This is a genomic window from Hippea jasoniae, from assembly GCF_000744435.1.
GTDB classification, from domain to species: Bacteria; Campylobacterota_A; Desulfurellia; order Desulfurellales; family Hippeaceae; genus Hippea; species Hippea jasoniae.
Genome location: NZ_JQLX01000014.1, coordinates 115,344 through 172,165, shown reverse-complemented (window position 1 = coordinate 172,165; position 56,822 = coordinate 115,344). Strand labels below are relative to the sequence as shown.

Below are 56,822 nucleotides of genomic sequence, written 5' to 3'. Positions count from 1 at the left end.
AAATTCAACACAGCTGACATGAACCTTCCTGCCCTCTTTTGTTAATACAACCTTTACCTTCTTCTCCATAACCACCTCCAGAATATAGATTTACTACACTTTAAAACTTAATCCTTCTGTTTAATATTTCAATTAATCTTGCAAAATCATTGTTTGGGGGATATTATTGGTAGTGTGAGGAAAGCACGATTTTTTATAGACACAATACTTATTGGCATAATAGGGGCTATTGCAGCACAGGTATTCATATTTCTTATTAAATTAACGGAAAAATTTACACTGGAAAAAATAGCCCATTTTACCCCACTGGATGTTATACACATAATATCACACCAGCCGCATTCTCCTATTAATCATATCTTGCTTATTGCCGTAATAACAGCAGGTGGACTTATTTCGGGTTTTTTGGTTTATACATTTGCACCAGAATCAGAAGGTCATGGAACAGATACAGCTGTCAGGGCTTTTCACAGGACAGGTGGCTATATAAGACCTATTGTCACACCTATAAAAATCATAGCAAGCGCTATTACGATAGGAACGGGAGGCTCAGCAGGAAGAGAAGGCCCAACAGCTCTATTCAGCAGCGGCGTTGGCTCAATATATGCTCATTTAAGGAATGCAACACTGGAGGAAAGACGCTTGTTTGTTTTGATAGGTATGGCAAGTGGACTGTCAGCGGTTTTCAGGGCTCCAATAGGTACAGCTATCTTTGCAATTGAAGTGCTTTATTCAGATATGGACTTTGAATCATCCGCTTTAGTCTATACAATGCTTGGATCCTTAATTGCCTATATTCTATCGGGCTTTTTGTGGGGATTTACACCAATCTTCTACATACAACACAACATAAGTATAACAAGTATAGACAGTTACATTTATCTTACTCTTTTAGGTATAGCAAGTGGATTTATTGCAATTATCCTGCCTGTGGTATTTTACTCAACAAGAGATTTTTTCCACATGATAAAGATACCACCCCATTTTAAACCAGCTATCGGTGCATTTGGTGTTGGATTAATTGCTCTTGTCTTTCCTGAAGTTTTGGGTGGAGGATATGGATGGATTCAAAGCGCTATAAATGGCCAGATAGCTACAAATATTTTATTCTATCTTGTTTTTGCAAAGATAGCAGCTTTTAGCCTGACTGTATCCTCAGGCGGCTCAGGGGGCGTTTTTGCACCAACGCTATTTGTCGGAGCTATGCTTGGAAGCCTGTTTGCTGCTTTATTCCATCAACCGTTTGCTGCATTTTCCATTATAGCAATGGCAGCTGTTTTTGGTGCTGCAGCAAGGGCACCGCTTGCAACCGTTATAATGGTTTCTGAGATGACAGGCGGATATAGTCTGCTTGCACCAGCAACGCTTGCCGTAATGATAGCCTATTTTTTGCAGTCTGAATTGACAAAAAAACTCAATATAAAATATTCAAGCTTATACGAGGCTCAGGTGCCTGATAAAGGTTTTTCACCTGTCCATCAAATCAACACCCTGCGCAATATCCTTTTATGTCATACACCTATTCTTTCAATGAAACCTGAAATAGCAGATGATAAAAAGATTTTAAATCTGCTTGAAAGCGGCATTCCTATAGAAATTGAGGATAATAAGGCTCTATTTTTTGGCACAGTAAAGAATACGCTAAAGCTTGAAAAGATAAACACAAGAAGTTTTTATAAAACAGCAGAAATCCTATACATCTTTAGAAACGGTAAATGGCTACATCCAACCCAGATTGTAAAATTGAAGAAAGGTGATGAGGCATTAATTTACGGTGATACAAAAACGATAAACGAGATAAAGGATAACTTTGAAAGCATATCCCAAACATTCTCAAAACTCAAATTGCAAACACTTAAACTAAAAAAACACGCACAGAGCGGTTCTATAAAAAAATAGAAAAGCAGAGGCTTGCTGCCCCTGCGCATGGGAGGTGGCAGACTACCTACCTAAAGGCCGTATACCCTTTTGGGAGTAAAAGTAGCACATTTGAAGCTAAAGCGTCAAGTTATTTGTCAAGTGCCTTTAAAAACTCTTCAGCCTCTTTTGCCCAGATAAAATTCTCTACCTTTACATTGGCTTTTTTTACACCCTCAACAGATAAAATGGCTTTTTTAATCGTTATGGCAAGCTGTAAACCAACGGGGCAGTTTTCGACGGTGGGTTTAAATTTTATATTAACAACACCGTTTTCCTCATCAACCTCAAGGTCGTAAACAAGCTTAAGCTTAACAACATCTTCCCTTAGCTCTGGATCATAAACTCCTTTTAGTTTCTCAATTACCTGTTCTTTTATACTCATAACAACTCCATAGCCTTTGAGAGGATTTCATCTACTGCATGTTTAACAGAATCACACGCCTCATAAGGTATCTGCAGATTAACAATTGCATCAACAACACATTTATCAAAGGGAATCCTGCCCAGAAAAGGCATACCCTCTCTTTTTGCAAACTCTTCAATCTCTTCAGTCTTTTGACTATTCAAATCGTATTTATTCACAACCACGCCACTTTTAATCTTAAATGAGTCGCACAGCTTTTTAACCCTCTTTAGGTCGTGCAATCCAGAAACGGTTGGCTCTGTGACTATTATTACAAAATTAGCCCCTGATATTGTTGATATAACAGGGCATCCTATGCCGGGTGAACCATCAACAAGTATGTATTCAATATTCTTCTCATCGGCAATCAGATGCGCCCTATGTTTCACCATCGTAACGAGATTGCCTGAGTTTTCTGCACCGGGATAGAGTTTTGCATGAACCATAATTCCATAAGCTGTTTCAGACTCATACCACTGGCCACTATAGACATCCTTCATATCAACAGCCTCAACAGGGCATGCAATCTGGCATAGCTTGCATGAATCGCACTTCAGTTCATCAACAACATATTCACCGTCGCTGTTTACATAAATTGCATCAAATCTACAAAGCTGTCTGCATTGATCACATTTTATACACCGATCTGTATTGATAACTGCTTTGGGATTACCTTTAAAAAGTTCCTTATGTTTCACTTCAGGTTTCATCAAAATATACATATTTGCTGCATCGGCATCTGCATCAACAATTACTTTATTTTTAATAACAGAAGCCAACGATGCTGTAAGCGTCGTTTTGCCTGTCCCACCTTTACCGCTTATAACAACCAATTCCTTACTCATATCAGTTCCTCTATCCTTTTGAGAACTTTTTTAAAATCACCTGCGTATTTATCAAAAGGCAGTATTCCTTTGGAATAGCCCTCTGCGATCTGCCTTGAAAATTCAAGTCTGTAGAGTATCTCTATATTTTCCTTCTTGGCATAATCATCAATAAGACTATTCTCCTTTTCGGCTTTATTGATAACTATTCCAAAAGGCAAACCCATATCCCTCACAAGTTCCACAGTCAACCTCAAATCACTCAATCCAAACGGCGTGGGTTCACTGACCAATACAACAAAATCCACACCATCTATTGTTTCAACTACGCTGCAGCTTGTGCCGGGTGGTGAGTCAAGAATAACCGTTTTCTTATCATTCATAAATCTTTTCTTCATCGTGGCTATAAGCCTTGTTGCACTTGCCTCACCGATATTTAAAACACCTTCAACAAAATCTATATTGCCTGCTTTTCCAACATTAAACAGGCCAACCTCTTGCTCAATCTCAACAAGCGCACCCTCAACAGGACAAACATACGCACACGCCCCGCATGAATGGCACAGCTCATCAAAGAACATCACCTTATTAAGCGGCTTGCCCATCACAACCAATGCTTTATAGGCACAGGCATCGGCACACTTTTCACAAAATGTACATCTATCCTCATTGATCTTTGGAACAAGTTCGGTATAGGGAATTGTTTTTTCTATCTCTGGTTTTAAAAAAAATTTTCCATTTGGTTCTTCAGCATCACAATCCAGATACTGGGCATTTTCTGCTGCTTTTGCAAGCATAGTGGCTATTGTAGTTTTTCCTGTTCCACCTTTACCGCTTGTGACAGCTATTTTCATTTTGACTCCTCATGTATTAAAAATTTCAAGCTTTCCCTCTTCCAATAGTTCTATATTCTCTTTCACACTACCACCCTTTGTACTGTAAAGTTTCAAATCTCCTGTTCTTAAAACATCCAGAGCATTTGGACCGTAACTACCACTGACAACGGCATCAACACCCTTTTGCAAAACAAACTTGGCCACAGAGATGCCCACACCTCCCTGATCGTTTATATGGGGGTTTTTTATAGCTTCAAATTCTTTAGAATCTGTATCATACACAATAAAATAATCAGCCCTTCCAAATCTTTCATCCATCTTGGCATCTAAATTATCACCTCTGGCTGTCAAAAGCACTTTCATTTAACCACCCTCCAGTTAAAAAAATTACCCGGGTCAATAAAACCCGGGCTTTAAAGTTTATTCCTCATTTAGCTCTGCCAATCGTTTCTTTAATGCCTCAATCGATTTTGTTAATGTCTCAATCTCATTTTCAATAACTCTTTTTTCATCCTCTTTTGAAACGCCTCCATAAGGATAGTAATTTGGCCAAAATGCTGCTCTTCCAAAGCCAAACCCCCTGCCAAAACCTCTACCCCAGCCTCTTCCAAATCCGCCTCTAAATCCACCTCTAAAGCCAAATCCACCTACCATATAACCAGGAACATTATTACCAGCACAGTATCCCAGACCTCTTCCTGTTCTTGGACCATATCCAAACGGACCTGTTCTGTCACCCCAGGGCATTTTTGCACCTCCTGTTTTGTTTTTTTCTGATTCTATTAATATACCTTTTTTTAACCAAATCAAGATATTATTTAATCACTTATTGAACTTATGTTCAAAAAAAATTGATAGACTTGGCGTCATTTTTTTTGTATTTTTGTTGTATGGAAACAGTTTATCTTGTCGATGGTAGCTCCTTTCTATATAGATTCTACTTTGCCATGAAGGGATTAAGCTATAATGGTTTTCCAACAAGCTCGATATTTGGTTTTGCAAAGCTACTTTTAGATATAGAAAACCTGCATCCATCGTATATCGGTTTTTTCTTTGACACAAAGGCAAAGACATTCAGAGAGGATATGCTTGAAAGCTACAAAAAAAACAGACCAAAAACGCCCGATGATCTGCTTGTGCAAATCGAGCCATCAAAAAAACTCATAGAAGCCTTTGGCATAACAATTATAGAGCTTGACGGCTTTGAGGCAGATGACCTTATTGCAACATATGCAGAAAAGCTCAAAGAAAACCACAAAATTACAATAATAGCTTCTGATAAAGACCTGTTTCAGCTTGTTGATAAAAATATTTTGTTATACGACCCCGTTAAAAAAATCACCTACGACAGAGAAGGCGTTTTTAAAAAGTTGGGCTGTTATCCTGAGCAGGTTGCTGATTACTTAGCCCTTGTGGGCGATTCTATCGATAACATTCCAGGCGTAAAATCGATTGGACCAAAAACCGCAGCCTCACTTTTGCTTAAATTTGGCTCGATTGAGGGAATTTTAAAGCATATAGACAAGCTTCCGCCCAAAACAAAAAAAGCCCTTGAAAACGAGCCAAATATTGAACTCTACAGAAAACTCACAACTGTAGATAGAAACGCACCCATTGAGGTTGATTTAAATCTTCTTAAGAAAAAAGAGCCTGACTACAACAAAATTAGAGAAATCTTTATGGAATTTGGTTTCAAATCGCTTCTAAAAGCACTGCCCAACAACCCAAAAACAGCTCCAATACCTATCGACCAATCAATAATATTTCCCAAAGACAACACAGCCTACATCTACAAAAACTCCAAAACCTCACCAATAATACTTGGCGATATAAACGAGGAAATAAATTGCGTTTATGATTTTAAGAAACTGGATAGATTAGGCATAACATTTAAACACTATCCGTTTGATATAAAACTCGCCTGTTATTTAATTAATGCTGATTCCAAAGGCAACCCGTTTGACTGCTTTGATCTTATAGACACAAATCTTTCAAAAACCATAGCATCGCTGAATAAACCTGAAGAGATTTATGCAGTTAGCTGCAAGCCTCTAAAGGAAATCATAGAAAAACGCAACCTGACATATCTATTAAGTGATGTCGAAACCCCTCTGTCTGTTATTTTAAATGAAATGGAAAAACGCGGTATTCTCATCGACAGCGATCACTTAATAAAGCTTAAAAACGAATTTGAAAATACACTTGCTCAAATAGAAGAGAAAATATACGCAATAGCCCAGGAAAAATTTAACATCAATTCTACCAAGGAGCTTCAGCGAATTCTCTTTGAAAAGCTAAAAATCAAACCAATTAAAAAAACAAAAACCGGCTATTCCACAGACTCAGAAAGTTTAAGTATCTTATCAGAAAAATACGAAATAGCAGCACTTCTTATAAACTACAGAACCATCACGAAGGTCATCACTACATACATAGTGCCGTTTTTAGAAAAGATAGACAACAGTGGTAGAATTCATACAACATTCAACCAGACTTTAACAGCCACAGGCAGACTATCATCATCAAACCCCAACCTTCAAAACCTGCCTGCAGGCGATGATGAAATCCATGCAGGTATAAGAAAAGCCGTTATAGCACCCGATGGCTACAAACTGATCTGCTCAGATTACTCACAAATAGAGTTAAGGGTTCTGGCCCACATGTCAAAAGACCCTGCTTTGATCGAGATTTTTAACAACAATCAGGATATTCACACCCAGACTGCAGTAAAACTCTTTGGTGTCCATCCGGGTATGGTTGACCACAACCTAAGAAGAATGGCAAAAACGATAAACTTCGGCATACTTTATGGAATGGGTTATGTATCACTTGCAAAAACCCTCTCTATAAGTAAGGATAAGGCAAAAGCGATCATAGAAACATACTTTAACCGCTTCAGCAAGGTCAAAGAATACATAGAAAACACCATATCGTTTGCAACAAAAAAAGGTTATGTGGAAACACTTTTTGGCAGAAGACGCTACCTTTTAAACATAAACAGCAAAAATAAAAGAATGGCAGAGTTTGAAAAAAGGGCAGCGGTGAATACAACAATTCAGGGAACAGCTGCAGATATAATAAAAATCGCAATGGTTAAACTACACAAGAAGCTCAAAGATTTTGACGCATACATGGTTTTGCAGGTACATGATGAACTGTTAATTGAAGCTAAAGATAGCATCGCAGAAGAAATTGCATCAGTTGTAAAAGAAACAATGGAAAGTGTCGTGGATTTTGATGTGCCGTTAAAGACAAACACAAAAATTGCCTCAAACTGGTATGATGCAAAGTAAAAAAAAGCTGTTTCTTGAAACGATATCAGGCAAAGCCTCTATAAAAAAACCCATCTGGTTTATGAGGCAGGCTGGCAGGTTTTTAAAAAGCTATCAGAGCATAAAGGAGAAATACACATTTCTACAGATGTGCACAAACCCAGAGATTGCAGCTGAAATAACACTGCTTCCCCTTAAAGAGCTTGATGTGGATGTTTTGATACTCTTTAGCGATATACTTATTCCCCTTCTTGCAAAAAACGGCAGTCTACATTATGCAGAAGGCAAAAGCCCTATAGCCTCAGTGAATTTAGAGGAAAAAACAGACCTTTCTAAATTAGAGTTCGTGAACAAGGCTATAAAGTTAATCAAATCTGAAGCAAAAGATGTTGCGCTTCTTGGTTTTGCTGCTGCACCTTTTACGCTTATGTGCTATACCCACACCAGTGGTGATTTTACAAAACTCAAAACCATGGCGTTTTGCGAAACTCAAAGGTTTAAAAGCATCATTGAACAGATAACAAGCTTAACAATCGAATATTTAAAACTTCAGCTGAAGGCAGGTTGTGATGCCGTTCAGCTTTTCGACAGCTGGGTTGGCATTATGCCCCAAAAAACATTTAAAGATATAATAGCACCACAGCTAAAAAAAATAAGAGATAATGTAGCTGCACCTGTTATCTACTTTTCAAAGGATTCAAATCATCTATTGGATGACATTGCAAAAATTGGTTTTGACTGCATCAGTGTTGATCAAAAAGTAAATATAAAAGACACTTATGAAAAATACTCCTGTTGCATGCAGGGCAATTTGGACAACACGCTGCTTTTGTGCTCCAGAGAAATTATAAAACAGGAAGCTGAGAATCTATTAAAAGAAACAAAAGGCATTCCACACATATTTAACCTCTCCCACGGTGTATTGCCTCAAACACCGCAGGAAAATGTAAAGTTTTTGGTCGATGTCGTACACAACTTTAGTTAATCTTGGCGGTATAAAAAAACCAACTGACATACCCATTTTTCTCTTTAACATGTTTAACGACAGGTTTATATTAAACATACCACAGCCGTTGAGGTTTTTTTTAGCTTTTGCAATAACAACTTTAAGAGCAAAAGAAACCTACAAAATACTCAAACAAACCCCCTCTACCCTTGAGGAGACAACAAAAAAACAAACAGAAAAACTAAAAAATATCTATAAAAAAAATGTAAACTATGTGTTTTCCTACACAAAACCAAAACTCAAGAAAGCAGAAATCTCTTTGCCTATGTTTTGTTTTTTCAGCAAAACCACTCACGGCAAAATTCTTAGCCTTTCAAAAAAAACCCTGCCTCCGTTTTTTATTTATTTAGAATTTGTAGATATGCTACTTATTAGACTCAAACGATTTGAAAAGCTCAAAAACTGCGCTGTGCTATTTTCAGCCCACTCAATACCCTTAAAATACTCAAAAACAGATAGCTACGATAAAGATTTAGATAGATTTAGGCTTCTGCTTAACAATCTTCTAAAACTCCCCGTTTTTTTATCGTTTCAATCAAAATTAGGTCCAGTGAAATGGCTTGAGCCTTCAACATCCTCTGCAATAAAACAGCTATCAAAATTCTACAGCTGCCTAATTATTGTTCCCATTAGTTTTTGTTCAGACAATACAGAAACAATAAACGAAATAGATATAATTTACAAAAAAGAGGCTTTTGAAAGTGGTTTTAAAATATTTCACAGAATACCATGTTTTAACGACGATGCAGATTTTATCAAACTTATGAGTAAAATTATTCCCTGAGTTTTTCGCAATCCTTTTTTCCGGTTTTTAAGTAAAGCTTAAACTTCTTAAGCCAATTAGGCTCACCATCTGGTGAAAGCTTCAAAAAACTCAAGAATTTAACCACCTTCTCCACAGTCTCTGGATGCAGGTAATGCTCTATAGCGCAGGCATCTTCAAATGCAATCGCTTCATCAACCTGCAAAACATCAATAAGAAATTCACTTAAAACCTTATGCCTATTGTAAAGTTTTTCACCTACTTCTCTGCCTGCTTTTGTAAGTTCAATATAACCATAACTTTCATGATTTATTAACCCTTTACTTTCAAGTTGCTTTACTGCATTGACAACCGAAGGCATTTTGACATTAAGTCTATTTGCTATCTGCTTGATTCTTACAACCTTTGATTCTTGAGAAATCTCATAAATTGTCTTCATATAATCTTCAGTAGATGGTGTAAGCTTCAAATCACTCATTTTTATCCTCTAAAGACTCCTTTTGTGAAAAATCCACCTTTTCTATTTTTTCAAATGCTGCCGTGATCTTTTGAGTCGATATTGAAAACTCTGTTGCATCCTTATGCAGCTTTTCAACATCCTTAAATAGCTTCTCCCACCTTGTTTTAAATCGGTTAAAGTTATCTGCAAGTTTTCTAAGCTCAATCTGAATCTGCTCTGCCTGCTTTAGCGTTTTTATATCCCTTGAAACAGCCTGAATGGTTGTAAGAAGCGCAAGCAGAGTTGTAGGAGATGCTATCCAGACTTTATTTCTTCGTGCAAACTCAACAATATCTGCATGATAGGCATTTATATGGGCAAAGATAGCCTCAGCAGGCAAAAACATAACGGCCATATCGGCTGTTACACCGCCAATAATATATTTACCAGCAATATCGGAAATATGTTTTTTTACATCCCTTTTGAATTGTTCCTCAAACTGTTTTTTCTCTACCCCCTCAGCCTCTATCATTTTTACATAATTCTCAAGAGGAAACTTTGAATCGATCGCAACAATGCCTACATTTGGTATTTTCAAAACAGCATCGGCTATAACCTTTTTTGAATCGTTTGTAAGACTGTATTGAATGTCGTAAAGCTCCCGTGATTCCCCAAACACACTGGCAAGTATATTTTCCAGTCTAACCTCGCCAAAAACACCCCTCTTCTTTTTATCATCAAGGATTTTTTGAAGTGAAACGACCTCGCCTGAAAGCTCCTCTATCTTCTTTTGGGCCTCAGAAATTTTTACTATACCCTCAACAATATCTTTAAATGTTTTGTCTATATTTTCAAAACTAACACGCAGCCTTTCATCCACCCTATCACTTATCTGAAGCAATTTGTTATTTACAAGCTCCATAAAATCCTTAGCCTCTTTCTGAGATTGCATAAGCTGCTTTTCTATTGCTGTTGACAGTTCAGTGGACACCTTATCCAGCATCTCGTTTAAATCTTTAAATTTCGTATAAAACTCATCTTTAAGTGTTGAAGATAGAGTGGATACTCTATCTGAAAAGTTAATCAGGGCTTCGGTGTTTTTTTCAAAAGCCTCTTGATTGGAATTTTTTAGATCGCTAACAAGCGTTTCTAACTTTTCCTCCAAAGCCCTGTTTTCCCTCTTTTGACTGAATAGTACAGCCAGCACAACTATATTTACAACTATCAAAGCAACAACAAGATATTCAACCACTACTTTTTAACCTCTTTTTTGAGCTTACTCTCAATCGATTCAATCTTTTGCTTCATTCTGTTTGATCTGTTTTTTCTTATATCAAACTTTACGGTTGCATAGACTCTATTACAATCCTTATCAAGCGTTTTATAACATTCATTGAGAAGATTCAAGGCATCCTCCATAGATTCGGTCTCAAAAACACTACCCATAGGCGTCAGCTTATACTCAAAACCGCTTCTGTCAATAACATCAATAACACGTGATACATAACTGCTAACACTTTCACCTTTATCTGTGGGAAACATTGCAAACTCAACCAATACAGACATAACTACCCTCCAACAATATCTGATGTTCTATCCTCAACAGCTTTTTTAACCTTTTCTATAACCAATGTATCTTCAAGTGTTGAGATATCTTGCTCTATACTTTTGCCCGATGCTATAGCCTTTAATATCCTGCGAACAACCTTGCCCGAGCGTGTTTTGGGAAGCGCATCTACAAAAACGATCTCTGAAGGTTTGGCAATAGGAGAAACCTTATCCCTGACAAGTTCTCTGAGTTTCCTGACTATTTCATCATGATGTGTCTTATCAACACCATCCTTTAGAACAACGAATGCAAACACTTCCTCACCGGTTATGTCATTTGGTCTGCCAACAACAGCAGCTTCTGCTACAAACTGACAGCTTGTTAGTGCGCTTTCAATTTCAGCACAACCAATCCTGTGGGCAGAAACATTTACTACATCGTCTGCTCTTCCTTCCATCCAGAAATAACCATCTTTGTCTTTATAGGCTAAATCGCCTGTATAGTAATACTTTCCGTTAAATTTATCCCAGTAGTAATGTTTGTAGCCTTCGTCATCCTGCCAGAGTGTCCTGACCATTGAAGGCCACGGTTTTTTCAATACTAAATAACCCGTTTTATTAGGCTCCTTTATAATATTACCGTTTTCATCAACGATGTCAGGGAATATTCCAGGCACAGCTATTCCTACGCTACCGGGTTTTTGAGGAACTATTGGTAGTGATGAAATCATGTGCCCCGCGGTCTCTGTCTGACCGTATGCATCGATAACAGGGCATCTTTTTCCGCCCACATGCTCCCAGTACCACAACCATGCCGCTTCATTGAGCCTTTCACCTCCGGTTGTAAGCAGTCTTAACGAAGAAAGATCGTATTTTTTTAGCCACTCCTCACCCCTCCTCATCAATGCTCTGATAGCCGTTGGTGCAGTGTACATAACATTTATTTTATATTTATCAACAAGATACCACCACTGCGCTGGTGTGGGATAAAGTGGTGTTCCCTCATAAATGAAAGTCGTGGATCCTATCGATAACGGTCCATAAAGCGTATAGGAATGACCCGAGATCCACCCTATATTTGCAGTTGACCAGAATGTATCTTCCTCTTTTAAGTCAAAAACCCATCTGGCAGTAAGGATTCTCCACAGTAGGTAGCCTGCAGTTGTATGAACAACACCTTTTGGTTTTGCTGTTGAACCTGAAGTGTATATAATAAACAGTGGATCTTCAGAATCCATTGGCTCAGGCTCGCAATAAGGTTTGGCATAATCAGGATCACTCATTAAATCCTGCCACCAGAAATCCCTTAAGGTCTTCATGGGGACATCTCTATCAGCATGCCTTACAACAACAACATACTTAACAAACTTTAATTTTTCTATTGCTTTATCAACATTTTCCTTTAATGGAATCGTTTTTCCTCCTCTAAAGCCACCATCAGCCGTTAAAACAATGGAACTTTTTGAATCCATAATCCTTTCTTTTAATGCCACAGAGCTCATACCTGCAAATACAACGGAATGAATCGCACCTATCTTGGTGCAGGCAAGCATCGCGATGGGGAGTTCTGGAATCATGGGCATGTATATTATAACCACATCGCCCTTTTTAACCCCAAGCGTCTTTAAAACATTGGCAAATTTGTTTATCTGATACTGAAGCTCTCTATATGTAAGGATCCTTGTCTCACCCTGCTCAGACTCCCAAATGATAGCAGCTCTATTTTTTTTACGGGTAGTAACATGCCTATCAACGCAGTTGTAACACATATTGAGTTTGCCGCCCTCAAAAAATTTAAAAAACGGTGCATTTGAGTCATCCAAAACCTTTTTATATGGCTCAAACCAGCTAATCTCTTTTTTTGCAAAATAATCCCAGAATCCCTCAAAATCTTCTTCAGCCCATTTTGTTAACCTTTCATATTCCTCTTTTGTTAAATTCGCTTTCTTAAGAAACTCCTCCCTTATCTGTACAACCGTACCGTTCATAGCTCCCCCCTATTTATCTTATGATTTACATAATTATAAGAAAGCTTCCAAAAATAGTCAAGAATTTGACAAACCAGATAAAAAATTTAATAAAATAAGCCCATGAATATTACGCTGATCGGATTGCCTTCATCTGGCAAAAGCTCTGTTGGAGTTATACTGGCAAAACTACTTGTAATGGAATTTATCGATACCGATATTATTATCCAAAACAGACACAATCAGTCGCTTCAACAGCTCGTCGATAAACTGGGATATGATGATTTCATCAAAATTGAAGAGAAAGCCATTCTTGATTTAAATCCATCAAACAGCGTCATAGCACCTGGCGGTAGTTTCATCTACTCCCAAAAAGCTATTGAGCACTTAAAAAATATCTCTACACTTATATATCTAAAAATTAGCTACAAAGAGATGCTTACAAGGCTTGGAGACTACTCCCAAAGAGGACTTATTTTGCCTTTTAATCAGACGCTCAAAGATATGTATGAATTTAGAACAAAAAAGTATTCAGAAATATGCGATTTGGAGATAGAAAACGAACACATCACACCATACGATGCAGCTGTAAAAATAAAAGAGGCTTTAGATGGAGTTAAATAAAAAGATCGTTGCAATTATAATAATACTCTATGCGGCTACTGCCTTTTTGAATTTAGGGAAAATGTATTTGCGACACGAAGAGCCGCGCAGGGCAATTATTGCCCTTGAGATGAACTACACGCACAACTACATAGCTCCCACGGTGCTTGGCAGAAACTATTACAAAAAGCCCCCGCTTCACAACATTATAATAGCAATATTCTTTAAAATCTTTGGCGTCAATGAATCCTCAGCCAGATTGATCTCTGTGTTATCGATGTTTGGCATAGCCCTATTAATATTTTTAGCCATCAAAGAAATAGTTGGGTTTGAGGCGGCTGTTTTTGCTGCTTTGGGTTTTGCCACAAGCTATATTGCCTTAATTCAATACGGAATGCTTGCAGAAACCGATATGTTTTTTTCCTTACTTGTTTTTGCAAGCATGCTGTGTATTTTTTACGACAGGATCCTTCTTGGTAGCTTTTTAACTGCTTTAGCGCTGCTAACTAAGGGGTTTCCTGCCCTTCACTACTTCTATTTAACGCTTTTTGGCTGGTATATCTACAAAAAACAGCCAAAAAAGATCTTTAGCAAAAGGGTTATAGGCGGTGGCATTATTATTTTATCGATCTTTTTTGGATGGCTATTGTTATTATCAAAAGGCGACATACACAGATTTAATCTTGCATTGGGGTTTCTTCTTCAGGCCTCTGGAAGCAGGGTTGAAAGCATTCAGCACATATTTGAATCACTAAAGCATTTGATTATCTTTCCTATTTCTTTCTTTATACATGGATTGCCCGCATCAATTGTTTTTTTATTCTTCCTAAACAGTGATTTTAGAGCTAATTTTAAAGAATCCATCACAAGCAATAGCAAAATATCCAGCCTGTTTTATTTTTCTGTCATATCTTTTGTTGTTAACTTTTTGATTTATGCCATAATACCCGATGGGAGAGTAAGGTATACACTGCCACTTTTTGGAATAACAGCCCTCATCTACGGCATTATTTTTTATGTCTATGAGTTCAATGAAGCAGTAAATGCAAAAAAATATTCATTATATGTTTTGTATTTCTTTATAGCCGTATTCGCTGTTGCACTGCTATTTGACTTAGAGTTTCTAAAAACACCATCCATAATGGAAATTTCTCTTGCACTTGTAATATCCTTCCTTTTTATTGTCTTAATAAAAAAAACCCAATCAAACAGTCTGAATCTATTATACTGTGTTGTAGCATCAGGGTTATTGCTTAAACTTGCCTATGCGGCAACATATGAATCCTATCTGTATACCTACTACACAAACTACCGCGGTATAGCCTCAAAGATGGCAAAAATTATTTTGCATAATAATCCACGATATGTTATGACTGATGGCGGAAATTTAAGACTATTTTTTTACCTTGAGAGGGATTTAAAGATGCAACTACACCCTATCAAAAATGGCAAAAATGGCATTATTATCACAAGGAATCCAAAAAGAGTAAAAACGGTTATAAACTCTTTTTCTTTACCTGACCACATATACTATATTGGAAAAAATTAGGAGGTGTTTTTATGTTGGATGAAAGGATAATCTCTCGAGCAATCCTTGAGCGATATTCAAAAAAACTCTTAGATTACCTTGAGTGCGATGTAGCAATCGTTGGTGGTGGCCCTGCAGGAATAGTCTGCGCATACTACTTGGCCAAGGCCGATGTAAAGGTGGCATTGTTTGATAAGCGTTTAACAATCGGTGGCGGCATGTGGGGCGGCGCAATGCTTTTTAATGAGATTGTTGTTCAGGAGATAGGAAAATCTATCCTTGATGAATTCGAAATAAACTACGAAAAATACACAGATGGATACTATACAGCAGACTCCATAGAAGCTGTTACAACCCTTATTTCTAAGGCTACAAAAGCAGGTGCTAAAATATTCAACGCCATAGAGGTTGAGGATGTTGTGTTCAAAAAAATCGACGGACAATACAGGGTAAACGGCCTTGTTATTGGCTGGACAACAGTAAATATGGCTCATTTACCGGTTGACCCACTTGTTGTAACATCCAAATTTGTAGTGGATGCAACAGGTCATGATGCAGAGGTGGCAAGTGTGCTTACAAGGAAAGGCAAAATAAAGCTCAACACAGATTCAGGTGAAGTGGTCGGAGAAAAACCGATGTGGGCAGAAGTAGGCGAACAGTCAACCATTGACCATACAAAAGAGGTCTATCCAGGGCTTATTGTGGCTGGTATGGCAGCTGTTGCAGTAAGTGGCTCCCACAGAATGGGGCCTGTTTTTGGTGGTATGTTAAATTCAGGTAAAAAAGCTGCTCAGATTATAATCGATCAGTTAAAATAACTTGATTTTTTCAAAAAAGCGCCTAAGCTTATAAAAAAGGCGCGGAGGTGAAATATGAATATAAATACATCGCTAAGCGGAATCAGAAACGCTTTTGTAAGGCAGGATGTAGTTGCAAACAACATCGCCAACATAAACACAAAAAACTATAAACAGATCAATGTCGTAAACGAAGAACAGAAAAACGGGGGAGTGAAAGCTACATTCAACAAATCAAAAGCTACTCCAACACACAACAAAAACAATGTCAACCTTGCCCAGCAGATGGTTAACCAGATGAATAATGTCAATCAAGAAAAAGCAAATGTGAAGGTTGTAAGAGCTCAAAACGAAATGATTGGTAGCCTGATTGATCTAAAAGCTTAGCTGTTAATCATTTAAAAATTTAAGGGGGCATCAAGCCCCCTTTTTTTATTACCTTTTTGCCCACAAACCGTGGATATTACAATACTCTCGTGCCCATACCTCTTTGCCCTCGGGCACTTCAAAAACAGCCTCAGGTGCATCTCCAGGATTTAAGAATTTCTTATACACAACACCGTCTACTACAAGTTCAATCCATTCAATGTAGTGTTTCTCCTCCATTGGATGGGCTGTGTTTTCGCCAACCTTTACAATATACTTATCACCTTCCCTCTTTATGAAAGGCACATGCTTCTCTGTAGATGTGTCTGCTGTTTGCTCATCAAGCTTCTTCATAGGCTGTCCGCAGCAAACAAGCGCATCTGCACCCTCATGCAGCACCTCAATAATGTTTCCACAGATATCACATTTGTAAACCTCAAACCTCTTTGTCATAATCCACCTCCTCTTTTTTATATTTCAGGCGTATATTGCCTTTGAGCTAATTCCCTATCAAGCATAAACAGTCCGTTTTTGCTCCCATCAATAAGCTTTAATATATCTATAATCTCTCTATCGTTTGCCTCTTCTTCTACCTGCTCATCTATAAACCACTGCAACATGTTGTAGGTTGCCCTATCTTTGAGTTTTTCGGCAAGGTCAACAAGCTCATTGATGCAGGCTGTAATATGCTGCTCATGTTTCAATGTTTCTTCAAATGCATGCAGTGGCGACTCCCAGCTATTCGGCGGCTCTTTAATTGCCATAAGTTTTACAGGCTCACCCTGCTGTGATAGGTAGTTAAAAAACTTCATCGCATGGTCTGTCTCCTCTTTATACTGAACCATCATCCAGTTTGAAAAACCGTTTAAACCTATGGAATCAAACCATGCAGCCATAGACAGATAAAGATAAGCAGAATAAAGCTCCTCGTTGATCTGCTTGTTCAATGCATCAACCATCTCTTTCTTTAACATTTTTAATCCTCCTTCAATTGATAGTAGCATCTTTTTGGGCTTTCTATTATACCCTCTTTTTTTAGCTGTTTTATGATTTTCTCAACCTGTTTTTTATCTGCATTCAAGGCTTTTACAACATCCCCGCTTCTTAGGGGCTTTTGTGTCTCTTTGAATACTTTAATCACATCTTCACTTTTAACTTCTTTGGCTTCTTCAGGCTCGCCGTTTATTAAAGCTTTAAGTGTCTCTAAAACATCATCAACATGGCCTTTAACCTTTACATTTTTGTAGCTTTTAACAATGTTGAGCTGTGGATCGATAATAAAGGTGCTCCTTATTGTGCCAAAATACTCTTTTCCATAGTTTTTCTTTTTACCCCAGGCACCGTATGCTTCATGCACTTTATGATCTTCATCACTCAAAAGCAGAATATTCAAATTATGTTTTTCTATAAATTTCCTATGCGAAGAAGGTGAATCTTTGCTAATTCCTATGATTACCGCTCCTAATTTTTCAAACTCATCTTTCTTTTCAGAAAACTCTTTAGCCTCTCTTGTACAACCCGATGTGTTGTCTTTGGGGTAGAAGTAAAGCACAATCCATTTGCCCTCAAAATCCTTCAGGCAATGCTCTTTTTCCTGGCTATCAGGCAGACAAAACTCTATAGCCTTTTTCAACTCTGCCATCACAAAACTCCGATTTCTTTATGTTTTGTTTCTATCCATTCTGCAAGCTCATCAAGCTTACTATAATCATCAGCTTTAGGCAGACCCTTGATATAAACAGGTTCATACAATTCAAGCTTTAAGTTTGAAAGATTTGCCTTTAAAACATCGGCGGCTTTGCCACCCCATCCGTATGAGCCGATAATTGCGCCAAATCGTGCTTTAGGTCTTAAAGCATTGGCAAGGTATGCGCCATAAACGGCGTTTGGATGAGCACCAGCAAGCACAATAGGTGATGCAAGCACTATTGTTGCAACATCAACAAGGTCCATCGCAACCTCACCAATATCAGCTGTGGTAAGGTTTCTCATCTTAACATCAACACCTTTGCTCTCAAGGGCATCTGCCAAGTATTCAACCATTTTACGCGTGCTTTCATGCATAGAGACAAAAAGAATCAACGCCATATTAGCAGGTGTTGGATCTATCCACTCTTTGTAAGCATTAATGATATATTCAGGATTGTCAAAAGCAGGTCCATGACTTGGAGCAATGATCTTTATATCTTTCTGCTCTACCTTTTTAATATTCTTTTCAATAAAGTTTCTAAATGGCATCATAATCTCGGCATAGTATCGTTTGGCTTCGTGGTAAACCTTATCGTAATATTTTGCAAATGTGTAGGATGTGGCAACATGAGAGCCAAAGAAATCGCAGCTAAAAAGAATCTTATCTTCAATTAGATAACTGCTCATTGTCTCTGGCCAGTGAACCCACGGTGTCATAATAAACTCAATCGTTTTATCACCCAGAGAAATCGTATCCCCTTCGTCTATAATCGTGAACCTATCCTCAGGTATATGAAGTAGATCCATCTCAAACTGCATGCATTTCTTGTTTGTTATAAGCTTTACCTCAGGAAACATCTCAAGTATCTTTGGTATACAACCTGAATGATCCTGCTCTGCATGATTGGATATAAGATAATCGATCTTTTTAACATTGAGTTGTTTTAAGTTGCTTTCAAGCTCTTCCCATTTAAACGGTTCAACCGTATCAATCAACGCTGTTTTTTCACTGCCAACTACAAGATAGGCGTTATAGCTTGTGCCCTGCGGTGTTTGAACAATTTCATCAAACAATGCCCTATCCCAATCTATGGCACCCACATTGTAAACGCCCTCAGTTAATTTTTTAATCATCTACTACCTCCTCAAACTGGTCTTTTTCAACACCACAAATCGGGCATGTCCAGTCATCGGGCAGATCCTCAAAGGCTGTGCCTGGCTCTATGTCGTTTTCTGAGTCGCCTTTTTCTGGGTCGTAGATATAACCGCAAACCGTGCATCTGTACTTCTTCATCTTTACCTCTCCTTTTTTTAAATTATTTTTATTTTCTTTTTCTTCAATATAAGTAGGAGCTGTTTTGGGTGATTTTCCACCCTTTATTTCGTGATAATAAGCATATGTCATAACCTCTGCATCACTTAATATTTCTGCATCTATAACATCGGCTATAAACAATGTGTGACTGCCCACATCCACACTATCTTTTACTTTTCCTATTAGATAACCAGCGATAGATTGTTTGACAACAGGCACACCACCTTTAATCTCATAATCGATATCCTCAAACTTATCAATCTCTCTACCAGACTTAAAACCAAATCTACCTATAAGACTCAGATCAGCATTTTTTGCAAGAATAGAGACACTAAAAACTCCACTCTCCTTGATAAATTCATGTGTAAGGTTACTTTTGTTAATGCTAATAGCAATCGTGGCAGGATTTGATGTTATCTGAAAAACCGTATTGGCTATCTGACCATTTGGTTTTCTCTCTTTATTTACACTGCTTACAATATACACTCCATATGACAGCTTATGCAATACTTTTGAGTCCATCTTTACTCCTCTTTTTTAAAATTTTTCAATTAATTTTATACTTCTTTAATTCCAAACTGTCAACTTCACCAGCAACCTCCCCTAAAGAAAATTTTTCTCATTTGCAAAATATTATAATCAGTATTTCAAATTTGTCAAGAGATAAATTTTTGATGTCAGAATTTTACTTTATTCCTTTTATAAATTATTCTTTGTTTTTTATTTATTGAAAGAGAATTTAAAAGAGTTTTACAGGCAATAACATTCTAATTCTAAATTTACAAGTGGGAGGTGGAATACTTTCCTTACACATCTTTCACTCTTCAAGATAATCAAAGAGTGTGGGTGTTTTGAGTTTGTGTAGAAAATTTTTGATTTGTTTTTCAGATAATTTTACATATTCCTCGTTTATTTCGTAGCCAACATAATATCTTTCTGTTTTTATAGCAGCTATTGCAGTTTGTCCACTTCCCATAAATGGATCTAAAACAACCTCTCCTTTAAAGGTATATAATTGAATGCATCTGTATGGTAATTCTTCGGGGAATGGTGCAGGATGCCCTATTTTTCTGGCTGAAGCAGCCCGAAAGGTCCATACACTTTTTGTAAACCCTAAAAATTCTTCCTTTGATATTGTACTTTCTCTTTTTTGGGGATTCTCTCTTTTAAAGGTGTCTTTTGAAAAAACAAGGATGTATTCATGAATGTCTCTCAAAGTAGGGTTTTTAGCAGATAACCAGCTACCCCATGCAGTAGATGGACTAGCGCTTGACCCTTTATCCCAGATAATTTCCCCCCTCATAAGAAACCCAATATCTAACATATCTTTAATTATAAAAGCGTGAAGCGGTATATATGGTTTCCTTCCCAGATTAGCAACATTTATACAAACCCTACCGCCAGGGACCAAGACCCTATAAACTTCTTCCCAGACTCTTTTTAAAAACTCTCTATATTCCCTAAAAGAGAGATTTTGGTCGTATTCTTTTCCTACGTTATATGGGGGCGAAGTAACCATCAGATGGACGCTATTATCGGGTAGCTCCTCCATATTTTCGCTACTTTTGCAGAAAATTTTGTTTAGACAATCATTTGGAATAGAGTTCTCTACATACTTGACATTTCTCTCAGTAGGAAAATCATCGTATAACCTACTTGCATAAAATTCACTGGAATCATGATTTATCCTGCCAGGCACTCCGAACTTACTTGTTTTTGTACTTTTTCTTTTTTTATTCATTTTCAATCCCCCGAAGCAGTCTTAAAAATTTCTCTGCTTTTTTCTCGTATGTTGGTTCTTTGTTTGCTATTTCTATAATTCTACCAAGCTCTTTCTTTGGAAGCATGGAAGAAAAGAATTCTTTATCCTCCTTGATTATGCGGCGAAGGTCATCATATAATTCACTAATTTTGTCTATTCTTAAAAATCCTTTTTCGGGAGTGCTTTTAATGTCATTTAGGTTTGGTTTATCCAGAGGATTTGGATTTACTGAATAAAACCTCTGAATAATTCCCGCTTTTTTTAGAAAATCTACCTTGTTGTAATATGTCTTAGTGATTGGTGTGTTCCCTATAATCACAATAGGAATTTTAGAAGACTCATACCCAGAAACCCTTATATTTATGCTTTTTCCAATAGCTTTTAACATTGTATCAGAACGCAATAATCCTGGATTTCCCTGATGCGTTGTATAATCACCTATACATTTTATCTCTCCATTAGTTGGGATATATTCCCAATTCCACACAATGGACATTTTCACTTCTACTAAGAGAAGAATATTTTCGGGTTTCTGTATGCGTTGAGGAGTCTTTACTATTGCCACATCTGCTGCAGAACGCTCACCAATCCCTATTTTCTCACAAACAACATTATGGATAGCATGGGCATCCAATTCTTTTGCAAGTGGAGTTAATAAATCTTTAACCCATTTTTCGGTATAACTTCCAATAAAGGCATTTCTACTTTGTAAAGTAGTTTTCTTTCCTTTGTATTTTTTAGGCCAATATGCTAAATATCGCCCATCCTCTGTCAAATATAACAACTGTTCAGGAGTGGCAATTTCAAGTATTTTTTTAAAGAACTTATATTCTTCACCTTTACTCCATAACATTTTACTCATCACCTATATACGAAAACCTCTTCTTTAGAGCGTAACATTTTTTCTGTTTATAAATTCCATACGTGGTGTCAAGTTGTATTTTGGACCTATTGCGCATTCTAAAGTAAAGTTTAGGTAATGTCAATAAAGCATACCTTGTGTGTCATTGTCCCCATCATTATTTCTTTTGCTCTATCTATCTTTTTATATCGTTTAAAAAGTTGCTCACAATTTTTGCTAATGTATTGACAGAAAAACCTTTTTAAATATCCTTCTAAAAAAAGGAGGTGGTTTATGGATATTTTGATGATTGTTGAAAAGACTGCAAGAGAGCTTGATGAGCGTGGTAGAATACCATTCAGTGCGGTAGACATTCAGGAGCATATTCAAAAAAATTTTAACCGCAATCTGGATTTAAACAGCATAAACCAAGCCATAGAAACCCTGCTTGTTTCAAACCCGAAGCAGGCACCCATTAGAAAATGCCTATATAAAGAGAAAAACGGCGGATATTCATACCTGCATGCCTGCTCATTTGGCGCAGGTTAATTACTTTACATACAACTCAAAGATGTTTATATTGGTATAAAAGCGAGGTTGTAGAATGGAAAATTTTTTGAATATGTTAAAGTTTGACAATCGCGGCTTGATACCGGTCATTGTAGTGGATTTTTACAACAATGAGGTTTTGATGCTTGCTTGGGCAAATAAAGAAGCGGTAAAAAAAACGATAGAAACCGGTTTTGCGCATTATTTTTCCAGATCCCGCCAAAAACTCTGGAAAAAGGGCGAAACAAGCGGTCATACGCAGAAGATAAAGCGAATTCTGTTTGATTGCGATGAGGATACCCTGATGTATGTTGTTGAACAAAAAGGCGCTGCATGCCACACAAACCACAGAAGCTGCTTTTTCAGGGAATATTACCGCGGCTCAATCAGAGAAATAGCCCCTGTGATCGAGGGTGATGATATAATTTACGATCTTGAAGAAAAGCATGATATTTTAAGAAAAATCTACAATCTTTTACTTGAAAGAAAACAAACACTACCGCAAAACTCATACACAGCAACCCTATTTAAGACAGGCGATGATAAAATCTTAAAAAAGGTGGCAGAGGAGACTGCTGAGGTTATAATAGCTGCAAAAAACAACGAAAAAAGCGAGATAGTATATGAAGCTGCTGATTTAATATTTCACCTGCTTGTTTTATTTGCACAAAAAGAGCTACCACCTGAGGCAGTATTGGAGGAACTCTCACGAAGATTTGGCATATCAGGGAAGTTTGAGAAAGAAACAAGACAATGAAAATAGCCTTTGTGCTTGATGAAATCTGGGATAGCGCTCTTACAAGCTATTCTCTTAGAATTGCACAGAATCTAAAAAAACACACAGCCGTTTTAGTTGGTGTTGAAAACAGTTATGTCGCAAAAAAATTCAAACACATCCACACCATCAAAGCACTGAGAAACAAAAATCCATTTAAAACATTTTCTGGTTTTAACTCACTAAAAGAAACACTCAAAAACATAAATCCTGAAGTAGTTGTTACAATAAGAGGGGATGCAACCCTGCTTGCCTGCCTGTTAAAAAAGACACTGAATTTTCAAGTGTATCGCATCTTTGGTGAGCAAAAAACACTCAAAACGCCAGCAGGCTGTATCGATAAATTAATTCTTCCATGTAACTACCTAAAAAGCTTTATTCTCAGAGCAATTGCAGAAAAAACCGTTGTTTTTCAACACTTCTATAACCCTGTATTTTTTTACTCCCAGGAGGGTGGTAAAAAAGCAAAAGAGCGACTTGGGCTTGATGGCTATTTTGTATTTGGTGCTGTGGGAAGATTCGATAGGGTCAAAGGTTTTGATATGCTTATAAGAGCCTTTGCAAAGGCTGATATACACAATGCGTTTCTTGTAATAATAGGCAGAGAGGAGGGAATAAAAACCACTCAACTTAAAGCTATTGCAAAGCAAAATAATATTGAAGATAGAATTATAATAATTGACACAAAAAGAACCGATATAAACGAAATAGTAAACGGATTTGATGTGGGAGTTATAAGCAGCATAGATAGTGAGGTGATTCCACGCGTGTTTTTTGAATTCTTACAAACAGCCAAACCCATAATAACCACGGATGTTGGATGCTTAAAAGAGGTGGCAAAGCCATCCTTTAGCATCGTGGTCCCACCTGATGAGAATAGCCTTGCAGATGCCATAAAAAGGATGGCTTTAAAAGCTAATGAACTAAAAGAAATGTCAACTGCTGCAATAAATGAATCTAATCAATATCGGCTCGATGTAGACTCACTGTTTAATTGAGATCAAAAACTTTTCAAACTGACCCTTTTGAGCCATCTCCACAGCCCTGCTGCCTATCACAACACCATCTGCATAACTGCAGGCTTTCTTTATATGCTCCTTTGTCTTGATGCCAAAACCCACAACAACACCGTGCCTTGCACCCTTTAAAAATTTTAACCTCTCTATGCTATCTTCATCTAAGCCAAACTCACCGCCTGTTGTGCCCCTTATTGAAACAAAATAGATAAAATCATTTGTTTTTTGTTTAATCTTTTTTAATGTCTCAAAGCTGCTCTCTGGTGTTGTAAAATACACAAAGCCTGTATCGAACTTATCAAAAACAGCTTTAAATCTTTCTGATTCTACAAACGGCACATCTGCAATAATCACACCATCGATAAACCTGTAGCGTTGCGCAAAAGTTTCTATACCGCAGCCAAAAACAAGATTTGCATAGGTCATGATATAAAGCCTGCCATCAAAAATCTCTCTTGATTTTTTTATCGATTCAAAAAAATCATTAGCTGAATATCTCTTTAATGCCTCATTTGATGCCTTCTCTATTATAGCTCCATCTGCCACAGGATCTGAAAACGGCAAACCTATCTCTAAAAAATCTATCCCATAGCGCTCGCACATCTTTACATTTTCTATAAAACTATCCTTATCTGGATAGTTGCAAACAAGATATATGCCAATTTTACACATCTATCTCCTCCAGATCTTCAATAATACCCAGATCCTTATCGCCCCTGCCTGAAAGATTTATAATCACCGTTTGATTCTTAAATCTATCAGCATTTTTAACAAGCCAACCTAAAGCATGAGAGCTCTCAAGTGCAGGTATGATTCCCTCAAGCCTGCTTAAAAGTCTAAAGGCTTCCAAAGCCTCATTATCAAAACAAACGCCGTATTCCACTCTGTCTGTATCCTTAAAAAAACTATGCATCGGCCCCACACCGGGATAGTCAAGACCTGCTGCAATTGAGTGAACATCTGCCACCTGACAATCGCTATTCTGCAAAAGATAACTTAGACAGCCATGCAGAATTCCTGCCCTGCCTTTGGTTAATGTAGCTGAGTGCAATCCTTCTTTTAAGCCTTTTCCACCTGCCTCAACACCCACGAGTTTGACTTCTCTATGTTTTACAAAATTATTAAAGATCCCCATTGCGTTGCTTCCACCACCCACGCAGGCAATAACAGCATCAGGCAACCTGCCAATAAAATTCTTAATCTGCCTTTTTGCCTCCTTTGATATAACCGATTGAAAGTATGTCACAATTTCGGGAAATGGATAAGGCCCGACAACAGAACCAATCAAATAATGGGTGGTTTTGACATTTTTGACCCAATCCCTTAAAGCCTCGTTAATGGCGCTCTTCAGTGTTTTTGAGCCTTTTTTAACCACTTCAACCTCAGCGCCCAAAAGCTTCATTCTCAAAAGGTTATGCTTCTGTCTTTTCGCATCAATCTCACCCATATAGATTTTGCAGTTCATTCCAAACAAAGCAGCTGCCGTTGCTGTTGCCACACCGTGCTGACCTGCACCTGTTTCTGCTATTATGCGATTTTTGCCCATAAAACGGGCAAGCACAATCTGACCCAGTGTGTTGTTTATCTTATGAGCCCCGCTGTGGAGCAGATCCTCCCTTTTTAAAAAAACTGTTACACCCAAATGCCTGCTTAAATGACTGGCAAAATATAACGGTGTTGGCCTGCCAGCATAGTTTTTAAGGTAGTAATTGAGATCTTTTATAGCCTCTTTGTTTTTTTTAAATGCTTTGAACGCATCTTCAAGCTCATCAAGCGCTCTTATTAATGTCTCAGAAACAAATCGACCACCGTATTGACCATAGTAACCCTTCATTGTTCACCTCTAACAGCCTTCATAAATTCTTCCATTTTTTTAAAACTCTTTTTAGATGGATACTCTTCAATTGAGCTTACAAGATCAACACCAAAAACACCCATTTCTTTGAGCTTTAAAACATTTTGAGCGTTTATGCCTCCTGCAACAAAAAGCCTGTCTTTAAAATCAACATCATCAAGCAAATCCCAGTTAAAACTTTTCCCTGCCCCGCCAAAAGAGTCCACATAACAATCAAACAGAATAAATCCATCCTTTTTAACATCAGGCAGTTTATCTTTAATGCGATAAACCCTGATAGCATTAGGCAAATCAAAATCCTCATAAACCTGTGCAAAATCAAGCATGCAATAATTCATAATATCAACAATCTCATCTTTTGACTGCCCAACAAAAACACCAACCGTCTTTACTTTTGTATGAAGCCTTGACAGGATCTGTTTTACCTTTTCTGGCTCAACAAAACGCTTGCTTTTCTTAAAAAAAACAAAACCCACAAAATCCACACCCAGTTTGGCAGCAAAACCAACATCCTCAAGGTTAGTCATTCCGCAAAATTTAACCCTCATCCTAAAAACTCCCTGAATTTCTCTTCAACATCGCCTTCAAGCAAAGCCTCACCTATTAAAAATCCATCTGCAGAAGTTCCAAAAAATTCTATATCCTTTTTTGTTTTAATGCCGCTTTCTGCAACCTTAATGCATTCAAAATCTACATTCTTAAGAATGGTTTTTGCCCTTTTTAGGCTTATCGAAAGACTATCCAAGTCTCTACTGTTTATGCCAACAACAGCAGGCTTTAGCGGCTTTATCCTTTTAAGTTCATCAAGAGAATGCACCTCAACAAGCACCTCAAGACCCAATTGTATTGCATAATCGTAAAGCTCAAGCAGTTTTTCATTATCGAGAATCCTCACAATGAGCAAAATAATATCTGCACCGCAGCTATAGGCTTTATCGATCTGCTTTTTATCGATAAAAAAATCCTTGGCAAGTATGGGCAGGTTAACGCCAGAAAGCTTTTCTAAAAGCTCAAAACCACCGCCAAAAAATCTATCATCTGTTAAAACACTGATGCCTTTTGCATATTTCTGATATATATTTGCAACATAAAAAGGGTCGATTTTAAACGCTCCAAAAGAAGGCGATGACTGTTTAATTTCTGCAATGATATTAACCTGACCCGCTTTAAAGAAATCCTTTAGCCTAAAAATGGGCCTATTGCGTTTTTTATCGATAGTTAAGTGATTTATTTGCTCTCTCTTGTATTGTAATATCTGCTCAAGCAGCCTCATCTTTCATCCTCAGACTCAAAAGTTTTTCAAGGGCTTTACCTTTTGTAATCGCCTCTTTTGCAACTCTAAAGCCTTCCTCAACAGACTCGGCCACACCTGCAACAAACAGGGCAAAAGCAGCATTGAGGGCTATTGCGTCTGCTAATTTTTCATGTTTCCCTTCAAATGTTTCAATAAGCAGCTTTGCGTTTGTTTTTGCATCAAAACCCTTTATATCTTCAAGGCTTCCCGATATATTTAACTCCTCTGGGTCAAATACAAGCATTTCTTCAACATCGTTTTTCCTTATCAAGCACTTTGTCTTTGAGGCTATGCTTATCTCATCAAGTCCGTCAAAGGAGCTTACCATGCATACATTTTTCATACCTATTATCCTTGTTGCATCAAACATCCTTGCCAGAAATTCCCTGCTAAAAACGCCTATAAGCTGTGATGTTGCTTCAAACGGATTTAGAAGTGGTCCAATGAGATTGAATATCGTTCTTCTCTTTAATTGTTTTCTAACCTCTGCCACAGCTCCAACGGCAGGATGATAAACAGGGGCAAACAGAAAAACAAAATCGTTGCGCTTTAAAAACTCTAAAGCTTCATCGGGTTTCAATTGAGTAGGAATGCCAAGCTCATTAAGCAGGTCTGCTGAGCCGCTTTTTGATGTAATAGCCCTGTTGCCGTGCTTTGCAACCTTTACAAACAGACTGCAAACAATAGCAGAAGCCGTAGATATATTGAAAGTTGATTTGCCATCGCCACCTGTGCCACATGTATCAAGCAAATTAAACCCCGTATTGACCAGTAAAGCATGGGATTTTAAGCAACTTACAGCCGCTGCAATCTCCTCTGCTGTTTCACCTTTATCGGCAAGTAAACTCAAAAATTCTGCAACATCCTCAGACTTTGCTTTTTGAGAAACAATCTCCTCAAATGCGGTTTTAGCCTCATCAAAATCAAGATTCTCATTAAGTTTTAGTTTTCCAATAGCCTCAGTCAACATGACAAACCCCCTTTATAAAATTTTTTACTATTTGCAGCCCGAACTGTGTTGTATAGGATTCCGGATGAAACTGGACGCCGTAGATTTTTAGATTACTATTTTCTATGGCCATAGTTTCATTATCACTCAAAGAGATTGCTGTTTTGCTAAACCCATCCCCAGAACCATCAACAACAAACGAATGGTAGCGTGTAGCATCAAATGTTTCATTTATGCCCTCAAAAATCACGCTATTTTCAATAATCTGTATTTTATCAACCCTGCCGTGCATAACTGTTTTTGCCCTTCTTATTGAAAATCCATAAACAAAACCTATAACCTGCATACCCAGACAGACGCCAAAGATCGGCAACCTGCCACCAAAAAATTCAACAGCATCCACACTAAGCATTGCATTTTTTGGATGAGAAGGGCCGGGTGAGATAACTATAGCCTTCAAATCGCTGATGTTTTTTAATAGGCTTAAGCTTTCAGTATTCTTTAAAACCCGTATTTGCTCAAAAAAGCCTAAATATGAATAGAGGTTAAAGGTAAAAGAATCATAATTGTCTATCAAAACTATCATCAACACCTCCTGCTCTTAAAAGAGCCTTTAGCTTATTTATAGTTTCTAAATATTCACTCTCTGGATTACTGTAAGCCACAATGCCTGCACCAGCCTGAAGCCTTGCTATGCCACCCTCAAAAATGGCCGTTCTGATTGTAATGGCTAAATCGGCATTTCCATCAAAACCCACATAACCGATGCAACCGCCATATGCCTGGCGGGGTTTTGTTTCAATCTCATCGATAAATTCAATCGCTCTAACCTTTGGAGCACCGCTTAATGTACCTGCAGGAAAGCTACTTGCAATTACATCGTTAAGCGATAAATCATCCCTGATATCTGCTTCAACATTCGAGACAATGTGGATAACATGAGAATAAACCTCAGGTTTCATAAATGATGTAACAGATACACTGCCAATTGGTGCAATCCTTGCAAGGTCGTTTCGTGCAAGGTCAACAAGCATGATATGCTCTGCCCTTTCTTTGGCATCCTCAAGCAGTTGTTGTTTGATTTTTTGAATGTCGTCTGTTTTTGGTTTTGTGCCTGCTATGGGTCTGATTGTTGCAACATTGTTTCTTATGCGCAGGTGTATCTCAGGTGATGAGCCCACAAGTTTTAAATCCCTGTTTTTAAAATAAAACATATATGGCGATGGATTAATGCGGCGCAATTTCCTGTAAAAATCAAACGGATCTATACCGCTAAAGCTTAAAAAATTACTCAAAACAACCTGCAGAGCCTCACCGTTGTTTAGCTGATCAACAATGTATGCAACATGCTTGACAAACTCATCTTTTGAAAACATAAAATCCTCTAAGGTTGCTTTCTGTTGTTTTGCTGTATAGCCGTTTTTTAATGTCTTTATCTTTTGCAGAAATTTAAAGAAGGTGTTTTTGAATTCGATAAAATTCTCATTAATCGGCTTATTTTTATCAAAAAAATAGCAAACAGCTGCATAGAGCCTGTTTGTATAGTTATCATACACCAAAAACCTATCAACCTTAAAAAACACGCCATACGACGATGGCTTTTTAGTAAGAGGTTTCCTCAACAGACCAAAAAGCTCCACTGCCTCAAAGCCATACCAGCCAACCCATCCCCCAGAAAAATCACCCAAATTGGCAGTTTTAAAGAGTCTGTAGCTGTTAAACGACATCTGAGAACCTGAAACAGGCAGAATATCTTCGGGATCAAATCCAAGAAACGAAAACCTGCTGTAGGTTTTATCCTCTTTGGCTGACTCAAGCAGAAACAGATTGTCATGGTCAAGCAGCCTGGCAAGTATGGAGACAGGAGTATCAAGATCACCCTCAATCTCCTCATAATCCACAATGCCATCAAAACCTTCATCAAATGCCAAAGAAAAACGATCAAAATCAACCATAAACACCTCCCAAAACAAAAAAGCCGCCTTCAGGCAGCCAGCAGGTCCACCCGAAGACGGCTTAGCCAAATAAAAAAGCCGCCTGCCTGAAGGATCTGCTGGCCACCCCGCCAACCGACCTTCAAACAGACGGCCAAAAATACAAAGGCAGGGTAGCTACCTCATGCTACCCCACCACCAGCTATTGCGTTCTATAACAACATTCAAACCAGCTCTTTGACTCATCGTGTCTTTATTATCAAATAATTTTGCAGAAGTCAAGAATACCAACCTTTTTTCTGTTTAAGTCTATAGCTTTTTCCTGATTGAGTATATGGCTGCGGCAGATCTCAAATCAGAAACTACTGAATTAGATGGTTAACTATCTATTATATTTGAAGAGAGGCTTGCATGATAGAATTTACACAGTTTAGGGGACAGTCCCACTAAATTTGCTAAACTTTCTCTGATAAATTCAGATTATCTAAAAAACTAACATATATATCTTTAATCCTTTGAAAAATTTCTTCACTCAGCCTCTGATCATATAAATGAGAGCTAAGGTTTCTATCTTCTAATATATCAAGGATTATTTCATCATCGTCTATTATGTTTGCTTTGAAAGCTTCCTTTATGCAATTTCTTGGTGAATAACAATCGATGCCCTGAAATTGCAACATAGTTTTTAATGTTTTCCATAGCAGCTCTGTGGTAAACTCAAATCTCTGGATAACGCCATCTTTATCAAGATCATCTTTTGCATGGTTCACAGCCTCTTTTAGTCTATTTAAGGCTTTTTCAAATGTATTTATTTTTAGCAAAACCTCACTTTTTTTCATATAACACCCTGCCCTCCTTTAGAATAATGTTTTTAAAATCCTCATTAATATCTGTTAGAAAAACTAAATCAATATCGTATAACCCACTTGCCTTATCAATCTGTTCTTTTAACTTCCTTTTTTCTCTAAAATTTAGCTTTAAATCAACAGCAATATCTATGTCTGAGTTTTTTCTATTGTATCCCTTTGCCCTTGATCCAAAAAGTATAATTTTGTCGGGATTATAACTCTTTATAATCTCCGCAATTCTTTTAATATATTTTTGAGCTTTGTCTTCTTTTGTCCGCATTTTTTCCATTGTAGTTTAAACGGGTAGAAAACGCAATAGTTTTGCCATGTTAAGCAGGATGGTGTTGGGTGTTTCTCTGCTTTGTTCTTGGTAAAAAAGAATAAAAAAATAAGCTAAAAACGATAAGCTCGTTTAACTCAAACATATCATTTTCTTAACGCCTATCTGCTTGAATTTTTAGGAGCAGTTGAGTGAGACTTGGAAATATTAAAATTATAGGTATGTTAAAATAAAATGCAGAATTTAATCATCTATTTTTAAGAACAACCCCCGTTTATAACGCCGTGAATATTTGTATCTTCCTTTATAACTTCAGGGTTATCGCAGGTATTTGTACAAATAGTTGCTCCGTTGCTGTTGTTGTGATTCATTAAACCAGAACATCTGTTTTTTGGACAAAACACAATAATTTTTCCACAGGTTCCATTATCTCTCTCAAATGTAATTTTCAGCGGAATATCAACCTTCAAATCGCCGTTTGCATCAATTGAAATTGTATCGTTATCTGGTGAATATGAGCATTTTATAGAACCAGTGCCAGAGTAACCTGTTGCATCACATACACCATTTGGAAACTTTTCCTCATCTGCCACTATGTTTTCAGCCCATGTTTTAGCTGTATTAAGATTTGTTTGAATTTTTGTATATGCTGCGTTTGCTCTATATTTGTTGTATTGGGGAATAGCGATAATGGCCAGAATGGCCATTATCGCTATAACAACAAGAAGCTCTATAAGTGTTATACCGTTACTACATGCAATTTTCATTTAATGTGGCATAAATAAGTGGAATTATCAAAATCTTCTATGTTACCAACTGTTCCTGATATTTTGCATCCAAACTTATATCCTCCCATATCGTAATTAGATTTTACACCCACGTAATCCTCTATATTCACTGTTGTTCCATTGTCAATTTTCAAGATGACTCGACCATCACTACTGCCGTCATTTAATACTATTTCATCTGCCCAACCTGGTTTTTTAATATTAACTTTATCACAGACAGTAGAACCTTCATTTGTGCCATCATATGTATAGGCCTCTAGATAATTGTTACTGTATTTTACTACAAACATAGTTGCACTTGAACAACTTGGATTTTGACCTGCTGTAGTAGCCAATGAAACTGCTTGAGTTGCTATAGATTTAGTAAACTCTTGCACATTACTCAACATTGCATTTGCCCTGTATTTGTTGTACTGCGGAATTGCTATGGCTGCTAAAATTGCAATAATTGCAATTACCACAAGCAGCTCAATGAGTGTAAAACCCTTTTGCTCCTTCACCTTTTCTCTCATCTGACTAACCATTTAAACCTCCTTTTTTCTTTTTTTGTTAAACTCAAACACTACAAAACCCTCCACAAATGCCAACCTTTTGACTTAAAATTGTATTTATTCTTTTCTCACCTCCCCTTTTTTTAAATTACATCTAATTTAATTTATACCACAAAACAGCAAAATGTCAAGTTGATTATATAATTGTGTTATATTTTTCAGGCATCACTCAATTTGCGTATAGAAATTCAAACAGATAGGCGTTAAGAAAATGATATGTTTGAGTGAAACGAGTTTATCATTTTTAGCCTATCTGTGCAGAATTTTAGCAAATTTAGTTTTAGCCTATTTTTTGGTTCTTTTTTATCAAGAAAAAAGAACAAAGATAAACAGAGTATTGAGATAAAAAAACCTACTGGTTTTGGTAGCTAACTAAAATCGATGCTTTAAAATCAACTTCTTTCTTAATTTTTGACTGACCAAAAGCCAGGCAAGTAACAGCTGTTTAAAAATCAACATTGAAATATACAGGTCGATTTAATGAGATATACCTTATCAGTATGGAGTTTAGTAAGAAAAAGAGAAATATTGTGGGTTTTGAGGTAGAAAAGGTAAAAAATAGTTCTTTTTTCTAAGTATTGCTATTCTTCAAATTTCTTTTGTCTTTAAGCAATCAAAAACGCAAGTCAATTTTCCTTATCGGTTCGTGGTTTTGTGTTTATTTTTTGTCCAGCTTGACTTTAAATTCAACAAGTATATAATTAGGCAGATTGAAAAAGAAGAAAAGTTAATAGGATTTGGTTATTTACTTTAATTTATTAGGCTTTAGCGGAGGTTAGCTATGATCTCGTTGAATAGAAGGAACTTTCTAAAACTCTCTTCGCTGGTTGGTGGTGGGCTGCTCTTTTTTAGACCGTCTGCAAAAGCCGGCCTCTACACCCCTCACTACAAAAAACCCAAAGGCACGATCAAGTATTACCCAAACATCTGTAGCTTCTGCTCAACAGCATGCGACATCAAGGTAAGAACAAGGGTTGATGGTGACTTTAAAAAACCTCAGAAAATCGACGGAAATAATCTATCAACACTAAACAGGGGTAGAATATGTGCAAGGGGTCAGGCTGGTATCAGAACGGTTTATAACCCTGACAGAATTAAATATCCTTTGATTAGGGTTGAAGGCTCAAAAAGAGGCGAGTGGAAATTTAGAAAAGCCACATGGAAAGAGGTTGAAGAATACATAAAGAAAAAAATCCAGGAAAACAATGTTCAACCTCATGAGTTTGCTATTTTGGCAGGTCAGAGAGCATGTGCCTATGAAAAACTTGGCGTTTTTGCATTCATGGCATCAATCGGGAGTCCCAATGTTATAGGTTCCCCAATGCAACAGTGCGTCATGTCAGAGCATGCAGGTGCTGATGTAACAGTTGGTACAATGATAACCCATGACGAGCTATTAGTAGACATGGATAATACAAAGGTTATGCTCATCGTGGGCAGCAATGCAGCTATTGCAGGTATTTCAACATCAAGAGCTGTTAGATTTGCAAAGGGTAGAAAAAACGGTATGAAGGTAATAGCCCTTGACCCGAGACTCAGCGAAACAGCAGCAAAAGCAGACAAATGGATCCCCATCAAACCCGGATCAAACCTGCCATTTTTGATGGCAGTTATCAGACTAATCATTAAAAATGAATGGTATGAAGATGAATTCTTGCGCAGACATACAAACGCTCCTTTCCTAATCTTTGAAGAAAACGGCACAGTTGAGGCATTTGGTCAAAATACAGATCCACATCAACTTCCATTTGCTCAAAAATACTATGTTTATGATGAAATCTCAAAACAGGTTGTTGAGGTTGATGGCTTCACAAACGATAACATAGGAAACAGACCTATAAAACCAGCTCTATTTGCTCCCAAAGGACTAACATTCCAGGGTAAACCGGCAAAAACAGCTTTTGATTATCTCTGGGAAACAGTTAGACATGCAACACCCCAGTGGGCTGCAAAATACTGTGGTATTGATCCTAAAGATATAGAAGAAACAGCATACATGCTGGGCACCATTAGACCAGCAACAGTACATCCCGGATGGATGGATGGAAGATACGAAGATGTTGTCCAGCAAAGAAAAGCTGCTGCAATTATCAATGTGCTTGTTGGTGGCATCGATAAAGACGGTGGTTGGCTATATTCTGCAGAAGATAGAGAAGGCATTGAGAAATTTTACGAAGCATACAAGTCTGGCAAACTCAACAATCCAATGTCTTTAATGATGGCAACGGCAATGGCTCCAGGTTTATTGGGCGTTATTGGTAAACTTGAGGGTATGATGTATTCCGGCCAATTTCCTCTATTTAGAAATTATCCTCATTTCACTCGCGCATACTTCGATTATCTTAAAAAACAGGGTAAAAAAGGCATACCTTTCTCATTGTTTACAAACGCGGGATTTCAAGAAGCTGTTGAAGGAAAACTTTCCTGGAACGGCAAACCATATCAAATCAAGTTTGCCTATGTTTATTCAACCAATCCTCTAAAAGATTATTATGGATATCAAACATGGGTAAAAACATTCACCAATCCAAATCTCAAACTACTTGTTGTAAATGAGATCCTGCCATCCGATATGGCGAAATTTGCCGATGTTATTTTACCTGATAAAACATATCTTGAGAAATACAGCGGTATCTGGGCTGATGGTCCAAATACGGATCTTGCATTGAGAACGAGATTTCCAAGTGTCAGCCAGATCGGTGATACAAAGGGTGGTGATGAAGTATTCTGCATGATCTCAAATGCAATGGCTGGCAAACGCGGTGGAGACTATGGTTCTGCTGCAATGATTGTAAGCCAGTTTACTGGCTGGGATATGGGAAAAACAATGCAGGAACTCGCACTTGCATGGAAAGGCAAAAAACCGATGTACAAAGCATTTAGAGATGCAGGCCTGCATTCTGTAAGTAAAAAACTTCACATGACACCCGAACAACTTGAAAAAACGTTGGAAGAAAAAGGCGTTTTAATACTAAAGAGAAAAGAAGAACTGCTTGAAGAAGCTGGCATGCCCTATAAACTGCCCGTTCCAACTTTCTCAGGAAGGGTAGAGATTTACTCAACGCTACTTGCACACTTCAACCATGAATATGGAGTAGATCCGCACTGGCATCCAATACTGACATTTATTCCATTTGAATATAGAAAAGGTGCTCCAAGAGACTTCAAGCCAACCGGAAACGAATTCTTCTTCACATTTGGAAAAGTACCTGAGATGACATACCTTACAACAGCAGACAATCCTCTGCTACATTCACTTGTTACAAGGCATGCTGCAGAAAATTATGGTTTCTGGATGCATCCTAAAGCCGCTGTAAGATTAGGCTTAAAAGAGGGAGACAAAATCGAGGTAGAAAACACTGTTTCAGGTCAAAAAATAACATCGTTTGTTCATATAACTGAACAGGTTAGAGAAGATACAATCTACACAATGAGCGACTTTGGTCTTGACAACCCAAGACTCACATACGCATCAGGCAAAGGTGTAGATTTAGGTAAAATAATTCCATATAGATTGGGGCCTGTTACTGCTGCAGCGTTGAGCTGTCAGTTTACAGTAAAGGTCAGAAAAATATAAGATCGGAGGATAGAAAATGGCCAGATATGGAATGGTGATGGATGTAACAGCCTGCCTGGGGTGCAGAGCCTGTATGGCAGCTTGCTCCCAGTGGAATCAAACCCCGTTCTGGGCTGAGGATTTTAAAGGGAAATGGAGAACGCGAGTCACAGAATTAGAAGATGGAAAATTCCCTGAAGTAAAGAAAACATTTTTCCCTACAATATGTATGCATTGTGTAAACCCACCCTGTCATTCGGTTTGTCCAACAGGAGCAACCTATATAAACAAGGACGGCATCGTATTGATAGATTATGATCTATGTCTGGGTTGTGGCTACTGCATTGAGGCATGCCCATACGATGCACGATACGAATACGAAAAAGAAGACCTGGAAAAGGATGAATACTACTTTGGTGAGGATGCACGACATCATCAGGTTCATGTTGATAAATGCACCTTCTGCGTTGATAGATTAGAAGAAGGTATTGAGCCTTCATGTTCTGCAACATGTGTGGGACATGCAAGAATTTTTGGCGATTTAGATGATCCAAATAGTGAAGCAGCCCAGCTTGTAAACAGCGGTAAAGCCAAACCTCTTGGTGAATATATGGGTTGCAAACCAAAGGTTTATTACATTAAGTAAGGAGGTAAAAAATGGATTTAGTACAACAGCATACATGGGGATGGTTTATCGCCACCTACCTGTTTTTTGGTGGATTGGGTGGTGCAACAGTAGCTTTGGGTATACTGGGTGATTTAAGATTCAAGATGGGCAAATGGTTTGGTATAGGAACCACAGCCTTAGGCCTTGCTATATTGAGCTTTGGATTAATCTGGTTAGTTTTAGATCTCATCAACCCTCTAAGATTTTTGCTTGCCTTCTGGGTAAAAGGTATAGCCCATTCATGGATAGCCCGCGGTATGGTAATTATAAATGGAGCATATATTTTTGGCGTACTTTACATGATTGCAGCATTTCTTGAAAAAGACAAATTAAAAAAATGGATGGGTTATCCAGCAATGTTTTTTAATTTCGGAGTAACAACCTATACGGGTTTATTACTCAACGCAAATGTTGGTATACCATTCTGGCATACACCTGCTTTACCAGTTCTTTTCACCGTTAGTGCATTCTCAACAGGATGTGCGCTGCTTATGTGGGTATTGGCTGGCTTAAAATCACATGAAGCCGACCACTTCTTCCACTTTATAGAGGGATTTGATATCTTTTTGATATCATTAGAATTGCTAATCATCTTTGCTTACTTTGATTTTGCAAGACTCGGAAATGCAGCTGTTATGGCATCTGCTCAATTGTTATTACACAATCCACTATTTACAATCGGTTTTGTTGCTCTCGGTCTTGTTACGCCGCTTATTCTTGAGGCTTATGCCTCGACAAAAGAACAATCAAAAGGACTTGCAGTATTTGCCTCTTTACTTGTCCTTGTAGGCGGATTCCTTTTAAGGTATCTGATTGTATGGGCTGGGGTCTTCCAGTATCCACACGGCCTTGCTGGCTAAACAACAATCATTCAAGTCCAGTATCTTTTTGTGGGGTACTGGACTTTTTTTTCTTTTTTAATATAATTAAGTCAGATGCGGATGTAGCTCAGGTGGTAGAGCGCAAGCTTCCCAAGCTTGATGTCGCGGGTTCGAGTCCCGTCATCCGCTCCATTTTTTCCTTGACTATCTAAGTTATATAAGATATTCTTAGGCAGCAATCTTTTAAGAAAGGCATTATTAAAAAATGGGAGAGTTACAGAAAGTCTTAATAGTATGCGATGATGTTTTTTTTACTGACATCATGTGCATAATCTTTAAAAAAATCAATTATGAAACAGAAATTGTTGACAACCCAAAAGATGCAGTTGAAAAGATTGAAAAAATAAATTTTCATGTGGTGGTAATTGGTAGCAACAAAGGTTCTGTTGTAAAATCGAAGTTAGCAGAAATACTATATAACAAAGCCAAAGTAAAGCCTATAGCAGTGCTAATATTTAAAGACCCAGGTGAAATAGTGCCTGAGGATTCATACATAATTTCATTTTTAAAACCTAACTTCCACACGCAAATTATAAAAACATTGGAGAGATTGGGGCTGGAAGCAAAACTCAAGATAAAAACATCAAACTTCAAAGCAGAGGATTTTGTTAAATCTGCAACATTTACCACAACTCAAATAGACGCATTCTTTAAAAACTTAAAAGGCAACCAGAAATTTATTATCAAAGCCAATTCAGATAGCATAATAGGTTTTACAATGGGAACTGACCTTTACATCCTTGAGTCCACATTTGCCGATCCCTACTCTATTTTTGAGTATCTAAACATAGAGGTGGCGATAGAGCCATTAAATATCAGTGAATTTTTATCATTACCAATAGATAGCAAAACATTTAAAATAAATTTAAGGGATTTTATTATAAAAGCCGTAGAAAAAATAAACAACAAAGACATATTGGATAAAATTATCCCTTTAGGTAACTATACGATTAATATAAAGGCTCCAAAATATATCATTAGCCAAATTGAATTAATAGCAAAAAATATCGCAATGGATGAAACGATAAACGGCAAAACAATTGATGAGCTTACCGATAACAAAAACGACATAGAAAAACTAAAGGCTGTTGCATGCATGTATCTGTTAAACATGGTGGAATTTGAAGAAGTTAAGAAGTCTCAAAAATATGATGTTAAAATAAAAAAGAGTTTCTTAAGAAAAATCATTGATAAGATAAGGGGTTTGTAATGGTATTTAAAATAATTGTCACGGGAAGTTTTAATTCAGGAAAAACAGAATTTATCAAACAGATTAGCGAAATAGAACCCATAACAACAGATAAACCGGTTAGTGAAAAGGAACTAAAAGAAATAAAGGCTTTAACAACTGTTGCTATGGATTTTGGTAGATTAACGGTAAGTGAAGATATAGTAATCCATCTTTATGCAACACCAGGTCAGGAAAGATTTGATTTTGTATATCCGCTACTTGTTAAAAACGCATTGGCTTTAATAATCTTAGCTGACATCACAGATGAAAACTCAATCAAATCTATACCCGTATATTATAGAAAATTTTACAACCTCAAAAGATTGCCCACTGTAGTAGCCTTAACAAAGGTAGATCTTGATAATCATGTTCCTGAGGAGTTAATACAGGAAACCCTCTCTGCAGTGCCATCAAATGTACCAATTGTTAGAATAAACGCTACAAATAAAGAAGAAGTCAAGGACACAGTTCTGCTTGCCTTGGAGCAACTTGAAGAAGAGGAAGATGAAGAGATAATTTGAAAATCAGTAAATTATTCTCTTAGTTGGCTTACTTATTCTTGACAAAAAACATCTCGCCCACTATTATTAAGCACGCAATCAAAAATTCAGGAGGTTAAAATGGCAGAAGTACAGCTCACTCAAAGCAATTGGGAAAGCGAGGTAATAAACTCCGATATTCCCGTGCTTGTAGATTTCTGGGCTCCGTGGTGCGGGCCATGTAGAATGGTCGCACCAGTTGTAGCAGAATTAGCAGAAGAATATGCTGGGAAGCTCAAGGTTGGCAAACTCAATACAGATGAAGAACCAGAAATTGCCGTAAGATACGGCATAATGAGCATTCCAACATTGATGATATTCAAAAACGGTGAGGTTGTTGACCAGATAATCGGTGCCGTCCCAAAAGAGTATATCGAAGAAAAACTAAAACAGATCTTATAATAAACCCACCCTAAACCCTCCTTGTGAGGGTTTTTTCTTGACAATTTTTTTAGTTTATGATAGCGATTTTCTACTATGAGAAGATTAGTTTATGGTTGCGTTTACCTATATATTTTACTTTTTGCCAATTATTCTTTTGCGTATTCACTAAAGACAATTCATGTTTCCAAATGTTATAACTATGCACAAATTCCTGCAACCGTCATATCTCAGCATACAGTATATATATCATCCAAACTTACAGGATATATCAAAAACTTACATGTAGATATAGGTGAAAAGGTAAAAAAGGGTCAAATATTATTTATCATAGATCCAGTACAAACATACCAAACAATAAAGCAGGCCAAAGCAAACCTCAACCATGCAAAATTTATATTTAACAGAATGAAAAAACTATACAAGCAGAAGGTAATATCAAAAGATAAATTTATTGAGACAAAAAGCATGTTTTTACAAGCAAAAGCTCAATACAAAAAAACTCTTAATCTATTGAAATATACAATAATAAAAGCACCATGTAATGGCATAGTGGTGAAAAGATTCCTAACAGATGGAGATTTGGCTGTTGCATCACAACCTGTTTTAGAATTAATACAGACAAATAACTATTTGATTCTGGCATCAATACCCGATTCAATTTTTAACAAAATAAAACTAAACCAAAAAATAGAAATAAACATTAACAACAAAACCCTTAATGGAACAGTAAGATATATAGATATAGAAGAAAATCCGATAACCCATTCTCATAAAATTAAAATAAAGCCTCAATATACAAACAGCATCTATCCAGGTCAATTTTGTACACTCAAGATCAAACTCAATAAAAAACAGTGCATACTAATACCGTTAGAAGCAAAAACACAGCGGGGCTCCATCAATGGGGTTTTTGTTGTAAAACATGATAAAGCCTATTTTAGAAAGGTAAGTTTCGGAAAAATATACAATAACAAAATAGAAGCGTTATCTGGACTAAACGACGGTGAAAAAATTATTATCAATCCACCCTACACCTTGATAAACAACTCACCAATTTCTCAAGAACAATGAAAAATCAGCTAAATATAGCAGGAAAATTAGCAAATTACTTCTATAACTCAAAATTAACAATTCTTATAGTGATAACAATACTATTTGCAGGTCTTGCAACAGTTCTAATAATGCCAAGAATGTACAACCCAGAAATTAGAGTTCCTGCAGCAAATATCATAATCATTCGACCAAACACTTCGGCATTAGAGATGGAAAATCAGATAGTAAAACCATTAGAGGGTATAGTAGAGGGAATTAACGGTGTTGACCATGTTTTTAGCTATGCAATCGATTCAATGGCTGTTACAACTGTTCAATTTAAAGTTGGAGAGAATCAAGATATATCAATGATTCGACTATACAACCGCATAATGAGAAACTACGATAAAATGCCTACAGGAACATACCAGCCTATAATAAAATCTATAGGCGTTGAAGATATTCCAATAATAACAATTGCTTTAAGCTCAAAAAAACTTGCACCGTATCAGTTAAGATCGGTTGCAAATAAATTACTAAATCAAATAAGAGGAATAAAAGGCGTTGGCACCACAACTATTATTGGTGGACCTCCAGAAACAATAGAAGTTTACCTAAATCCACAAAAAATTGCATCTTATAACCTAAGCATAAACAGGATAGTCAATTATCTCAAAGCTACAGGTATATTTATTAAAGCAGGTAAAATTACCCAAAACAACCAAACAAAGGAAATTTATGTAGAAAATCTATTAAAAACAAAGAGGGATTTGGAAAATGTTATCGTTGGCATAAATGATAAAACCCCTATATTTTTAAGGAATATAGCTACCATAAAAACCAATGCAAACGATGTAAATTATTCTAATCTCTTTGCTTTTGGAAAAGCCTCAAAAGAAAAAAACATAAACGATCCTATGAATGCTGTAACCATAACAATTGCAAAAAAGAGGGGAACAAATGCTGTATTTGTAGCTGAGCGAGTATTGAAACAAATTAAGTATCTCAAGCAAACCATGCTTCCCGAAGGTATAAATTTAACCATAATGAGAAACTATGCAGAAAAAGCCAATAGAGCGGTAAATGAGCTTATAGAGCATCTGCTTGTTGCTATACTTGCTGTTGGAGTAATATTGCTTTTCTTCCTTGGATGGAAAGAAGCATTATCTGTTGCAATTATGGTTCCTTTGGTCTTGCTTTTAACAATCATAATTGGCTTCTTTATTGGCGAAACAATAAATAGAATAACACTTTTTGCCCTGATTTTATCGTTAGGCTTGCTTGTGGATAGCGGCATCGTAGTCATAGAAAACATTCATAGACATCTCCACAACAAAGATGAAAGCTTGAAAGAAAAAATAATTTTTGCAACAAATGAAATAGGTAATCCAACAAATATTGCCACTGTAGCAGTTATTATAGCTTTTATACCTATGGCATTTGTAGGTGGCATGATGGGGCCTTTCATGCGTCCAATACCTATAAATGTGCCCATTGCTATGGTGGCTTCTCTGATACTGGCATATGCGCTGATACCATTTTTAGCAAGAATCATTTACAAACATAAAAAAGAAAAAGAAAGGGAAACAAAAAGCATCTTACAAAAAATATACAGAAAAACACTGATACCTTTAATGAGAAAAAAATTTCTAAGAGGAACTGTTTATGTAGTGGTTTTAATCGCTTTGATACTTTCTGTTATGATACCGCTTTGGCAATTTATCAGACCTCAGGGAATAAACGGCCCTTTAAGTCCATTCGGGGTAAGTTTTAAAATGCTTCCCAATAGTAATGTAAATACATTTCTTGTTGAGGTAAAATTACCCCTTAATACACCACTTGAAAAAACTCAGTCTGTTGCAGAAGATGTGGCAAAATTAATTGGAGATAATCCTTATGTAATTAACTATCAAATTTATACTGGATGTATGGCTCCGCTGGATTTTGGACTATTAATGAGAAGTTTTCTTGCCTCAAATATGCCAAACAAAGCTCAAATAAGGGTAAATATCGTCAAAGAAAACAGACCCAAAACACACAAAATCATTATAGCCTTAAACAAGGCTCTTCAGCAACTTAGAAAACAGCATCCTGATGCCGTTATAAAAATTATAGAGGCTCCTCCTGGACCACCAACGAGAGCTAATGTACTTGCTCAACTTTACGGACCCAACTATTCAACGCTAAAACAAACAGCATTTATAATAAAAAGATATTTCAAACATGTCTACGGTATAACCAATATAGATACATCTGTGTACAAACCTCAACAAAAAATTGTACTTAAGGTGAAATATCTAAAGGCTATTTTAAGCGGCATCACCCCTTATTCTATAGCCAACCTACTTCATGGTCTACTAAATGGTAAACAGGCTGGATGGCTTTATCAACCAAACTCATCAGAGCCAATCTACATAATCCTTAGACTACCAAAAACATTTAGAAGCTCCATAAACGATATTTTAAATCTTTACATAGAAAATCCACAGGGAAAACAAATTCCTCTGCGCGAGCTTGTAGATGTAGTAAAATCTGAACAAAGTCAGCCAATTTATTCCCGCGATCAGCACAGAGTCGTTTATGTAATGGGCGATATGTTAAAATCAAGCCCAGTTTATGCTGTTTTATATTTAAATAAACTCCTTGACAATAAAACCCTGCCAAACGAAGTGAAGATAGAAACATCAAATCTTGGTCTGTTTAAATCAATACCAAAAGATATAAATTCATACACACTTAGATGGGGCGGAGATATGAGATTAACACTTGATGTATTCAGGGATCTTGGTTTTGCATTTATTGCAGCTTTAATATTTATTTACTTTCTGCTTGTTGGATACTATAAATCGTTCTTTATCCCCATCATTGTGATGGGACCAATTCCATTAACAATAATAGGCATCTTCCCCGGTCACTGGTTATTCAAACAACCATTTACAGCAACATCAATGATAGGCGTTATTGCGCTTGCAGGTATAGTTATTAGAAACTCACTGTTGCTTATAGACTTTATAAGGGATTATACATCAAAAGGATATGCATTAACCTATGCAATTATTGAATCTGGAGCTGTACGCTTTAGACCCATTCTACTCACCGCTTTAGCTATTATATTTGGATCTTCTGTTATGATAAGCGATCCAATCTTTGGTGGTCTGGCTTTATCTCTCATATTTGGCACGCTTGCCTCAACCATGCTCTCTCTAATTTTAATACCTCTGCTGTATTACTCTTTTAGAAAGATAGTATATAAATAACTTTTGTAATATACTCGCCTTGACAAACAATAAAACGATACCTATTATTAACCAGACTTGAAAGGAACGGCTAAAAGGAGGTTATGAATGTACGATGTCATAATTATAGGTGGTGGACCTGCAGGCCTTACAGCCGGTATATATGCTGCAAGAGGTGGACTAAAAACGCTAATTTGCGAGGAAAAGGTCTACGGTGGCCAGATAGTAATGTCTTATGAGGTTGAAAATTATCCCGGTTTTCCAAAGGGCATTAGTGGAATGGACTTAATGGATAGCTTTATAAAGCAGGCTGAAAAGTTTGGCGTAGAAATGAACTACGACGGCGTAAAAAGCATCGAGGATGAAGGCAAGACAAAGAATGTAATACTTTCAAGCGGCACAAAGCTTTCCACAAAAACAATTATTATCGCTGCAGGAGCATCGCCCAATAGACTGAATTGCCCAGGAGAAAAGAAATTTACAGGCAAGGGAGTATCCTACTGTGCAACATGCGACGGAGCCTTTTTTAGAGGAAAACCTGTGGCTGTTGTTGGAGGCGGAGATTCAGCAATAGAAGAGGCGTTATATCTGGCAAATTTAGCCTCAAAGGTTTACATTATTCACAGAAGGGATCAGTTAAGGGCTGTAAAGATTCTGCAGGATAGAGCGTTTGCTAACAAAAAAATAGAAATCATATTCAACCATGTCGTAAAAGAGATTCAGGGTGATAAATTTGTAAACGGTGTATTGATCGAAAATACCCAGACACATAAGCTAAGCAGGCTTGAGGTAGATGGCGTATTTATATATGTTGGATTAACGCCAAACACAGAACTTGTAAGCGACATCATTAAGCTTGACGAAGAAGGCTACATTATAACCAACGAAAGAATGGAAACAAATGTTGCAGGTATTTTTGCTGCTGGCGATATCCGTGTAACGCCTCTAAGACAGGTTTTAACAGCTGCTGCAGATGGAGCAATAGCTGCATCCTGTGCCCAAAAATACATTGAAATGCAGTGCTAAGCCTTTCTAAAAGCAAAACTAATGAGCCACAACACAACAAACAACAAAACAATAGTGGCACCAGCGGGTGTGTTGAGCAGATAGGAAATCAGCACGCCCGCTATAATACTCACAACAGATACTAAAACACCAACAACTATAACGCCTCTATATCCCCTTGAGATATTCAAACCGGTTAAGGTCGGCAAAACAAGAAACGCATTTACTAAAATAATACCAATTAACTTTATAGAAAAGACTATAAGAATCGACAAAACAGCCCAGAAAAGATAGTAAAGAAAGTCAACTTTCACACCGTTAATCCTTGCAAGCTCCTCGTTGTAGGTTATAATTTGAAGCTGGGAGAAAAAATATGATACAAACAGCATCCCTAAAAGAAAAACCGATGCCACAAGTAATAAATCTGAGTTTGCAACAGACAGTATATCGCCAAAGAGGATTCCCATTATGTTGGCAGAGTAACCTTCAGACAAACTCAAAACAAAAACTCCAAATGCCATGGAAAAAACAAAAACTACATCGATTACACTATCCTCGCTGAACCCTCCCCTTTTATACATAAAACCTATAAAAAGCGACGCCAAAAGACAGAACAAAACAGGAAAAACAAAGCTACTCAAACCCAGCAAAAAGTTCAACGCTATACCACCAAAAGCCGAATGCGCAATTCCAACACCGGCAAATGTCATTTTCCTCATAACAACAAAATAGGACATGAAAGCAAGGGGTATGGCAAGTAAAACACCAATTAAACAGGCCCTTACAAGCAGCTCAACCACGATGCCCTCCAAGCCTGCAGTTTTTACATTCTTCAGAGTGAATAATTATATTAACATTTTCACCATAAACACTCTTTATCATCTGCTCATAATCGATTGTCGTTGGCGAACCATGGCAGTGTAGTTTAACATTCAAACACATAATCTCATCCACATATCCACTAATAGCACCGATATCATGCGTCACCATCACAACTGTTACACCCTTTTTCTCCTTCAAATCCTTCAAAATCTCATAAATCCTCGTTGTATAAACAGCATCCACAGCTGTATTGGGCTCATCTAAAACCAGCAGTGATGGATTGTGAAAAAGACAGCGTGCCAGCGAAACCCTCTGCTGCCCGCCACCAGATAACTCCTTTATGTATGAATTAATCCTTCCTGCTATACCAAAAAGCTCTAAAAGCTCTCTAACCTTTTCAATCTCCTCTTTTGTATATCTTTTGAATAATCCAAACGGTTTTAGATTCTCAATCAAAACAACATCTATAACCTTAAGTGGCATATTCCAGTTTACTATCGCCTTTTGGGGCAGATAGCCAATCCTATTTTCTCTGATATATTCCTGAGGTGTTTTACCATCAATCTTAACAAACCCTTCTGTAGGTTTTAGCAAACCAAGCAAAATCTTAATCAATGTCGTTTTACCAGCACCGTTTGGTCCAACAATGGCAACAAAACTCCCCTTTTCTATAGTAAAATTAATATCATCTAAAATCTGCTTACCGGATATCGTATATGTTAAATTTTTAAACTCAATCATGCAGGGCATCTTTTAGCTGCTTAATATTCCACTCTACAAGCTTTTCGTAGCTATTGAGTTTTTTATTTGTGGGATCACCCAAGGGATTTAATCTTACCAGTTTATAATGCAATCTTTCATGTAGAAATCGTGCAAATTGAATGCTATCTATATACAGAATTAATCCTTTTTTGCACTTGCAATTCAAAAACACCCTTTTTAAGTCGCCAACTGTGGGTATTCTATTGCCTTTTTTAAGTACAACACAGCAGCTTTTTAAGCCCATGGATCTTAAAAGATATTCAAAGGCGGGCTTTAAATCCACAATGCAGGTATCTTTAGATATGTTAATCTGTGCATTAATCTTTGAAAGTTTTTCAATGAATTTTTTTTTGTTTTTTCTAAAATAACGGCAATCTTTTTTATCCATAAGGCATAACCTATTAGTTAAGTTGTCTATTGCAATATTTTTAATAAAATCTAAATCAAGCCAGATATGTGGATTTGCAACAATTTTTCCATCAACATTTTTTGGCTGTATGGGATGTTTATAAAAGTCGCTTAAAAAAAGATTTTCTTTGCCTTTTCTTAAATACGCAAGCCTATCAAACCAGAACTCAAAACCATATCCCACGCCAATAAACAAATCTGCGTTTTGAAATTCAAATACGCTTTTGGGTGTTGGAGAAAATATATGAGGGTTGGCAGAGGGTGGAATCATATAAGAAACCTCAACTCTATCTCCTCCGATCTGTTTAACGATATCAGATAGTATAAACAGGCTTGTTGTTATCCTTATCTTTGCTTGAGCCTGAACAATAAATATGAACAAAAACATTATTATGAAAATAATTTTTCTCATTCTTCTGCTCCCAAGAATACAAGCAGTTTATCAAGCAACGATTTATCAACAACTCCCACAAATTCACCTGCTTTTGCTACAGAAACATCTGCCATAAAAGGTTTGCCATCAAAGTCGTATAAGTTTCCGCCAACTTCTTTCAAAATCACATAACCTGCCGCATAATCTATAATGCGGGATTTATCAAGATGGATAAAGCCATCGTATGCACCAAAGGCAGTATAACACAAATCAAGGGCTGTTGAGCCACTCTGTCTTACTCTGTAAAAATATTTAAATATGTTTTTTACTATCCTGCTGTCTGTTTGAGGTTTTAAACCCTCAACAGCCACAACCTTAACATCCTTAACTTGAGGATAAAACCTGTTATCATTCAAAAAGGCACCCTTGTTTGAGATGGCGTAAAATTCATCCCTATTTGAAAGATTTAAAACATAACCACATGCAAGGTCTGTAATTTTTTCTTCAGTAGCAACAGCCAGAGATATTGAATAGTAAGGAATATAGCGCTTTGCATTGAGGCTTCCATCGATGGGATCAACTATAATTAAAGGATATTTTACACCAAGATCGACCCAGCCTTTCTCCTCTGTTAAAATAGAACATTTTATAAGTTCTTTTTCAAGCTCCTCAATCAGTATATCCTCTGCTAATTTATCTATAAAAACAGTATTATCACCAAACTCTCCCCTGCCTGTGATCCTTTTTGCCTCTTTTGAGCCTGCAATCTGAGAAATGGAGTTATAAACCCTTCTGCCTATTTTTTTAAATAAATCAACAAATCTATCCATTCACCATTTCCATGATTCTATTATAAACCCTCTGTATGATATATGTTGGCGTTGAAGCACCTGCCGTTATACCTATCAACTCCCTGTTTTCAAACCATTCGGGCTTCAACTCATCCTCTGTTTCTATATGGTATGCCTGCGTATAATGGCTGCTGATTTCGTAAAGTTTTCTTGTGTTTGCTGAATTTTTACCACCTATAATAATCATCACATCGCTTCTTTTTGCAAGCTCCTCTGCTGCTTTTTGCCTTTTTTCTGTCGCATCACAGATCGTGTTGTAAACCTTAAGTTCCCTTATTCGTTTTGCAAGCTCACCTATGGTTTTTCCAAACATCTCAACAGACTGCGTTGTTTGACACACGACCCCTACCCTGCTTGCCTTTATATCCTTTGCCTGCATAGGAGTGCATATAACAGCCGCCGTATAGTCTGTATAGCCCAGATGAGCCTTCACCTCGGGATGTTTTTCATCCCCAAATACCACAACTTTATAACCTTCTTTGTAGAGATTTTCTGCAAATCTTTGAGCTTCCTTTACAAATGGACAGGTGGCATCGATATACTCAAGCCCCATCTCTTTTATTCTTTTATAAACAGAAGGAGGAGCACCGTGAGAGCGTATAAGCACGGGGCCTTCTGCATCCTCCAATTTTTCAATAACCTTCATCCCTTTTTTTTCATATTCGGCAACAACCTGCGGATTGTGAATGATGGGACCCAATGAGTAGATTTTTTTATGTTTTAAAAGTGCATCGTCTGCGATTCTAATAGCCCTCATCACACCGTAACAAAAACCTGCATATTCAGAAATCTCTATTTTCATAGACCCTTTCAATCTCCTTTTTTACTTCTAAATAAACACCTTCAATGCCCAGTTTATCTGTATTTATAACAACGGCGCCCTCAGGCACAATCAATGGCGCAATCTTTCTATTTCTATCCTGTTCATCCCTCTCTTTTATTTTTTTAACAACATCCTCAAAATTTTCATTTGTTTGAAGGGCTCTCCTTCTTGCACGCTCATTTACTGATGCCTCAAGAAATATCTTTACATCGGCAGAGGGAAAAATTACACTTCCACAATCCCTGCCATCTATAACAAACTTTCCCTTTTTTGCCATACCTCTTATAAGATTATTTACAAAATCCCTAACAAACCCTTTTTTTGCAACCCTTGAAGCAGCTATGCCCACCTGTTCATTATTTAGTTTATCATTGAGTATCTCATTGTTATGAACTATCAGGATATCACTGTCGAACTTAAAAGAAAAACTTAAACTGCTAAGCGAGCTTTCATTCACATCATCACCCAACAGGTAGCCAATTGCCCTGTAAAACAAACCGCTGTTTATGTGTATAAAACCATCCCTTTTTCTCAAAAGCTCAGCTATAGTCGATTTGCCGCTGCCAGCTGGACCATCTATTGTGACAATAAATCTATTTTTCAAGGTAATTCTCCTTAAAAAGCCTTACCTGTTTTAGGTGTTGTTTTAGCTCATCGGGTTTTTCAGTAAGCTCTACAATTTTATTTAAATGATGCTTAAATTCCTCAACAGCCTTTTTTAAATTATCTTTATTCATACTAAAAATTGCAGACCACATATCCTCAGATGAGGCTGCAATACGGGTATAATCCTTAAAACCGCCACCTATAAATGTGTAGTTATTATCCTTTTTTGAAACTAAATCGACAAGCGCATAGGCAATGGCATGCGGCAGATGGCTCACATACCCAAAAACAATATCATGCAGATGGGCATCCATAAACTCAACCTTCATCCCCAGTCTTCCTGCCAAAATTTTTACTGTTTCTATAGCCTTTTTATCCATTCCCTCATAGGGTGTTATAATAAAATAGGCATCTTTAAATAAACCTTCAAATGCAGCTTGAGGGCCAAAACGCTCTGTGCCTGCAATCGGATGCGTTGGCACATAAAAATTATTCTTTACAAAGGGCTTCACTCTATCAACAATAACCCCTTTAACACTGCCAACATCTATAACTATTGCTTTATCTGCATGATCAAATACCCATAACAAATTCTCTGCAACAACATCAACAGGTGTAGCTACAACAACAAAATCACACCTTTTTAGATCTTCCTCACTGCCTATCTTATCGATAATATTTAACTCTATAGCCTTTGAGAGGTTTTGTGAGGATTTATCAAAACCAACGATACATTCAGCCAACCGATGTTTTTTTAAATCAAGCGCTAAACTACCACCTATCAGCCCAACACCAACAATGCCAGCATATCTAAACATTCAAGATATCTTTCAGTGCCTCGATAAATCGCCTGTTTTGATAATCTAAACCCACGCTGACCCTTAGAAAGCTCTTCAGTCCATATCCGCTCATAGACCTTACAATAATGCCTTTTTGAAGAAGCTTTCTGTAGATCTCATCTGCATCTTGTCCAACATCAAACAAAACAAAATTTGCATACGATTTAACATATTTTATGCCGATTTTATCAAATTCAGTATAAAGATACTCTTTTTGTTTTTTTGCATCCAGAACGGTTTTTTTAACATGTTCTATATCATCCAAAGCAGCCAGTGCGGCATTTTGAGCTACAATATTGACATTAAACGGCGGCCTTACCCTGTTTAGATAGTTTATAATCTCAGGATGTGCAACACCATAACCAATGCGTAAACCAGCTAAACCGTATGCCTTGGAAAATGTCCTTAAAATTATCACATTGCCTTTTTTGTAAAGATCAAGAAGCTCACTATAGTCATCTTCTAAAATCGCATATTCATAATACGCCTCATCAATCACAACAAGCGTATCATTACTGCATTTATCAATAACACGTTCAATATCACTTCTATCTATCTTTGTTCCTGTTGGATTGTTTGGTGTATTTAAAAAAACCAATCGCGTCCTGTCTGTAATATGTTCAAGTATAGCATCTATATCATAAGAAAAATCCTTAAGCGGCAACTCAACAAGCTTTTTGCCAAAGGATAAACCGATAATTTTATACTCAACGAAGGTTGGATAACAGTAAACAATCTCATCATCATAAGATGTTGCAAATGTGCGATAGATAAGCTCTATAAGTTCATCAGAGCCGTTTCCAAAAATTATATTGTCTGGGTTTACACCAAGTCTATCTGCAAGCTTATGCTTTAAATAATAGCTATCGCCATCAGGATAATAATTTACACCTGCTGCGGTTTTTTTTATCGCCTCAACGGCTTTTTCTGATGGGCCAAATGGATTTTCATTTGATGCAAGTTTGATAATTTCACCCTCTATATTCAACTGTCTTTTTAGTTCATCTATTGGTTTGCCACCCTCATAAGGTTTTAGCTTTTCTATATACTCTGCAACCCTCATCAATCCTCCTAAAGAACAGTGATCTCACCTTTTTTTGTCTTCTTTGTTTTATAAAGTGCCTCATCAACCCGCTCAAGTATACTTTCAACCGTATCCCCTTCTTTAACCTCTGTCACACCCACACTTACAGAGCATTTAAATTCAACACTACCCTTTTTAAATGTTATGGATGCAATCTTGCTTCTAATCTTTTCGGCAACGATTTTTGCTTTTTCAATATCGGTTTCTGGCAAAATCACTATAAATTCATCGCCACCATACCTAACAGGAATATCGCTTCTGCGGGTAATCCTCTTTAAAACCGAACCCACTACTTTAAGCACCTCATCGCCTGCAAGATGACCGTAGGTATCGTTGATCTGTTTAAAATCATCAAGATCAAGCATAATAATGCTAAAGATCTTCTTATAGCGGTTGAAGTTATAAACCAACGAGGAGAGTACTTCATTCATATAACGTCTTAAATACAAACCTGTTAGATGGTCTTTATAGGATAGCTCCTTTATACTTTCAATCGATTTTCTCTGTTTTTCCAAAATTCTCCTTGCAGCTTCAAGCTCAGATTTCAAAGAGGTATTTATATATTTTATCCTTTCTAACTCTTCAATTATTGTCTCATCAAGGTTTTGTTCAGCTGTAGAAATGGTTTGAAGTGTTGAGTCGTACTCCTGTGTTTTATCATCAATCGTTTTTTCTATGTTCACAGCAACATCTTTAATATTGGTAGCTATATCCAATACGCGCTTCTTTAAATCCTCAAGCTCATCGGTGGATATATCGCTACCACCATAAAGCAACCTGTGAAGTTCAGCATCATTTAAACCATACTCTAAAGCAACCTCTGTAAAAATTTTGTAATAGTTGAAAGGCGTAAGGGCTATATCCCTTTTTGTTGCACGATACAGTGCTTCTTTAATAATTGCTGCAAGTTTTTCAGATTCATTCTTCATGTCCATCGACAAACCTCACACTTTCGGCTGTTATGACCTTTCTTGGTCCAGACTCTGTTTCAACTACTAAAAACCCATCCCTATCTATATCCTTTGCCACTCCTCCAATTCTATCTTCTCCACTGATAATATCAACCCTTCTGCCTATCGTATTGTTCATACCTCTCCAGAGTTTAAATATCTCATCCTTTCCCTTTTTATTCATTATATCAAGCAGATTCTCAAGGTAGAAGAGAATATTTGCAAGTAGTGTTGCCCTATCAATCTTGTGTGAGGCTTCAATAAACATACTTGTTGCCGTATCTTTAATCTCTTCAGGAACTTCTTCCATATTTACATTTATACCGAAACCGCCAATCAAATATTTCAATATGCCCGATTCACTTTTGGCTTCAACAAGTACACCTGCAATTTTCTTATTGCCCACCATTACATCGTTGGGCCATTTGATTTTTGCCTCATCTATGCCAAAATCAACAATTGCCTCCCTTACCGCAATAGATAAAGCAAACATAAAAGGTATAGCCATTGATGTATCCCAGTTTTCAGGAGAATAAATCAAAGATGCATAGATATTTAAGCCTTTAGGGGAGAGCCATTTTCTTTTCTGTCTACCCCTGCCTGATGTCTGCTCTTCTGCTATAATCAACGCCCCGTTTAAATCATCCTCTTTCTCAAGTAGATATTCAGCCTCATCCATAGTAGAGGAAGTTAGCCTGAAATACTCAACCCTACTGCCAAAGATCTTTGTGTTAAGTCTTCTTCTGATTTCGTATGGTATTAAAATATCCTTTGCTTCCTCTTTAAGCATATAGCCCACACTACGCTTGCCCTCAATCTTATATCCTAATTTTTGAAGATTCTTGATTCTATTCCATACAGCAATACGGCTGATTCCTAATTTTTTACACATCCGCTCGCTTGTTACATACTTGCCCAGATTCTTATATAGCTCATCTAAAATTACTTCATTCATTCTTGATTCCTCAACGCTTTATTTAAAAGTTTTATTGCACAGAATTTTCCACACATCGTGCATACATCATCCTCTTTTGGCAAAGAAGAACTCCTCAGCTCTCTCACATACTCAGGATCAATCGACAATTCTATCATCCTTTCCCAGTTAAGGGCCTTCCGCGCTCTGCTCATTTCTAAATCCCATTGTTTTGCTCCTGGAATCTGTTTAGCAATGTCTGCAGCATGAGCTGCAATTCTTGTAACAATAACACCTTCTCTCACATCCTCAGGTGTAGGCAATCTCACATGTTCTGCTTTTGTAACATAGCAGAGAAAATCAGCACCGTATGCAGCCATCAAAGCTCCACCTATAGCACTTGTGATATGGTCATAACCAGGTGCGATATCTGTAACAACAGGACCTAAAACATAAAACGGTGCACCATCGCATACACTTTTTTCTATCTGAGCATTCATAATGACCTGATCTATCGGCACATGACCAGGGCCTTCTATCATAGACTGAACACCCGCCTCCAGTGCTCTTTTATGCAACTCACCAAGCAAAATAAGCTCATGAATCTGAGCTCTATCTGTTGCATCGGCAATTGCACCCGGCCTAAAACCATCACCTAAAGAGAGTGTAACATCGTATTCTTTTGCTATTTCAAGGATCCTGTCAAACTTTTCAAACAACGGATTCTGTTTTTTATTGTAAAGCATCCACACGGACAGAAAGCTACCACCCCTTGATACGATATCCTCAACCCTGCCCTGCTTTATAAGCCTCTCAAGCGTCTCAAGTGTGACACCGCAGTGCAGAGTCATATAATCTATGCCATCCTTGGCCTGTTTTTCTATCGTACTAAAAATATCATCCTCAGTCATAAAAGCGATCGAACCCTTTTTCTGAGCAACCTCCACAGCTGCCTGATAAATAGGCACATTACCCACAACAATAGGGGAGCGTTTTAAGATTTCACGCCTTATATAGTCAAGGTCACCACCGGTTGATAGATCCATAACAGAATCGGCTTTTGCTTCTACTGCCGCATCAAGCTTTTTCAATTCATTGTCAAGCTCGGCAATATCGGATGATGTGCCTATATTTGCATTAACCTTGGTTCTTAAGCCCTTGCCTATACCAACAGCATCGATATCGTGATTCTTGTTTTTGGGTATAACAATCGTACCGTTTTTCAAGCCTTCCATTATATATTCAACGCTTCTTTGCTCTTTTTGTGCCACCTGCTTTATTTCAGGTGTAACTATCCCTTTTCTTGCAGCTTCTATTTGCGTCATACCTTTCACTCCTTTCAAATTGCTAACAAAATATACAACAACCCTATAGAATAATCAACCGTATTGTTAACTATAGAGTATGAGATAACCTAATTTTTAATTTAAAGAGTGTTTTTTTGAATTCAAAAGTTTATCAAGATATACTTTTGCCTGTTCAATAATTTTTAAACCTTCGTTAATATCTTTATTGTAGGCAGTGAATCTTACCTTCATAGTTTTAGAATCAAAACCCACAGGAAGCGATTTGATATAAACATCGTATTTTTTCATCACCTCATCAATATACCCACCCAACACAGATTCATCATTTATGTCAAACTCATAAACTTTAACAACCCCTAATTCTTCACCCAGGGGCTTCAAAATAGGCTCAACTTCATTCAAAAACATAGCTTTCATCTCTTTTGGAAGACCAGGCAAAACAAACACATGTTTATTATTCATGTTTATATAAGCACCCCAGGCTGCACCAACGCTGTTTTTTAACGGTTTGCAGTCTTCAATAAGATAAGCCATTTTCATCCGTTTCTCGTTCATTTCATCAGACTCGATCTTGCCCTCTTTGTAGAGTTTTTCATAAAAATTTTTGATATGCTCAAAAGCTTCGTTGTCAAGATACAGTCGTCTATTTAACGCAACAGCTACAGCTTCCATAGTCATATCATCAAATGTTGGACCAAGACCACCAGATACGATGACAATATCAACCTTATCAAGATAGTATCTAAAAACATCTACTATCTCTTTACCGTTATCATCAACAGCTGCTATGTATTTGTTATTAATACCCCATTGAGTCAGATGAGAGGCAATAAAAAATGAATTTCCATCCTGCGTTTGACCTGTAATTATCTCTTTTCCTATTATGATTATGGCACTTGTTCTCATGGGTTAAAAATAAAAATGGCGGAGCCGACGAGACTTGAACTCGCGACCTCTGGCGTGACAGGCCAGCGTTCTAACCATCTGAACTACGGCTCCGCAAGGTTTTAATGGTGGGCGCAGCAGGACTTGAACCTACGACCCCCTGCTTGTAAGGCAGGTGCTCTTCCAGCTGAGCTATGCGCCCTTTAGGTCAACCTACTTGTTGACCTTCTCTTTAAAAATCCTGCCGCACTTAAAGCTTGGCAAATTGAAAGCTTCGATCTTCAGCTGCTCACCAGTCCTTGGGTTCCTACCCATTCTTGCACTTCTCTTGCTCACATAGAATGTGCCGAAACCAGCAAAACCAACCTTTTCTCCCTCTGCAACGGCATCCATAATCGTTTCAATAGTAGCATCAATAATCTTTTTTGTCTGACTTTTCGTGGCTCCCACCTTGGCAGCAACCTTCTCTATTAGCTCAGCCTTTGTCATAAAAATACCTCCATTTTTAAAATGGCGTCCCCAGCGGGATTTGAACCCACGTTTTCGCCGTGAAAGGGCGATGTCCTTGGCCTACTAGACGATGGGGACGTTCAAAAAATGGTGGGTCGTGCAGGAATCGAACCTGCGGCCAATAGCTTAAAAGGCTACTGCTCTACCGACTGAGCTAACGACCCACTCGCAAGCGATTGAGATAATACACATTTGGGGCGCTCATGTCAACACTTTTTTTAACTTCACCCCAACTTTTTTGCAATAAAATCTTTAACCAATTCTACATCGTTGTCAAGTACCTCAAGCCTCTTTTCTTTACCTTTTAGTTCGGCTATAGCTTCTGGTTCATCGGGCTCTCTGCCTGTGGCAAGTCTTATAGCATCGGGAAATTTAGCAGGATGAGCCGTAGCAAGACATATCACATCATCAAAACCCGCCTGCCAGGCTGCATAAACACC

General features: G+C 37.3%; 61 protein-coding genes, 5 tRNA genes and 1 pseudogene (2 of these 67 cut by a window edge). 21 read left to right on the top strand and 46 right to left on the bottom strand.

What is annotated here, in order from left to right; genetic code table 11:
• Positions 1 to 69 carry the 5' portion of a hypothetical protein gene (locus EK17_RS06980; protein WP_035589031.1) on the bottom strand. The gene continues 117 nt to the left of window position 1, outside the view, so 69 of the gene's 186 nt are visible here — the first part of the coding sequence; the start codon lies at positions 67 to 69; its stop codon lies off the left edge, out of view.
• A gap of 105 nt (positions 70 to 174) precedes the next feature.
• Here EK17_RS06980 and EK17_RS06975 point away from each other — a divergent pair, with 105 nt between their 5' ends.
• Entirely contained in the window at positions 175 to 1,899 is a 1,725-nt protein-coding gene (locus tag EK17_RS06975) for a chloride channel protein (RefSeq protein ID WP_198018163.1), read from the top strand.
• A 109-nt stretch (positions 1,900 to 2,008) separates the two neighbouring features.
• Here the strand turns inward: EK17_RS06975 and EK17_RS06970 are convergent, their stop codons facing one another.
• Genes EK17_RS06970 through EK17_RS09285 form a run of 5 tightly spaced genes read right to left on the bottom strand, consistent with a single transcriptional unit; the run spans position 2,009 to position 4,730 of the window.
• Entirely contained in the window at positions 2,009 to 2,302 is a 294-nt protein-coding gene (locus EK17_RS06970; protein ID WP_035589028.1) for a metal-sulfur cluster assembly factor, read from the bottom strand.
• Positions 2,299 to 3,168 carry an ATP-binding protein gene (locus tag EK17_RS06965; protein WP_035589025.1) on the bottom strand — a complete coding sequence of 290 codons (870 nt, stop codon included), beginning with the start codon at positions 3,166 to 3,168 and terminating at the stop codon, positions 2,299 to 2,301. Before EK17_RS06965 ends, EK17_RS06970 begins: the two co-directional genes overlap by 4 nt.
• A complete protein-coding gene (locus EK17_RS06960) occupies positions 3,165 to 4,001 on the bottom strand; it encodes a nucleotide-binding protein (protein WP_035589023.1) in 837 nt (278 codons plus the stop codon). The genes EK17_RS06965 and EK17_RS06960 overlap by 4 nt, the downstream gene beginning before the upstream one ends.
• Positions 4,002 to 4,010: 9 nt before the next feature.
• Positions 4,011 to 4,346 carry a NifB/NifX family molybdenum-iron cluster-binding protein gene (locus EK17_RS06955; protein ID WP_035589020.1) on the bottom strand — a complete coding sequence of 112 codons (336 nt, stop codon included), beginning with the start codon at positions 4,344 to 4,346 and terminating at the stop codon, positions 4,011 to 4,013.
• A 57-nt stretch (positions 4,347 to 4,403) separates the two neighbouring features.
• Positions 4,404 to 4,730 (bottom strand): DUF5320 domain-containing protein, encoded by a 327-nt coding sequence (locus EK17_RS09285; protein ID WP_035589017.1) that lies wholly within the window; start codon positions 4,728 to 4,730, stop codon positions 4,404 to 4,406.
• 143 nt (positions 4,731 to 4,873) lie between these two features.
• On the opposite strand from EK17_RS09285, the gene EK17_RS06945 reads away from it, so the two are divergent.
• Genes EK17_RS06945 through EK17_RS06935 form a run of 3 tightly spaced genes read left to right on the top strand, consistent with a single transcriptional unit; the run spans position 4,874 to position 9,045 of the window.
• Positions 4,874 to 7,276 (top strand): DNA polymerase, encoded by a 2,403-nt coding sequence (locus tag EK17_RS06945; RefSeq protein WP_035589014.1) that lies wholly within the window; start codon positions 4,874 to 4,876, stop codon positions 7,274 to 7,276.
• Positions 7,266 to 8,240 (top strand): uroporphyrinogen decarboxylase, encoded by a 975-nt coding sequence (hemE, locus tag EK17_RS06940; RefSeq protein ID WP_035589011.1) that lies wholly within the window; start codon positions 7,266 to 7,268, stop codon positions 8,238 to 8,240. The genes EK17_RS06945 and hemE overlap by 11 nt, the downstream gene beginning before the upstream one ends.
• A complete protein-coding gene (locus EK17_RS06935) occupies positions 8,218 to 9,045 on the top strand; it encodes a ferrochelatase (RefSeq protein WP_035589008.1) in 828 nt (275 codons plus the stop codon). The genes hemE and EK17_RS06935 overlap by 23 nt, the downstream gene beginning before the upstream one ends.
• Here the strand turns inward: EK17_RS06935 and EK17_RS06930 are convergent.
• The 4 genes from EK17_RS06930 to acs are packed head-to-tail and all read right to left on the bottom strand — an operon-like array spanning position 9,035 to position 12,999.
• The gene (locus EK17_RS06930; RefSeq protein WP_035589005.1) at positions 9,035 to 9,502 is read right to left on the bottom strand and encodes a metal-dependent transcriptional regulator; all 468 of its coding nucleotides are present in this window, start codon (positions 9,500 to 9,502) and stop codon (positions 9,035 to 9,037) included. The genes EK17_RS06935 and EK17_RS06930 overlap by 11 nt on opposite strands.
• Entirely contained in the window at positions 9,495 to 10,715 is a 1,221-nt protein-coding gene (locus tag EK17_RS06925; RefSeq protein WP_035589001.1) for a DNA recombination protein RmuC, read from the bottom strand. Before EK17_RS06925 ends, EK17_RS06930 begins: the two co-directional genes overlap by 8 nt.
• Positions 10,715 to 11,029 (bottom strand): MTH1187 family thiamine-binding protein, encoded by a 315-nt coding sequence (locus EK17_RS06920; protein WP_035588997.1) that lies wholly within the window; start codon positions 11,027 to 11,029, stop codon positions 10,715 to 10,717. The genes EK17_RS06925 and EK17_RS06920 overlap by 1 nt, the downstream gene beginning before the upstream one ends.
• Before the next feature lie 2 nt (positions 11,030 to 11,031).
• Positions 11,032 to 12,999, bottom strand: coding sequence for an acetate--CoA ligase (gene acs, locus EK17_RS06915; protein ID WP_035588994.1), 1,968 nt, complete (start codon positions 12,997 to 12,999; stop codon positions 11,032 to 11,034).
• A gap of 102 nt (positions 13,000 to 13,101) precedes the next feature.
• Between acs and EK17_RS06910 the strand changes: the two genes are divergently transcribed.
• From EK17_RS06910 to EK17_RS06895, 4 genes are read left to right on the top strand one after another with little or no spacing between them, the layout of a single operon-like run.
• Complete coding sequence (locus EK17_RS06910; protein ID WP_035588992.1) at positions 13,102 to 13,602, top strand: shikimate kinase; 501 nt, start codon at positions 13,102 to 13,104, stop codon at positions 13,600 to 13,602.
• Entirely contained in the window at positions 13,589 to 15,130 is a 1,542-nt protein-coding gene (locus EK17_RS06905; protein WP_035588989.1) for an ArnT family glycosyltransferase, read from the top strand. The genes EK17_RS06910 and EK17_RS06905 overlap by 14 nt, the downstream gene beginning before the upstream one ends.
• An 11-nt stretch (positions 15,131 to 15,141) precedes the next feature.
• Positions 15,142 to 15,927, top strand: a complete 786-nt coding sequence (locus EK17_RS06900) for a sulfide-dependent adenosine diphosphate thiazole synthase (RefSeq protein ID WP_035588987.1) — start codon at positions 15,142 to 15,144, stop codon at positions 15,925 to 15,927.
• 54 nt (positions 15,928 to 15,981) lie between these two features.
• Positions 15,982 to 16,293: a flagellar basal body protein gene (locus EK17_RS06895; protein ID WP_035588984.1), complete on the top strand. Its 312-nt coding sequence runs from the start codon at positions 15,982 to 15,984 to the stop codon at positions 16,291 to 16,293.
• Between the two features lie 48 nt (positions 16,294 to 16,341).
• Here the strand turns inward: EK17_RS06895 and EK17_RS06890 are convergent, their stop codons facing one another.
• The 7 genes and pseudogenes from EK17_RS06890 to EK17_RS06860 all read right to left on the bottom strand — a co-directional run bounded on the left by EK17_RS06890 (position 16,342) and on the right by EK17_RS06860 (position 21,900).
• Positions 16,342 to 16,725 carry a desulfoferrodoxin gene (locus EK17_RS06890; RefSeq protein ID WP_035588982.1) on the bottom strand — a complete coding sequence of 128 codons (384 nt, stop codon included), beginning with the start codon at positions 16,723 to 16,725 and terminating at the stop codon, positions 16,342 to 16,344.
• A gap of 17 nt (positions 16,726 to 16,742) precedes the next feature.
• Complete coding sequence (locus tag EK17_RS06885) at positions 16,743 to 17,246, bottom strand: ferritin (RefSeq protein WP_035588980.1); 504 nt, start codon at positions 17,244 to 17,246, stop codon at positions 16,743 to 16,745.
• A 209-nt stretch (positions 17,247 to 17,455) separates the two neighbouring features.
• A pseudogene (gene bcp / locus EK17_RS06880) lies at positions 17,456 to 17,914 on the bottom strand (thioredoxin-dependent thiol peroxidase); the annotation flags it as partial.
• Positions 17,914 to 19,095, bottom strand: coding sequence for an FprA family A-type flavoprotein (locus EK17_RS06875; RefSeq protein WP_035588977.1), 1,182 nt, complete (start codon positions 19,093 to 19,095; stop codon positions 17,914 to 17,916). The gene EK17_RS06875 and the pseudogene bcp, both read right to left, overlap by 1 nt.
• A complete protein-coding gene (gene rd / locus EK17_RS09575) occupies positions 19,088 to 19,798 on the bottom strand; it encodes a rubredoxin (RefSeq protein ID WP_035588975.1) in 711 nt (236 codons plus the stop codon). Before rd ends, EK17_RS06875 begins: the two co-directional genes overlap by 8 nt.
• Before the next feature lie 295 nt (positions 19,799 to 20,093).
• Positions 20,094 to 21,017: a DNA-methyltransferase gene (locus EK17_RS06865; RefSeq protein WP_035588973.1), complete on the bottom strand. Its 924-nt coding sequence runs from the start codon at positions 21,015 to 21,017 to the stop codon at positions 20,094 to 20,096.
• Positions 21,010 to 21,900: a hypothetical protein gene (locus tag EK17_RS06860; protein WP_035588969.1), complete on the bottom strand. Its 891-nt coding sequence runs from the start codon at positions 21,898 to 21,900 to the stop codon at positions 21,010 to 21,012. The genes EK17_RS06865 and EK17_RS06860 overlap by 8 nt, the downstream gene beginning before the upstream one ends.
• A gap of 273 nt (positions 21,901 to 22,173) precedes the next feature.
• On the opposite strand from EK17_RS06860, the gene EK17_RS06855 reads away from it, so the two are divergent.
• The 3 genes from EK17_RS06855 to EK17_RS06845 are packed head-to-tail and all read left to right on the top strand — an operon-like array spanning position 22,174 to position 24,201.
• Entirely contained in the window at positions 22,174 to 22,428 is a 255-nt protein-coding gene (locus tag EK17_RS06855; RefSeq protein ID WP_035588967.1) for a hypothetical protein, read from the top strand.
• Between the two features lie 55 nt (positions 22,429 to 22,483).
• Positions 22,484 to 23,185: a bifunctional phosphoribosyl-AMP cyclohydrolase/phosphoribosyl-ATP diphosphatase HisIE gene (gene hisIE, locus EK17_RS06850; protein ID WP_035588964.1), complete on the top strand. Its 702-nt coding sequence runs from the start codon at positions 22,484 to 22,486 to the stop codon at positions 23,183 to 23,185.
• Entirely contained in the window at positions 23,182 to 24,201 is a 1,020-nt protein-coding gene (locus EK17_RS06845; RefSeq protein WP_035588961.1) for a glycosyltransferase, read from the top strand. Before hisIE ends, EK17_RS06845 begins: the two co-directional genes overlap by 4 nt.
• Here EK17_RS06845 and trpA read toward each other — a convergent pair.
• The 11 genes from trpA to EK17_RS09545 form a co-directional block, all read right to left on the bottom strand.
• Positions 24,187 to 24,891: a tryptophan synthase subunit alpha gene (gene trpA / locus EK17_RS06840; RefSeq protein WP_051904496.1), complete on the bottom strand. Its 705-nt coding sequence runs from the start codon at positions 24,889 to 24,891 to the stop codon at positions 24,187 to 24,189. The two genes, EK17_RS06845 and trpA, sit on opposite strands and share 15 nt — an antisense overlap.
• Positions 24,884 to 26,053, bottom strand: coding sequence for a tryptophan synthase subunit beta (trpB, locus tag EK17_RS06835; RefSeq protein WP_035588959.1), 1,170 nt, complete (start codon positions 26,051 to 26,053; stop codon positions 24,884 to 24,886). Before trpB ends, trpA begins: the two co-directional genes overlap by 8 nt.
• Positions 26,050 to 26,622, bottom strand: coding sequence for a phosphoribosylanthranilate isomerase (locus tag EK17_RS06830; RefSeq protein WP_035588956.1), 573 nt, complete (start codon positions 26,620 to 26,622; stop codon positions 26,050 to 26,052). Before EK17_RS06830 ends, trpB begins: the two co-directional genes overlap by 4 nt.
• The gene (locus EK17_RS06825; RefSeq protein ID WP_035588954.1) at positions 26,619 to 27,347 is read right to left on the bottom strand and encodes an indole-3-glycerol phosphate synthase TrpC; all 729 of its coding nucleotides are present in this window, start codon (positions 27,345 to 27,347) and stop codon (positions 26,619 to 26,621) included. Before EK17_RS06825 ends, EK17_RS06830 begins: the two co-directional genes overlap by 4 nt.
• Complete coding sequence (trpD, locus tag EK17_RS06820) at positions 27,334 to 28,338, bottom strand: anthranilate phosphoribosyltransferase (RefSeq protein WP_035588952.1); 1,005 nt, start codon at positions 28,336 to 28,338, stop codon at positions 27,334 to 27,336. Before trpD ends, EK17_RS06825 begins: the two co-directional genes overlap by 14 nt.
• Positions 28,328 to 28,903, bottom strand: a complete 576-nt coding sequence (locus tag EK17_RS06815; protein WP_035588950.1) for an anthranilate synthase component II — start codon at positions 28,901 to 28,903, stop codon at positions 28,328 to 28,330. The genes trpD and EK17_RS06815 overlap by 11 nt, the downstream gene beginning before the upstream one ends.
• Positions 28,878 to 30,272, bottom strand: coding sequence for an anthranilate synthase component I family protein (locus EK17_RS06810; protein WP_035589090.1), 1,395 nt, complete (start codon positions 30,270 to 30,272; stop codon positions 28,878 to 28,880). Before EK17_RS06810 ends, EK17_RS06815 begins: the two co-directional genes overlap by 26 nt.
• A gap of 434 nt (positions 30,273 to 30,706) precedes the next feature.
• Complete coding sequence (locus EK17_RS06805; RefSeq protein WP_035588947.1) at positions 30,707 to 31,090, bottom strand: HI0074 family nucleotidyltransferase substrate-binding subunit; 384 nt, start codon at positions 31,088 to 31,090, stop codon at positions 30,707 to 30,709.
• Positions 31,077 to 31,388, bottom strand: a complete 312-nt coding sequence (gene mntA / locus EK17_RS06800) for a type VII toxin-antitoxin system MntA family adenylyltransferase antitoxin (protein ID WP_198018161.1) — start codon at positions 31,386 to 31,388, stop codon at positions 31,077 to 31,079. Before mntA ends, EK17_RS06805 begins: the two co-directional genes overlap by 14 nt.
• Before the next feature lie 248 nt (positions 31,389 to 31,636).
• The gene (locus tag EK17_RS09280) at positions 31,637 to 32,146 is read right to left on the bottom strand and encodes a prepilin-type N-terminal cleavage/methylation domain-containing protein (protein ID WP_084675110.1); all 510 of its coding nucleotides are present in this window, start codon (positions 32,144 to 32,146) and stop codon (positions 31,637 to 31,639) included.
• Positions 32,143 to 32,667, bottom strand: coding sequence for a prepilin-type N-terminal cleavage/methylation domain-containing protein (locus EK17_RS09545; RefSeq protein WP_084675114.1), 525 nt, complete (start codon positions 32,665 to 32,667; stop codon positions 32,143 to 32,145). The genes EK17_RS09280 and EK17_RS09545 overlap by 4 nt, the downstream gene beginning before the upstream one ends.
• An 832-nt stretch (positions 32,668 to 33,499) precedes the next feature.
• On the opposite strand from EK17_RS09545, the gene EK17_RS06785 reads away from it, so the two are divergent.
• The 10 genes from EK17_RS06785 (at position 33,500) to trxB (ending at position 45,270) form a co-directional block, all read left to right on the top strand.
• The gene (locus tag EK17_RS06785) at positions 33,500 to 36,295 is read left to right on the top strand and encodes a molybdopterin-dependent oxidoreductase (RefSeq protein ID WP_035588941.1); all 2,796 of its coding nucleotides are present in this window, start codon (positions 33,500 to 33,502) and stop codon (positions 36,293 to 36,295) included.
• Between the two features lie 16 nt (positions 36,296 to 36,311).
• Entirely contained in the window at positions 36,312 to 36,920 is a 609-nt protein-coding gene (locus EK17_RS06780) for a 4Fe-4S dicluster domain-containing protein (RefSeq protein WP_035588938.1), read from the top strand.
• Positions 36,921 to 36,931: 11 nt separating this feature from the next.
• Complete coding sequence (gene nrfD / locus EK17_RS09090) at positions 36,932 to 37,801, top strand: NrfD/PsrC family molybdoenzyme membrane anchor subunit (protein ID WP_051904494.1); 870 nt, start codon at positions 36,932 to 36,934, stop codon at positions 37,799 to 37,801.
• 77 nt (positions 37,802 to 37,878) lie between these two features.
• Positions 37,879 to 37,954 (top strand) — tRNA-Gly (locus tag EK17_RS06770).
• A gap of 73 nt (positions 37,955 to 38,027) precedes the next feature.
• Positions 38,028 to 39,032 carry a response regulator gene (locus tag EK17_RS06765; protein ID WP_035588936.1) on the top strand — a complete coding sequence of 335 codons (1,005 nt, stop codon included), beginning with the start codon at positions 38,028 to 38,030 and terminating at the stop codon, positions 39,030 to 39,032.
• Positions 39,032 to 39,574, top strand: coding sequence for a GTP-binding protein (locus tag EK17_RS06760; protein ID WP_035588934.1), 543 nt, complete (start codon positions 39,032 to 39,034; stop codon positions 39,572 to 39,574). Before EK17_RS06765 ends, EK17_RS06760 begins: the two co-directional genes overlap by 1 nt.
• A gap of 99 nt (positions 39,575 to 39,673) precedes the next feature.
• Positions 39,674 to 39,994: a thioredoxin gene (gene trxA, locus EK17_RS06755; protein ID WP_035588932.1), complete on the top strand. Its 321-nt coding sequence runs from the start codon at positions 39,674 to 39,676 to the stop codon at positions 39,992 to 39,994.
• 75 nt (positions 39,995 to 40,069) lie between these two features.
• Entirely contained in the window at positions 40,070 to 41,047 is a 978-nt protein-coding gene (locus EK17_RS06750; protein WP_035588930.1) for an efflux RND transporter periplasmic adaptor subunit, read from the top strand.
• Positions 41,044 to 44,265, top strand: a complete 3,222-nt coding sequence (locus EK17_RS06745; protein WP_035588929.1) for an efflux RND transporter permease subunit — start codon at positions 41,044 to 41,046, stop codon at positions 44,263 to 44,265. Before EK17_RS06750 ends, EK17_RS06745 begins: the two co-directional genes overlap by 4 nt.
• Before the next feature lie 87 nt (positions 44,266 to 44,352).
• Entirely contained in the window at positions 44,353 to 45,270 is a 918-nt protein-coding gene (gene trxB / locus EK17_RS06740) for a thioredoxin-disulfide reductase (RefSeq protein WP_035588927.1), read from the top strand.
• Here trxB and EK17_RS06735 read toward each other — a convergent pair.
• The 18 genes from EK17_RS06735 to thrC form a co-directional block, all read right to left on the bottom strand.
• Positions 45,267 to 46,049, bottom strand: a complete 783-nt coding sequence (locus EK17_RS06735; RefSeq protein ID WP_051904493.1) for a metal ABC transporter permease — start codon at positions 46,047 to 46,049, stop codon at positions 45,267 to 45,269. The two genes, trxB and EK17_RS06735, sit on opposite strands and share 4 nt — an antisense overlap.
• Positions 46,042 to 46,812, bottom strand: coding sequence for a metal ABC transporter ATP-binding protein (locus EK17_RS06730; protein WP_051904492.1), 771 nt, complete (start codon positions 46,810 to 46,812; stop codon positions 46,042 to 46,044). The genes EK17_RS06735 and EK17_RS06730 overlap by 8 nt, the downstream gene beginning before the upstream one ends.
• A complete protein-coding gene (locus tag EK17_RS06725; protein WP_035588923.1) occupies positions 46,805 to 47,653 on the bottom strand; it encodes a metal ABC transporter substrate-binding protein in 849 nt (282 codons plus the stop codon). Before EK17_RS06725 ends, EK17_RS06730 begins: the two co-directional genes overlap by 8 nt.
• Positions 47,650 to 48,444 carry an inositol monophosphatase family protein gene (locus tag EK17_RS06720; RefSeq protein ID WP_051904491.1) on the bottom strand — a complete coding sequence of 265 codons (795 nt, stop codon included), beginning with the start codon at positions 48,442 to 48,444 and terminating at the stop codon, positions 47,650 to 47,652. The genes EK17_RS06725 and EK17_RS06720 overlap by 4 nt, the downstream gene beginning before the upstream one ends.
• The gene (locus tag EK17_RS06715; protein ID WP_035588921.1) at positions 48,437 to 49,267 is read right to left on the bottom strand and encodes a 4-hydroxy-3-methylbut-2-enyl diphosphate reductase; all 831 of its coding nucleotides are present in this window, start codon (positions 49,265 to 49,267) and stop codon (positions 48,437 to 48,439) included. The genes EK17_RS06720 and EK17_RS06715 overlap by 8 nt, the downstream gene beginning before the upstream one ends.
• Positions 49,248 to 49,892 carry a (d)CMP kinase gene (gene cmk, locus EK17_RS06710; protein ID WP_035588918.1) on the bottom strand — a complete coding sequence of 215 codons (645 nt, stop codon included), beginning with the start codon at positions 49,890 to 49,892 and terminating at the stop codon, positions 49,248 to 49,250. The genes EK17_RS06715 and cmk overlap by 20 nt, the downstream gene beginning before the upstream one ends.
• Positions 49,882 to 50,712, bottom strand: coding sequence for a prephenate dehydrogenase (locus EK17_RS06705; protein ID WP_035588915.1), 831 nt, complete (start codon positions 50,710 to 50,712; stop codon positions 49,882 to 49,884). Before EK17_RS06705 ends, cmk begins: the two co-directional genes overlap by 11 nt.
• Positions 50,705 to 51,796: a histidinol-phosphate transaminase gene (gene hisC, locus EK17_RS06700; protein ID WP_035588912.1), complete on the bottom strand. Its 1,092-nt coding sequence runs from the start codon at positions 51,794 to 51,796 to the stop codon at positions 50,705 to 50,707. The genes EK17_RS06705 and hisC overlap by 8 nt, the downstream gene beginning before the upstream one ends.
• An 8-nt stretch (positions 51,797 to 51,804) precedes the next feature.
• Positions 51,805 to 52,752: a GGDEF domain-containing protein gene (locus tag EK17_RS09085; protein WP_051904490.1), complete on the bottom strand. Its 948-nt coding sequence runs from the start codon at positions 52,750 to 52,752 to the stop codon at positions 51,805 to 51,807.
• Positions 52,736 to 53,722 carry a biotin--[acetyl-CoA-carboxylase] ligase gene (locus tag EK17_RS06690; RefSeq protein ID WP_035588909.1) on the bottom strand — a complete coding sequence of 329 codons (987 nt, stop codon included), beginning with the start codon at positions 53,720 to 53,722 and terminating at the stop codon, positions 52,736 to 52,738. Before EK17_RS06690 ends, EK17_RS09085 begins: the two co-directional genes overlap by 17 nt.
• On the bottom strand, positions 53,719 to 55,005 hold the full coding sequence (thiC, locus tag EK17_RS06685; protein WP_035588906.1) for a phosphomethylpyrimidine synthase ThiC: 1,287 nt from the start codon (positions 55,003 to 55,005) through the stop codon (positions 53,719 to 53,721). The genes EK17_RS06690 and thiC overlap by 4 nt, the downstream gene beginning before the upstream one ends.
• Positions 55,006 to 55,101: 96 nt before the next feature.
• Positions 55,102 to 55,893 carry a competence/damage-inducible protein A gene (locus EK17_RS06680; protein WP_035588904.1) on the bottom strand — a complete coding sequence of 264 codons (792 nt, stop codon included), beginning with the start codon at positions 55,891 to 55,893 and terminating at the stop codon, positions 55,102 to 55,104.
• Positions 55,894 to 55,909: 16 nt separating this feature from the next.
• Positions 55,910 to 55,986: transfer RNA gene (locus EK17_RS06675), tRNA-Asp, on the bottom strand.
• 12 nt (positions 55,987 to 55,998) lie between these two features.
• Positions 55,999 to 56,074, bottom strand: a tRNA-Val gene (locus EK17_RS06670).
• Between the two features lie 11 nt (positions 56,075 to 56,085).
• A complete protein-coding gene (locus EK17_RS06665; protein WP_035588900.1) occupies positions 56,086 to 56,361 on the bottom strand; it encodes an HU family DNA-binding protein in 276 nt (91 codons plus the stop codon).
• Positions 56,362 to 56,383: 22 nt separating this feature from the next.
• A tRNA-Glu gene (locus EK17_RS06660) sits at positions 56,384 to 56,460 on the bottom strand.
• 10 nt (positions 56,461 to 56,470) lie between these two features.
• Positions 56,471 to 56,546, bottom strand: a tRNA-Lys gene (locus tag EK17_RS06655).
• A 60-nt stretch (positions 56,547 to 56,606) separates the two neighbouring features.
• On the bottom strand, positions 56,607 to 56,822 hold the 3' end of the coding sequence (gene thrC, locus EK17_RS06650) for a threonine synthase (protein WP_035588898.1). The gene runs 1,152 nt beyond the window's last position; 216 of the gene's 1,368 nt are visible here — the last part of the coding sequence; its start codon lies off the right edge, out of view; it ends in the stop codon at positions 56,607 to 56,609.

What these genes read in the sequence shown, in the direction of transcription:
- EK17_RS06720 (WP_051904491.1), bottom strand. Translation starts at nt 48,444, where the DNA reads ATGGATAGATTTGTTGATTTATTTAAAAAAATAGGCAGAAGGGTTTAT.
- nrfD (WP_051904494.1), top strand. Translation starts at nt 36,932, where the DNA reads ATGGATTTAGTACAACAGCATACATGGGGATGGTTTATCGCCACCTAC.
- thiC (WP_035588906.1), bottom strand. Translation starts at nt 55,005, where the DNA reads ATGACGCAAATAGAAGCTGCAAGAAAAGGGATAGTTACACCTGAAATA.
- EK17_RS06705 (WP_035588915.1), bottom strand. Translation starts at nt 50,712, where the DNA reads ATGTTTAGATATGCTGGCATTGTTGGTGTTGGGCTGATAGGTGGTAGT.
- EK17_RS06715 (WP_035588921.1), bottom strand. Translation starts at nt 49,267, where the DNA reads ATGAAAATAGAGATTTCTGAATATGCAGGTTTTTGTTACGGTGTGATG.
- hisIE (WP_035588964.1), top strand. Translation starts at nt 22,484, where the DNA reads ATGGAAAATTTTTTGAATATGTTAAAGTTTGACAATCGCGGCTTGATA.
- trxB (WP_035588927.1), top strand. Translation starts at nt 44,353, where the DNA reads ATGTACGATGTCATAATTATAGGTGGTGGACCTGCAGGCCTTACAGCC.
- EK17_RS06830 (WP_035588956.1), bottom strand. Translation starts at nt 26,622, where the DNA reads ATGAGGGTTAAATTTTGCGGAATGACTAACCTTGAGGATGTTGGTTTT.
- EK17_RS06895 (WP_035588984.1), top strand. Translation starts at nt 15,982, where the DNA reads ATGAATATAAATACATCGCTAAGCGGAATCAGAAACGCTTTTGTAAGG.
- trpB (WP_035588959.1), bottom strand. Translation starts at nt 26,053, where the DNA reads ATGAAGGGTTACTATGGTCAATACGGTGGTCGATTTGTTTCTGAGACA.
- EK17_RS06920 (WP_035588997.1), bottom strand. Translation starts at nt 11,029, where the DNA reads ATGTCTGTATTGGTTGAGTTTGCAATGTTTCCCACAGATAAAGGTGAA.
- trpD (WP_035588952.1), bottom strand. Translation starts at nt 28,338, where the DNA reads ATGTTGACTGAGGCTATTGGAAAACTAAAACTTAATGAGAATCTTGAT.
- EK17_RS06690 (WP_035588909.1), bottom strand. Translation starts at nt 53,722, where the DNA reads ATGAATGAAGTAATTTTAGATGAGCTATATAAGAATCTGGGCAAGTAT.
- EK17_RS06955 (WP_035589020.1), bottom strand. Translation starts at nt 4,346, where the DNA reads ATGAAAGTGCTTTTGACAGCCAGAGGTGATAATTTAGATGCCAAGATG.
- EK17_RS06865 (WP_035588973.1), bottom strand. Translation starts at nt 21,017, where the DNA reads ATGAATAAAAAAAGAAAAAGTACAAAAACAAGTAAGTTCGGAGTGCCT.
- EK17_RS06905 (WP_035588989.1), top strand. Translation starts at nt 13,589, where the DNA reads ATGGAGTTAAATAAAAAGATCGTTGCAATTATAATAATACTCTATGCG.
- EK17_RS06945 (WP_035589014.1), top strand. Translation starts at nt 4,874, where the DNA reads ATGGAAACAGTTTATCTTGTCGATGGTAGCTCCTTTCTATATAGATTC.
- EK17_RS06890 (WP_035588982.1), bottom strand. Translation starts at nt 16,725, where the DNA reads ATGACAAAGAGGTTTGAGGTTTACAAATGTGATATCTGTGGAAACATT.
- trxA (WP_035588932.1), top strand. Translation starts at nt 39,674, where the DNA reads ATGGCAGAAGTACAGCTCACTCAAAGCAATTGGGAAAGCGAGGTAATA.
- EK17_RS06860 (WP_035588969.1), bottom strand. Translation starts at nt 21,900, where the DNA reads ATGAGTAAAATGTTATGGAGTAAAGGTGAAGAATATAAGTTCTTTAAA.
- EK17_RS06965 (WP_035589025.1), bottom strand. Translation starts at nt 3,168, where the DNA reads ATGAGTAAGGAATTGGTTGTTATAAGCGGTAAAGGTGGGACAGGCAAA.
- EK17_RS06815 (WP_035588950.1), bottom strand. Translation starts at nt 28,903, where the DNA reads ATGATAGTTTTGATAGACAATTATGATTCTTTTACCTTTAACCTCTAT.
- mntA (WP_198018161.1), bottom strand. Translation starts at nt 31,388, where the DNA reads ATGGAAAAAATGCGGACAAAAGAAGACAAAGCTCAAAAATATATTAAA.
- acs (WP_035588994.1), bottom strand. Translation starts at nt 12,999, where the DNA reads ATGAACGGTACGGTTGTACAGATAAGGGAGGAGTTTCTTAAGAAAGCG.
- EK17_RS06730 (WP_051904492.1), bottom strand. Translation starts at nt 46,812, where the DNA reads ATGATTGAGTTTAAAAATTTAACATATACGATATCCGGTAAGCAGATT.
- EK17_RS06745 (WP_035588929.1), top strand. Translation starts at nt 41,044, where the DNA reads ATGAAAAATCAGCTAAATATAGCAGGAAAATTAGCAAATTACTTCTAT.
- EK17_RS06960 (WP_035589023.1), bottom strand. Translation starts at nt 4,001, where the DNA reads ATGAAAATAGCTGTCACAAGCGGTAAAGGTGGAACAGGAAAAACTACA.
- EK17_RS06910 (WP_035588992.1), top strand. Translation starts at nt 13,102, where the DNA reads ATGAATATTACGCTGATCGGATTGCCTTCATCTGGCAAAAGCTCTGTT.
- EK17_RS06780 (WP_035588938.1), top strand. Translation starts at nt 36,312, where the DNA reads ATGGCCAGATATGGAATGGTGATGGATGTAACAGCCTGCCTGGGGTGC.
- EK17_RS06855 (WP_035588967.1), top strand. Translation starts at nt 22,174, where the DNA reads ATGGATATTTTGATGATTGTTGAAAAGACTGCAAGAGAGCTTGATGAG.
- EK17_RS06845 (WP_035588961.1), top strand. Translation starts at nt 23,182, where the DNA reads ATGAAAATAGCCTTTGTGCTTGATGAAATCTGGGATAGCGCTCTTACA.
- trpA (WP_051904496.1), bottom strand. Translation starts at nt 24,891, where the DNA reads ATGTGTAAAATTGGCATATATCTTGTTTGCAACTATCCAGATAAGGAT.
- EK17_RS06680 (WP_035588904.1), bottom strand. Translation starts at nt 55,893, where the DNA reads ATGAGAACAAGTGCCATAATCATAATAGGAAAAGAGATAATTACAGGT.
- EK17_RS09285 (WP_035589017.1), bottom strand. Translation starts at nt 4,730, where the DNA reads ATGCCCTGGGGTGACAGAACAGGTCCGTTTGGATATGGTCCAAGAACA.
- EK17_RS06760 (WP_035588934.1), top strand. Translation starts at nt 39,032, where the DNA reads ATGGTATTTAAAATAATTGTCACGGGAAGTTTTAATTCAGGAAAAACA.
- EK17_RS06885 (WP_035588980.1), bottom strand. Translation starts at nt 17,246, where the DNA reads ATGTTAAAGAAAGAGATGGTTGATGCATTGAACAAGCAGATCAACGAG.
- EK17_RS06825 (WP_035588954.1), bottom strand. Translation starts at nt 27,347, where the DNA reads ATGAGGCTGCTTGAGCAGATATTACAATACAAGAGAGAGCAAATAAAT.
- hisC (WP_035588912.1), bottom strand. Translation starts at nt 51,796, where the DNA reads ATGAGGGTTGCAGAGTATATAGAAAAGCTAAAACCTTATGAGGGTGGC.
- EK17_RS06900 (WP_035588987.1), top strand. Translation starts at nt 15,142, where the DNA reads ATGTTGGATGAAAGGATAATCTCTCGAGCAATCCTTGAGCGATATTCA.
- EK17_RS06665 (WP_035588900.1), bottom strand. Translation starts at nt 56,361, where the DNA reads ATGACAAAGGCTGAGCTAATAGAGAAGGTTGCTGCCAAGGTGGGAGCC.
- EK17_RS09085 (WP_051904490.1), bottom strand. Translation starts at nt 52,752, where the DNA reads ATGGACATGAAGAATGAATCTGAAAAACTTGCAGCAATTATTAAAGAA.
- EK17_RS06725 (WP_035588923.1), bottom strand. Translation starts at nt 47,653, where the DNA reads ATGAGAAAAATTATTTTCATAATAATGTTTTTGTTCATATTTATTGTT.
- hemE (WP_035589011.1), top strand. Translation starts at nt 7,266, where the DNA reads ATGCAAAGTAAAAAAAAGCTGTTTCTTGAAACGATATCAGGCAAAGCC.
- EK17_RS06785 (WP_035588941.1), top strand. Translation starts at nt 33,500, where the DNA reads ATGATCTCGTTGAATAGAAGGAACTTTCTAAAACTCTCTTCGCTGGTT.
- EK17_RS06970 (WP_035589028.1), bottom strand. Translation starts at nt 2,302, where the DNA reads ATGAGTATAAAAGAACAGGTAATTGAGAAACTAAAAGGAGTTTATGAT.
- EK17_RS06810 (WP_035589090.1), bottom strand. Translation starts at nt 30,272, where the DNA reads ATGGTTGATTTTGATCGTTTTTCTTTGGCATTTGATGAAGGTTTTGAT.
- EK17_RS06805 (WP_035588947.1), bottom strand. Translation starts at nt 31,090, where the DNA reads ATGAAAAAAAGTGAGGTTTTGCTAAAAATAAATACATTTGAAAAAGCC.
- EK17_RS09280 (WP_084675110.1), bottom strand. Translation starts at nt 32,146, where the DNA reads ATGAAAATTGCATGTAGTAACGGTATAACACTTATAGAGCTTCTTGTT.
- rd (WP_035588975.1), bottom strand. Translation starts at nt 19,798, where the DNA reads ATGGACTCAAAAGTATTGCATAAGCTGTCATATGGAGTGTATATTGTA.
- EK17_RS06875 (WP_035588977.1), bottom strand. Translation starts at nt 19,095, where the DNA reads ATGATTAAAAAATTAACTGAGGGCGTTTACAATGTGGGTGCCATAGAT.
- EK17_RS06765 (WP_035588936.1), top strand. Translation starts at nt 38,028, where the DNA reads ATGGGAGAGTTACAGAAAGTCTTAATAGTATGCGATGATGTTTTTTTT.
- EK17_RS06935 (WP_035589008.1), top strand. Translation starts at nt 8,218, where the DNA reads ATGTCGTACACAACTTTAGTTAATCTTGGCGGTATAAAAAAACCAACT.
- EK17_RS06750 (WP_035588930.1), top strand. Translation starts at nt 40,070, where the DNA reads ATGAGAAGATTAGTTTATGGTTGCGTTTACCTATATATTTTACTTTTT.
- EK17_RS06930 (WP_035589005.1), bottom strand. Translation starts at nt 9,502, where the DNA reads ATGAGTGATTTGAAGCTTACACCATCTACTGAAGATTATATGAAGACA.